The sequence below is a fragment of the Bifidobacterium sp. KRGSERBCFTRI genome (genome assembly GCF_025908335.1).
On the sequence record NZ_CP109653.1, the window covers coordinates 646057 to 703727 of the forward strand.

General features: G+C 59.6%; 45 protein-coding genes, 2 tRNA genes and 1 other RNA gene (1 of these 48 running past the window's edge). 39 read left to right on the top strand and 9 right to left on the bottom strand.

From position 1 onward, the window contains the following. From OGI63_RS02630 to OGI63_RS02665, 8 genes are all read left to right on the top strand, one after another. On the top strand, nt 1–1072 hold a 1072-nt coding region (locus tag OGI63_RS02630), incomplete at its 5' end, for a family 43 glycosylhydrolase (protein ID WP_264309055.1). Nucleotides 1073–1099: 27 nt separating this feature from the next. Continuing rightward, nucleotides 1100–2173 (top strand): LacI family DNA-binding transcriptional regulator, encoded by a 1074-nt coding sequence (locus OGI63_RS02635; protein ID WP_041777212.1) that lies wholly within the window; start codon nt 1100–1102, stop codon nt 2171–2173. A 313-nt stretch (nt 2174–2486) separates the two neighbouring features. Next, entirely contained in the window at nt 2487–3548 is a 1062-nt protein-coding gene (locus OGI63_RS02640) for a family 43 glycosylhydrolase (RefSeq protein ID WP_011742689.1), read from the top strand. A 300-nt stretch (nt 3549–3848) separates the two neighbouring features. Further along, the gene (locus OGI63_RS02645) at nt 3849–5129 is read left to right on the top strand and encodes an extracellular solute-binding protein (protein WP_011742690.1); all 1281 of its coding nucleotides are present in this window, start codon (nt 3849–3851) and stop codon (nt 5127–5129) included. Nucleotides 5130–5216: 87 nt separating this feature from the next. Next, the gene (locus OGI63_RS02650; protein WP_011742691.1) at nt 5217–6167 is read left to right on the top strand and encodes a carbohydrate ABC transporter permease; all 951 of its coding nucleotides are present in this window, start codon (nt 5217–5219) and stop codon (nt 6165–6167) included. Further along, a complete protein-coding gene (locus tag OGI63_RS02655; protein ID WP_011742692.1) occupies nt 6167–7054 on the top strand; it encodes a carbohydrate ABC transporter permease in 888 nt (295 codons plus the stop codon). The genes OGI63_RS02650 and OGI63_RS02655 overlap by 1 nt, the downstream gene beginning before the upstream one ends. Nucleotides 7055–7061: 7 nt before the next feature. Next, complete coding sequence (locus OGI63_RS02660; RefSeq protein WP_011742693.1) at nt 7062–8333, top strand: family 1 glycosylhydrolase; 1272 nt, start codon at nt 7062–7064, stop codon at nt 8331–8333. 186 nt (nt 8334–8519) lie between these two features. After that, nucleotides 8520–8696 carry a hypothetical protein gene (locus tag OGI63_RS02665; protein WP_231837099.1) on the top strand — a complete coding sequence of 59 codons (177 nt, stop codon included), beginning with the start codon at nt 8520–8522 and terminating at the stop codon, nt 8694–8696. 123 nt (nt 8697–8819) lie between these two features. Here OGI63_RS02665 and OGI63_RS02670 read toward each other — a convergent pair whose 3' ends face one another. Continuing rightward, the gene (locus tag OGI63_RS02670) at nt 8820–11126 is read right to left on the bottom strand and encodes a transglycosylase domain-containing protein (protein ID WP_041777215.1); all 2307 of its coding nucleotides are present in this window, start codon (nt 11124–11126) and stop codon (nt 8820–8822) included. Between the two features lie 220 nt (nt 11127–11346). On the opposite strand from OGI63_RS02670, the gene OGI63_RS02675 reads away from it, so the two are divergent. Continuing rightward, nucleotides 11347–12489 (top strand): inositol-3-phosphate synthase, encoded by a 1143-nt coding sequence (locus OGI63_RS02675; protein WP_011742695.1) that lies wholly within the window; start codon nt 11347–11349, stop codon nt 12487–12489. Nucleotides 12490–12715: 226 nt separating this feature from the next. Here OGI63_RS02675 and glf read toward each other — a convergent pair whose 3' ends face one another. After that, nucleotides 12716–13894 carry a UDP-galactopyranose mutase gene (gene glf / locus OGI63_RS02680; RefSeq protein ID WP_011742696.1) on the bottom strand — a complete coding sequence of 393 codons (1179 nt, stop codon included), beginning with the start codon at nt 13892–13894 and terminating at the stop codon, nt 12716–12718. Nucleotides 13895–14027: 133 nt separating this feature from the next. On the opposite strand from glf, the gene ffs reads away from it, so the two are divergent. The 5 genes from ffs (at nt 14028) to OGI63_RS02705 (ending at nt 20378) form a co-directional block, all read left to right on the top strand. Further along, nucleotides 14028–14124: signal recognition particle sRNA small type (gene ffs, locus OGI63_RS02685), an RNA gene on the top strand. Nucleotides 14125–14177: 53 nt separating this feature from the next. Beyond that, nucleotides 14178–15269: a phosphatase PAP2 family protein gene (locus tag OGI63_RS02690; protein ID WP_011742697.1), complete on the top strand. Its 1092-nt coding sequence runs from the start codon at nt 14178–14180 to the stop codon at nt 15267–15269. 111 nt (nt 15270–15380) lie between these two features. Continuing rightward, nucleotides 15381–18458 carry a type I DNA topoisomerase gene (gene topA, locus OGI63_RS02695; protein ID WP_041777216.1) on the top strand — a complete coding sequence of 1026 codons (3078 nt, stop codon included), beginning with the start codon at nt 15381–15383 and terminating at the stop codon, nt 18456–18458. 121 nt (nt 18459–18579) lie between these two features. Next, nucleotides 18580–19233: a dTMP kinase gene (gene tmk, locus OGI63_RS02700; protein ID WP_003807542.1), complete on the top strand. Its 654-nt coding sequence runs from the start codon at nt 18580–18582 to the stop codon at nt 19231–19233. After that, the gene (locus tag OGI63_RS02705) at nt 19230–20378 is read left to right on the top strand and encodes a DNA polymerase III subunit delta' (protein ID WP_085347221.1); all 1149 of its coding nucleotides are present in this window, start codon (nt 19230–19232) and stop codon (nt 20376–20378) included. Before tmk ends, OGI63_RS02705 begins: the two co-directional genes overlap by 4 nt. A 42-nt stretch (nt 20379–20420) precedes the next feature. On the opposite strand, the gene OGI63_RS02710 is transcribed toward OGI63_RS02705, so the two are convergent. After that, nucleotides 20421–21476 (bottom strand): LacI family DNA-binding transcriptional regulator, encoded by a 1056-nt coding sequence (locus tag OGI63_RS02710; RefSeq protein ID WP_011742700.1) that lies wholly within the window; start codon nt 21474–21476, stop codon nt 20421–20423. Nucleotides 21477–21703: 227 nt separating this feature from the next. Next, nucleotides 21704–21964 carry an HPr family phosphocarrier protein gene (locus OGI63_RS02715; protein ID WP_003807548.1) on the bottom strand — a complete coding sequence of 87 codons (261 nt, stop codon included), beginning with the start codon at nt 21962–21964 and terminating at the stop codon, nt 21704–21706. 342 nt (nt 21965–22306) lie between these two features. Between OGI63_RS02715 and ptsP the strand changes: the two genes are divergently transcribed. The 4 genes from ptsP (at nt 22307) to OGI63_RS02735 (ending at nt 28257) form a co-directional block, all read left to right on the top strand. Beyond that, the gene (gene ptsP / locus OGI63_RS02720) at nt 22307–23956 is read left to right on the top strand and encodes a phosphoenolpyruvate--protein phosphotransferase (protein WP_041777217.1); all 1650 of its coding nucleotides are present in this window, start codon (nt 22307–22309) and stop codon (nt 23954–23956) included. A 269-nt stretch (nt 23957–24225) separates the two neighbouring features. After that, on the top strand, nt 24226–24783 hold the full coding sequence (locus tag OGI63_RS02725) for a YbhB/YbcL family Raf kinase inhibitor-like protein (RefSeq protein WP_041777218.1): 558 nt from the start codon (nt 24226–24228) through the stop codon (nt 24781–24783). 108 nt (nt 24784–24891) lie between these two features. Next, entirely contained in the window at nt 24892–26484 is a 1593-nt protein-coding gene (locus OGI63_RS02730) for a C69 family dipeptidase (protein ID WP_011742704.1), read from the top strand. A gap of 255 nt (nt 26485–26739) precedes the next feature. Further along, nucleotides 26740–28257, top strand: coding sequence for a formate--tetrahydrofolate ligase (locus tag OGI63_RS02735; protein ID WP_041777219.1), 1518 nt, complete (start codon nt 26740–26742; stop codon nt 28255–28257). 453 nt (nt 28258–28710) lie between these two features. On the opposite strand, the gene OGI63_RS02740 is transcribed toward OGI63_RS02735, so the two are convergent. Beyond that, complete coding sequence (locus OGI63_RS02740) at nt 28711–29058, bottom strand: phenylpyruvate tautomerase MIF-related protein (RefSeq protein ID WP_011742706.1); 348 nt, start codon at nt 29056–29058, stop codon at nt 28711–28713. Nucleotides 29059–29165: 107 nt separating this feature from the next. Here OGI63_RS02740 and OGI63_RS02745 point away from each other — a divergent pair, with 107 nt between their 5' ends. Beyond that, the gene (locus OGI63_RS02745) at nt 29166–29702 is read left to right on the top strand and encodes a GtrA family protein (RefSeq protein ID WP_041777220.1); all 537 of its coding nucleotides are present in this window, start codon (nt 29166–29168) and stop codon (nt 29700–29702) included. A gap of 122 nt (nt 29703–29824) precedes the next feature. On the opposite strand, the gene OGI63_RS02750 is transcribed toward OGI63_RS02745, so the two are convergent. Further along, entirely contained in the window at nt 29825–31249 is a 1425-nt protein-coding gene (locus OGI63_RS02750; RefSeq protein WP_011742708.1) for an MFS transporter, read from the bottom strand. A gap of 378 nt (nt 31250–31627) precedes the next feature. On the opposite strand from OGI63_RS02750, the gene OGI63_RS02755 reads away from it, so the two are divergent. Beyond that, entirely contained in the window at nt 31628–32287 is a 660-nt protein-coding gene (locus OGI63_RS02755; RefSeq protein WP_003807570.1) for a histidine phosphatase family protein, read from the top strand. 83 nt (nt 32288–32370) lie between these two features. Then, nucleotides 32371–33432 (top strand): hypothetical protein, encoded by a 1062-nt coding sequence (locus OGI63_RS02760; protein WP_264309056.1) that lies wholly within the window; start codon nt 32371–32373, stop codon nt 33430–33432. Nucleotides 33433–33691: 259 nt separating this feature from the next. Here OGI63_RS02760 and OGI63_RS02765 read toward each other — a convergent pair whose 3' ends face one another. Continuing rightward, a complete protein-coding gene (locus OGI63_RS02765; RefSeq protein WP_011742710.1) occupies nt 33692–35008 on the bottom strand; it encodes a DUF805 domain-containing protein in 1317 nt (438 codons plus the stop codon). A gap of 167 nt (nt 35009–35175) precedes the next feature. Between OGI63_RS02765 and gltX the strand changes: the two genes are divergently transcribed. The 4 genes from gltX (at nt 35176) to OGI63_RS02785 (ending at nt 38711) form a co-directional block, all read left to right on the top strand. Next, the gene (gltX, locus tag OGI63_RS02770; protein ID WP_011742711.1) at nt 35176–36696 is read left to right on the top strand and encodes a glutamate--tRNA ligase; all 1521 of its coding nucleotides are present in this window, start codon (nt 35176–35178) and stop codon (nt 36694–36696) included. A gap of 198 nt (nt 36697–36894) precedes the next feature. Further along, nucleotides 36895–36967: transfer RNA gene (locus tag OGI63_RS02775), tRNA-Glu, on the top strand. A 38-nt stretch (nt 36968–37005) separates the two neighbouring features. Continuing rightward, nucleotides 37006–37080 (top strand) — tRNA-Gln (locus tag OGI63_RS02780). Nucleotides 37081–37247: 167 nt separating this feature from the next. Then, complete coding sequence (locus tag OGI63_RS02785; RefSeq protein WP_011742712.1) at nt 37248–38711, top strand: metallophosphoesterase; 1464 nt, start codon at nt 37248–37250, stop codon at nt 38709–38711. A gap of 109 nt (nt 38712–38820) precedes the next feature. On the opposite strand, the gene OGI63_RS02790 is transcribed toward OGI63_RS02785, so the two are convergent. After that, nucleotides 38821–39597: an IclR family transcriptional regulator gene (locus OGI63_RS02790; protein WP_223895346.1), complete on the bottom strand. Its 777-nt coding sequence runs from the start codon at nt 39595–39597 to the stop codon at nt 38821–38823. A 364-nt stretch (nt 39598–39961) separates the two neighbouring features. On the opposite strand from OGI63_RS02790, the gene leuC reads away from it, so the two are divergent. The 13 genes from leuC (at nt 39962) to OGI63_RS02855 (ending at nt 56264) form a co-directional block, all read left to right on the top strand. Then, nucleotides 39962–41365 carry a 3-isopropylmalate dehydratase large subunit gene (gene leuC / locus OGI63_RS02795; protein ID WP_003807585.1) on the top strand — a complete coding sequence of 468 codons (1404 nt, stop codon included), beginning with the start codon at nt 39962–39964 and terminating at the stop codon, nt 41363–41365. A gap of 89 nt (nt 41366–41454) precedes the next feature. Further along, the gene (gene leuD / locus OGI63_RS02800; RefSeq protein ID WP_011742714.1) at nt 41455–42144 is read left to right on the top strand and encodes a 3-isopropylmalate dehydratase small subunit; all 690 of its coding nucleotides are present in this window, start codon (nt 41455–41457) and stop codon (nt 42142–42144) included. Nucleotides 42145–42494: 350 nt separating this feature from the next. Then, nucleotides 42495–44159, top strand: coding sequence for an ATP-binding protein (locus tag OGI63_RS02805; RefSeq protein ID WP_003807593.1), 1665 nt, complete (start codon nt 42495–42497; stop codon nt 44157–44159). 192 nt (nt 44160–44351) lie between these two features. Continuing rightward, a complete protein-coding gene (locus OGI63_RS02810; protein WP_011742716.1) occupies nt 44352–45494 on the top strand; it encodes a diguanylate cyclase in 1143 nt (380 codons plus the stop codon). A gap of 95 nt (nt 45495–45589) precedes the next feature. Then, nucleotides 45590–46915 (top strand): UDP-N-acetylglucosamine 1-carboxyvinyltransferase, encoded by a 1326-nt coding sequence (murA, locus tag OGI63_RS02815; protein WP_011742717.1) that lies wholly within the window; start codon nt 45590–45592, stop codon nt 46913–46915. 369 nt (nt 46916–47284) lie between these two features. Further along, nucleotides 47285–48166, top strand: coding sequence for a lysophospholipid acyltransferase family protein (locus tag OGI63_RS02820; RefSeq protein ID WP_041777470.1), 882 nt, complete (start codon nt 47285–47287; stop codon nt 48164–48166). Nucleotides 48167–48337: 171 nt separating this feature from the next. Continuing rightward, nucleotides 48338–49336 (top strand): NAD(P)H-dependent glycerol-3-phosphate dehydrogenase, encoded by a 999-nt coding sequence (locus tag OGI63_RS02825; RefSeq protein ID WP_011742719.1) that lies wholly within the window; start codon nt 48338–48340, stop codon nt 49334–49336. 74 nt (nt 49337–49410) lie between these two features. Beyond that, on the top strand, nt 49411–50547 hold the full coding sequence (locus OGI63_RS02830; RefSeq protein WP_011742720.1) for a D-alanine--D-alanine ligase family protein: 1137 nt from the start codon (nt 49411–49413) through the stop codon (nt 50545–50547). Between the two features lie 231 nt (nt 50548–50778). Beyond that, complete coding sequence (locus OGI63_RS02835; RefSeq protein WP_011742721.1) at nt 50779–51945, top strand: ABC transporter substrate-binding protein; 1167 nt, start codon at nt 50779–50781, stop codon at nt 51943–51945. Nucleotide 51946: 1 nt separating this feature from the next. After that, the gene (locus OGI63_RS02840; RefSeq protein WP_003807614.1) at nt 51947–52861 is read left to right on the top strand and encodes an ABC transporter permease; all 915 of its coding nucleotides are present in this window, start codon (nt 51947–51949) and stop codon (nt 52859–52861) included. 47 nt (nt 52862–52908) lie between these two features. Next, complete coding sequence (locus OGI63_RS02845; RefSeq protein ID WP_011742722.1) at nt 52909–53766, top strand: ABC transporter permease; 858 nt, start codon at nt 52909–52911, stop codon at nt 53764–53766. Continuing rightward, complete coding sequence (locus tag OGI63_RS02850; RefSeq protein ID WP_011742723.1) at nt 53763–54950, top strand: ABC transporter ATP-binding protein; 1188 nt, start codon at nt 53763–53765, stop codon at nt 54948–54950. The genes OGI63_RS02845 and OGI63_RS02850 overlap by 4 nt, the downstream gene beginning before the upstream one ends. 195 nt (nt 54951–55145) lie before the next feature. After that, on the top strand, nt 55146–56264 hold the full coding sequence (locus tag OGI63_RS02855; protein WP_011742724.1) for a CPBP family intramembrane glutamic endopeptidase: 1119 nt from the start codon (nt 55146–55148) through the stop codon (nt 56262–56264). 108 nt (nt 56265–56372) lie between these two features. On the opposite strand, the gene OGI63_RS02860 is transcribed toward OGI63_RS02855, so the two are convergent. Next, nucleotides 56373–57158, bottom strand: a complete 786-nt coding sequence (locus OGI63_RS02860) for a mechanosensitive ion channel family protein (RefSeq protein ID WP_003807623.1) — start codon at nt 57156–57158, stop codon at nt 56373–56375. Between the two features lie 131 nt (nt 57159–57289). Between OGI63_RS02860 and OGI63_RS02865 the strand changes: the two genes are divergently transcribed. Continuing rightward, nucleotides 57290–57671, top strand: the 5' portion of a protein-coding gene (locus tag OGI63_RS02865) for a DUF2974 domain-containing protein (RefSeq protein WP_003807625.1). 824 nt of this gene lie beyond the right edge of the window; only the first 382 of its 1206 coding nucleotides appear in the window; it begins with the start codon at nt 57290–57292; the stop codon falls past the right edge of the window.

Here is a 57671-nt window from a genome sequence, read left to right on the forward strand (position 1 = left end):
GGTGTTCGCGTGGAAGTTCAACGGCAAGCCGATGTTCATGTTCATCGCCACCGATGACACCGACGGCAATTGCGTGGATCCGAACGACGGCAGGACCCATATGCCGCTGCGCATCGCCGACTCCATCGAAGCGCTTTCCGACGCCGCGGGCGGACAGGCCAAGGAGATCGATCTGCTCGCATGCGGCGATCTCAATAGCGAAGATCGTCCGATGACCGGCTGCTTCTGGGCTCCGGAACTGCATGTGATCGGCGGCAAGCTGTCGGTCCTGTTCATGCCCTGCTTCGATGGGCCGCGCGTCAATCCCGACGGCACCCCCAACGATCGTGCCGGCAAACCGGACATGTGGACCGGCAGCTGCCACATCATGCAGCTCAAGCAGCATTCCGACGGCACGGATTTTGATCCGCGCGAGCCGGAGAACTGGACGGTGCCCGAGCCTATCCTCGACCCGGATGGCGAGACGCTCAATCCAATCCAGCGCATTTCGCTTGACATGACCGTGCTGTGCGATTCGGGCCGCTGGTACTACGCATGGCAGCAGGTCGGCAGCATCTGGATCGCCAGCTTTGACCCGGCTCGTCCGGCGAGGCTCACCAGCAAGCCGAAGCAGATCGTCGTGCCGGAATTCGCATGGGACAACATGATCGCCGAAGGACCGAACGCCATCGTGCATGACGGAACGATTTTCCTGATCTACTCGGGCTCGCTGGTCGGCATCGACTACACGACCGGCCTGGTCACCGCCCCGGCCGGACAGGGAGCCGATCTGACCGACGCCAGCGTATGGACGAAGCTCGATTATCCGCTGCAGAAGTCCGGCATGTACAACGGGCGTTGGCAGCTCGGCACCGGCCACGGCATGTGGTCGCATGACGAGGACGGCAACCTCATCTACGTGTTCCACAACGCCGAATACGAGCACGGCCGCTATGGTGGCCGCGACGCCCAAGTGCGCCGCGTGCATTGGTCCAAGGAGGGCATGCCCATTCTGGATATGCAAACGGCGGAGGAGCTTGACCCCGACTATGCTGGTGTAACAATGGAGGTTGGTTTCTTCGATGCCGACTGAGTCCGCTGAATGACAAAAGGGGTATATATGCCGAAGCGAACGGGGGGAAACGGCGAGCATGTCGTGACCATGCGTGAGGTGGCCAAGGCGGCCGGAGTGTCGATCAAAACCGTCTCCAACGTGGTCAACGACTACGAATTCGTCTCGCAGGCCACGCGCGACAAGGTCAACAAAGCCATCGCGGAACTGGGATACACGGTGAACGTATCGGCGCGCAACCTGCGCCGAGGGCAGACCGGCATCATCGGCTTGGCCATTCCCGATCTGCAGATGCCGTATTTCGCGCAGCTGTCGTCGCTGGTCATCGAAGAGGCGAAGAAAGTCGGTTTGCGCGTGATTGTGGAGCCGACGCAATATTCGCGCGATGGCGAGTTGGAAGCGCTGCACGGGTCCCAGCAGATGATGATCGACGGCCTGATCTACAGCCCGTTGGAGCTTGGGCAGGATGACGTCGAGCAGCTGAAGGTCGATTATCCGCTCGTGCTGGTCGGCGAACGCATCTTCACCGATCAGGTGGACCACATCGCCACCGAGAACGTCGAAGGCGCGAAGCGTGCCACGCAGTATCTGCTGACGACCGGTTGCCGCCGCGTGGCCGTGGTCGGCGTTCATCCGGGGGAGAAAGTCGGTTCCGCCGCACTGCGCTACCAAGGGTATCTTGAGGCGCTGGAGGAGGCCGGCGTCGAATTCGACGATCGGCTGGTCGTCGAATCAGGCATGTGGCATCGTAGTGACGGCGTGAGGGCCATGAACGCGTTGTTGGATTCCGGCGTCGAAGTCGATGGCGTCGTCGCGCTGAACGACATGCTGGCTTCCGGCGTGATGCACGCGATCCAGATGCACGGCTTGCACATTCCCGACGACATCTCCGTGGTTGGTTTCGACAATTCCGACGATTCACAGTACCTGTCGCCGGCGCTGACGTCGATCGCGCCGGGACTTGAAGCGGTCGCCCGTCTGTCGGTGAAAGTGCTCAAGGAGCGCATCGACGGCCGTGACCCGAATGCCGACAGGCCGGGGGAGAAGGTCTTCCGCAAGGTCGCATCATCGCTGGTCGTGCGCCAATCCACCAAACTCCCCATCGATTCCCTCGTCCTCTGAGCTTTCGCTTGCCTTCCGGCAAGTTTCTCCCAGCGTGCGTACCCATTGAGTCGGCTCTTCCCCCAAGGTGCCGCCGCCGGGCATGGGCGCTCGGCCGTAAGCTTGGCCGAACGGCCTTGAGTGTGTCGAGCACCCATGACCGACGGCGGCACCGACATTGGCATGAATGGCGCAAACGATGGACGCCCATGCCCAGCGGCAGCACCGCATCCAAGCATCTTCCGACAATGACGCGCCCAAGTTGTTACAACGATGTAAGAATGATATATTCAACGTTGTAAATACTGGAACAACGGATTGAGAAGGACTAAACATGGTTGTTTACAACAATCCGATCGTGCTTCAGCGCGCAGACCCCTGGGTGCTCAAGGTTGACGGCGAGTATTATTTCACCGCCTCCGATCCGGAATACAACTGCATCGCCATTCGTCACGCGTCGAATATCAACGATCTGCAGAAGGCTCCCGAGACGGTGGTGTGGCGCAAGCACGAATCCGGCCCGGCGAGCATCTACATCTGGGCCCCTGAACTACATCGCATCAATGGCGCATGGTATATCTATTTCGCAGGCGCCGCAACGGATTTCGAAGCATCCGGCCTGCCGACGCACCGCATGTTCGTGCTGGAGAACACCGACGACGATCCGACTTCCGACAACTGGGTGGAGAGGGGCCAGATCATCACCCCGATCGACTCCTTCGCACTTGACGCCACCACCGAAGTGATTGATGGCGTGCAGTATTTGGTATGGGCGCAGAAGGATCCCGCCATCGAAGGCAACTCCAACCTGTATATCGCCAAGATGGCCAATCCGTGGACGCTGGGCAGTGATCCCGTCATGCTGACCAAGCCGGAATACGACTGGGAATGCATCGACTTCCTGGTCAACGAAGGACCGGCCTTCCTGTTCCATGGGAACAAGATCTACATCACGTATTCCGCCTCCGGCACCGGCGTTCCGTACGCCGTGGGACTGTTGACCGCCGAGTGCGGCAGCGATCTGCTGGACAAGGCCTCCTGGACTAAGAGCCCGGTGCCGGTGTTTAAGACCTGCGCCGAGAACGGTCAGTATGGTCCGGGCCACAATTCATTCACCAAGTCCGAGGACGGCACCGAGGACCTGATGATCTACCACTGCCGCAACTACACGGAAATTAAGGGCGATCCGCTGTTCGACCCGAATCGCCACGCGCGCGTCGGTGTGGTCAAGTGGACCGCCGACGGTCCGGATTTCGGCGTGCCGGAACCCGACAATCTGTGGACCCCTACCACCACGGACGTGCTGCCGGCCGATGGCGGTCCGCTCGCGGGAACTCCGTGTGTGTTAAGTGCCGCAAGTACAGGTTTGCATGGCTCTTCTATCGGTGTGTCATAAAGTTGTACAACGATAGAAAAAGTTGTATAATCAAAATTACAACGTTGAAAATATTGTTTAATCCAACGAGGTGATGTTGCCAACAAAGAAGTCGGTTAATTTTATTGTGGCGTTGAGGGAATCTCTGAATGCCGAAAAAGGAGGAGGGTCTATAACTACATGTTTTTGACTTGATTGAGCATTATGTACTTCCATCGTGCCGCTAATGAATGATTTTGGCGGTCGCGAAGGGGTGCGGGCTATGAAAAATAAGAAGCTGTTACAGAGGCGTAGCGGCAAATCGGATAAAGGAGAAAAAATATGAATAAGGGAATCAGGGCAGCTGCGTTAGTTGTAGCTGCTGCATCCGTGATTTCTCTTGGAGCATGTGGTGGCGGCTCAAAGGCCGCAGGCTCCAATGGCGGAGTGACAGAGCTTAGTGTATGGAGCGGTTTTACTGAGAATGATGGGAAAGTAGTTCAATCTATTGCTGACGATTTCAATAAATCGCAAAGCAATGTGAAGGTGACAATTGAACAGAATCCTTGGAATGTAATTAATGATAAACTTCTGTCTTCAATTTCTGCTGGTAATGGTCCGGATGTGGTGACTTATCAGCCAGATGGTGCAAAAGGCTTCATCAAGCAGGGGGCTATTGTCTCTACGGATGATTTCTATTCCGATTCTTCTAATGAGACAAGTCATTACCGTAAGAATGTTGTCAAAGATGGAGAAGTGGACGGTAAACATTATGGAGTGCCAATGGGCCATGCTCCATATTCCGTCTATTTCAACAAGGCTATTTTTGATGCGGCTGGAATCACGGAGGATCAATATCCTAAGACGTGGGATGATCTTGCTGCTCTTGCGTCAAAGTTGACCGTTGATAAGGATGGAGATGGTACTCCTGACCAGTATGGGATTGCTCTTGCTGATAAGGACGCTGGATATCTTCCGATATTTTTACAGGGAGCCGGAACAGATTTAGTTGTTGACGGGAAGGCTAACCTGACTTCTAAGAAATCTAAGGATACACTTACTTGGATTCGTGATAATTTCTATGCGAAGAAGTCCTCGCCGAGCAATCTTTCGCTTGTGGATGCTCAGACGTTGTTCTGCTCCGGTAAGGCGGCGATGTTCTGGATCGGGCCTTGGATTGTTAATGCTGCCAAAGAGAAAGGAATTGAAACCGGCACATTTGAAATGCCGAAGGGGCCGGAGAAGCAGGTCACAGAAGTTGCGGCTAACTATTGGTATACGACTTCACAGGTCGACGGTAATGATGCTAAGAAGAAGGCTGCTTATGCTTGGATGAAGTTCTTTAATAATAAAAAGAATCAGATTACTTGGGCGGTTAAGGCAAACTACCCACCCAATCGTACGGATGTTACTGCTGACGATATGAAGAGCAACAATTTCGTTTCTCAAATTAGCCCTTATATGGATCATTCCAGTCTGCTTCTTGGAAGTGTTCCGTCTGGGTTTGCAGATGTTCAGTCTGAACTAAATGCTCTTGGCCCAAAGATTTCTGAATCTACGGGTGACTTGACGGATATTCTACAAAAATCTAACGATAAAATTCAAGGATATATTGAGGAATGAATTAATTTAAGCTGAAGAGAGGGTGCGAGTATCAATTGATTTGCAGCTGGGGCTCGCACCCCTTTTTGAAGCTGGGAGGGAAAGTAGATGCGTGCATCATCAAGTGGATACAAGCCACCACGCTCATTGGTCACAAGTGATTCTCCTGTCCGTCGGAATGAAATGAAGCGGGCTCAGACACGAATGGGTTGGTTATTCAGTGCTGCTGCAATTGTGATTATCGGGGCATTCGTTTTTTATCCTGCTTTTTATGCGCTGTGGATGAGTTTTACCAATGCGACGGGATTTAATAAGCCTCAATTTATTGGAGTGAAAAACTATACGGATTTATTCTCCAATCAAGATGCTGTACATGCTCTTTTGAATACGCTGATATATACGGTTATTTATATGCCGCTACTAATTATCGTAGCTTTGGCTGTTGCGATGCTTCTTAACCGTGATGATTTACCTTTGAGAGGGTTTTTCCGGTCCGCCATCTTCCTCCCGTTTGTTATTTCTATGGCTGTTGCCGCAATGGCGTGGCAGTTCATTCTTGACCCAAATTTAGGCTTCCTGCCATATTGGTTATCCAAGATTGGCATTCATATGGGTGATGTACTCGGTAGCACTACATGGGCCCTTCCTACGGTTACTGTGGTTGGTGTATGGAAGAATTTTGGTTATTTTATGGTCATCTTTCTTGCAGGATTGCAAGGGGTTTCGCATGAGCTATATGAAGCGGCGGAGCTTGATGGTTGCGGTGCGTGGAGAAAGTTTACTTCTGTTACGCTTCCGGGGCTTCGTAGCACTATGACTTATGTCGTCATAATGGCTTTGATCCAGTCTTTCCAGGCGTTTGATCAGATTTATGTCATGACGTCTGGTGGTCCTGATCATATGACTGAGACGGTTGTTTATCGAATCTATACTGAAGGCTTCCGTAATTTCCATCTTGGCGCAGCTTCGGCTCTTAGCTATGTTTTGCTGGTTTTCACCTTCATTGTGGGGGTTATCCAGCTTGTCCTTAATAACCGTTATGAAAAGGAGTCCATGTGATGAAAAAAGGATCAGTGGTTTCTGCATCTCACAATTCATCGCGGTACATTACTCCACGAGTATTATTGGGCCGCGTCGGAGTATATATACTTCTAATTCTAACTTCATTAATTACTGTTTTTCCGTTCTTTGTTTGCTTGGTTACATCATTTGCGCCGAGCAAAGAAGTCAATGCCTGGCCTCCGAAGCTGATTCCGTCTTCTTTAACGCTGGATAATTATGTACAATTATTCAACCGAATTCCTGTAGGAACACAGTTCAGAAATTCTGTGATTTTTGCCGGTTTCGTTACGCTGTTTTCTGTAGCGTTTGACGCATTGGCCGCATACGCATTGTCCAGACTCGATTTCCGAGGACGGAATGTGTTGTTGTTCGTGCTAATTGCGAGCATGATGGTACCATACCAAGCGCTCCTTATTCCAACGTATAAGATGCTCTCTTCCATGGGGCTTATCGGTAATTACAACATGGTTGCCATGATTTTGCCTCGTGCCGCTGATGTTGCAGGTATTTTTCTACTCCGACAATTTTTTATTTCATTGCCTCGAGATCTTGACAATGCTGCTCGCATTGACGGGGCGAATGAGTTTCGCGTCTTTTGGTCGATTGTGTTGCCGAATGCAAAACAGGGGCTGTTTACATTAGCTTTATTCAATTTTATGAACAACTGGAATGATTTGCTTTGGCCATTAATTATGACATCTAAGTCTGATGATCGCACATTGATCGCGGGACTTTCTCTGCTTAATGGCTCCGTTGGAGGAGCGATTCCGTATGGAATCATGATGGCTGGCGCAGTTATTGCCGCTATTCCGCTGGTAATCATATTCGCCTTTGTCCAAAAGCAATTTGTCGAAGGCGTTGCCATGAGTGGTATGAAAGGATAATGAAATCATGGTTAATCAAAAAGTCTCGCCTGTAAAAAAGTGGTTTGAGAATAAAGAAAAACTCAATTTTTCATTAGGAATTGAAGATACTTTTATTCCTCAGACTCGTCCAGGTATGCGTGCCTTAGATGAATATGAGCTAACTAAGCATTATGAATGCTGGTACGACGATATTGGTCTTATATCGGAGACTGGGGCGAATCAAACAAGATGGGGCATACCTTGGTATTTGGTAAACCCTGCGCCTGGCAAATTCCGTTTTGATTGGCTTGACCGGGTTGTAGACCGTTTCGAAGAAATCGGTGTTGATGTCATAGTCGATCTTATGCATTATGGAACACCGTTATGGCTTGATAATGGTTTTTTAAATACTGATTATCCAAAGTATGTTGCCGAGTATGCGGCAACAGTGGCGCAGCGTTATCAGAACCGGCTCAATATTTGGACTCCGTTGAATGAGCCATTGTTGAATATGATGTACTGCGGCCAATATGGCTATTGGCCACCGTATCTTGTTGGTGATGATGGGTTTGTTAAGTTGTTCCGGCAGATTACTAAAGGGATGATTTTAACTCAGCAAGCGATTAGCGAGGTGTCGCCAGAATCTACATTCGTGAATGTTGAAGCATCATTCCGATTCGCTGGTGATGTGGATGCATACTCTGATGAGGTAGGTTTCCTAAAACAACGCAGGTTCCTTGTGGAAGACACAATTATGGGTCGGATGAATTCGAATCATCCTCTCTACGGTTGGTTATCCAAGCATGGTATTCAGGATGATGACTTCCAGTGGTATCTCGATAATTCAATAAAACCGGATGTAATTGGCGTTAATTACTATCCTCAGGTGTCCACAGTGAAGTATGTGGCAGGAGATCCGCATGATGGTTCGCCATATGATCCACTGCCATTCCAAAATGATGGTGTCGAGGGGCTCAAAGATGTACTGACTTTGTTCTCGGAAAGATACGAATTGCCAGTATATTTGACTGAAACGTGTTCTCCTGGTCCTGTCGAGGAAAGAATCCGTTGGTTGCATGAATCGGTAGCGGCTGTGGATGAATTGCGTGCAGAGGGTATGAATCTTATTGGCTATACTTGGTGGTCTTTGTTCGATATGATGTATTGGGTTTATCGAGATGAGGACAAACCTGCCGAACAGTATCTTGCTCAAATGGGATTGTGGGATCTACGAGCAAATGATCATCTTTCGTTTGATCGTATTCGTACTGCAGCAGTTGATGAGTACCGTCGTTTAGTGGAAGCCCATCGTAAGTGAAAAGGTTGTAATTTGCGTATGCACTTGAAGTAATATCGTGCTTAAACACGATGAAAAGATGCCGCAGGAGTTCTTCGCAGCGGCATCTTTCCATATCTAGTAATTGAGATATCAGAACTCTGTTGCAAACTGTTAATCGCCAACCACCACAACAACGGTGGCGCGGACGACGAATGGTACTTGTTCGTGGACGTGATTCCGTCGATCGGATACCGTCCGATGGTCAGCCGCGATCTCGATCAGGGCTGGGTGCCGTTGCAGGCGGACGATTACTTCCTCACCGCGCATACGAAGCACGGTGGCGTCGCCTCGCTGACGCGCGCCGAATACGACCGTCTTGCCCAGCATGTGCATGCATTCTGACAAACGACGTTGACGACCATGCGCCCGCGTGTGCACGCGGCAAAACCAAGGGGGCTTCCCGGAATAACCGGGAAGCCCCCTTGCGTATTTGCTGACCGCGACGGCAATCGCAGTCAGCGACTGCTATTGCTGCGATGTATCGCCATTGGCGCCGTTATTACCGGAATTATCGTCACTGGTTCCTCCGCCATTGCCACCGTTGGTGTCGTTACCGTCGCCGTTAGCGGGGATACCGCCGCTATTACCGCCGTCGCCACCGCCCTGACCGGTATTCTGCGTTTCCTCGGTCTGATTCGGCGTGGTCTGTTGGGTGTTCTCCTCGGTGCGCGGAGTCACGGTGGTCTGCTGCTTTCTAGTCCAGGTCTTCTGCGCGCCGGTGCCCCACGTACCGTCCGGTCCGCCGACCTTGCCGTTATCGGTGGCGTCGGGGAACGTTTCGTTCGGAGTGTCGGCAAGGGCCTGCTTCATGTATTCGGTGAACAGATGCACGGGGTAGTCGCTGCCGCCGGTCCATCGGCCGAACGAAGGGATCTGCTGCGGATTGCCGTTGGCGTCCGGATACCACATCGCCACAGAAGTCAGCATGGACGGCGTATAGCCGATGAAGCTCGCTGCGTTGGAATCGTTTGCGGTGCCTGACTTGCCGGCAATGGTGTGCCCAGTGGCACGCGCCTCGGTGGCGGTGCCTCGCTGGACCACGCCGGTAAGCGCCTTCGTCACGAGATTCGCGTTGTTCGCTTCGAACGTCTGCTCCGCCGAGGTCGGCGCGTTGTACAGGTCGGTGCCGTTCGCCGTCTGCACTTGGGCAACGATATGCAGCGTCGGCTTGTTGCCTTGGTTGGCCAGTGTGGCGTATCCCTGCGTCATGTCCTTGAGGGTCAGGCCGTTGTTGCCGAGCACGGTGAACGGGTTGGAACCATCCAAAGACGAATCGTCAACGCCGGCCTGCCGTGCGGTTTCGGCGATTTTCTGCGCGCCGAGCTTGGTTTGCAGATCCATGTACACGGTGTTCGAGGATTGTTCCGTCGCCGTGTACAGGTTCACGTATCCCAGATTCTCGCCGCCGTAGTTGCTCACCGTTTCGGTGATGCCCGGGAACGTCCGGTACGAGTTGCCGTTGAAGTACGTGTTGAGGCTGACGCCTTCGTTGACGGCGGCCAGCAATGCGAACGGCTTCATGGTGGAGCCGACTTCGTACGTTGCCTGGGTGACGTTGTTGAGCTGCTTGGTCAGGTAGTCGTCTCCTGCGTACAGCGAGATGATGGAACCGTCCTTGGGGTTCACCGACAGCGCGCCGAACTGCATGCCGTCGGGCACGATGCCTTGCATGCCGTTTTGGGAGGGACTGATGGTGGAGAACATCAGGTCCTGCTTCGATTTGTCAATGGTGGTGACGATTTTGTAGCCGCCGGTTTCCAGGTCCTGCTTGCTGAACGCCTTGGTGTTGACGAGTTCGTTCTGCACCATCGTCAGCAGGTATCCGTTCGGTCCGGACATCTGGTTGTTTTGTTGGATTTCGATGGTTTGCGGGAATTTCGCGGCTTTCTTCTCGTCCGGCGTGATGTAGCCGTCTTCGTCCATGATGTTCAGCACGCGCTTGTAACGTTTTTCAGCTTGCTTGGGATTCACGTCGGGGGTCCATACGCTCGGCGCGGGAATGATGCCGGCAAGCATGGCCGCTTCGGAGAGCGTCATATCCTTCGCGTCCTTGCCGAAGTACGCTTTGGCCGCTGCCTGGATGCCGTATGCGCCACGGCCGAGATAGATGGTGTTCATGTAGTTGCACAACACCTGGCTCTTGTCCTGTGCTTGGGCGATTTTGACCGCCAGGAACGCCTCACGCAGTTTGCCCACGTACGAGGTGGTTTCGCCCAGATAATAGCGTTCCGCATACTGCTGGGTGATGGTGGAACCGCCCTGCCTGCTACCGGTGGTCAGGTTGTTGTAGAACGCGCGTGCGATGCCGATTGGATCGATGCCCTTATTGGTATAGAAGGAGCGGTCTTCCGATGCCACGATCGCGTTGCCGACGTAGTCGGGCAGGTCTGCGCAGCTGATGATTTCGCGATTCTGCTCCGCATAGCTGCCGATCGGCGTGGTGCCGTCGTTGTAGTACACGGTCGTCTTTTCGGCCAGCGCGAACTTTTCCGGCTGTGGGATTTCCGTGGTGATGTACATGTAGGCGAACAGGCCGATACCTGCCGCGATGAGCGCCGCGAAGATGCCGAGCACCCATTTGAGCACGAGATGCTTGTGTTTTCTGGTCTTTTTGGGTGCGCGATGCGAAGTGTGCTTCGGCCCCTGGGGCGGCTTGCTCAGCACTTCTCCATGGACCCCGTAGGTGGTGCCCACCCGTGGCGTCGTGGACGTTGCGCTGCCGCTGCGGGCGCTTTTTGAGCGTGAGCTGACACTTCGTGTTCGTGAAACCATGGTTTCCACCGTAGCCGAACGACCTGAAAAACAAGGGTGTAGATAGTGCTGTCCGACTGGAAAAACATGTTTTTGCGCAGCTTTTTTACAAATCGACAATCTGTTGACGACTGCCGTAATATGGCCGTTTTTCAGTGATTTTTCAGTTTACAATGCGGTTTGTGGGTATGCTTGGGGATTGGTATACCTGCGAAACGCATAACAGAGGAGTCGTTTTCAGATGAGCATTCGAGTGGCTATCGCCGGCGTGGGCAATTGCGCCTCGTCGCTGGTGCAGGGCGTTGAGTATTACAAGGACACCAAGGACGAGGATAAGATTCCCGGCCTGATGCACAACAATTTCGGTGGCTACCGCGTGCGTGACATCGAATTCGTCACCGCGTTCGACGTCGATGCGCTGAAGGTGGGCAAGGACCTGTCCGAGGCGATTGGCGCTTCTCAGAACAACACCATCAAGTTCGCGGACGTGCCGAATCTGGGCGTGGAGGTGCTGCGTGGCCCGACTAACGACGGCTTGGGCGAATACTACCGCCAGATGATCGAAGAGTCGGACGCCGAACCGGTGGACGTGGCCCAGGTGCTGCGTGACAAGAAGGTCGACGTGCTGGTTTCCTACCTGCCGGTTGGTTCCGAGAAGGCGGACAAGGCTTACGCTCAGGCCGCTATGGACGCTGGCTGCGCGTTCGTGAACTGCCTGCCGGTGTTCATCGCCTCCGATCCGGAGTGGGCGCAGAAGTTCCGTGACGCTGGTGTGCCGATTGTCGGCGACGATATCAAGTCGCAGGTCGGCGCCACCATCACGCACCGCGTGCTGGCCCGTCTGTTCGAGGATCGCGGCGTGCGTCTGGATCGTACGTACCAGCTTAACGTCGGCGGCAACATGGACTTCATGAACATGCTGCAGCGTTCCCGCCTGGAATCCAAGAAGATCTCCAAGACCCGCGCTGTCACTTCCGTGGTGCCGCACGAGATGGATCCGCACAACGTGCATATCGGCCCGTCCGATTACGTGGCTTGGCTTGACGACCGCAAGTTCGCCTTCGTGCGTCTTGAGGGCACCACGTTCGGCGATGTGCCGCTGAACCTCGAATACAAGCTCGAGGTGTGGGATTCCCCGAATTCCGCCGGTATTGTGATCGACGCCGTGCGTGCGGCGAAGATCGCGCTCGATCGTCATCTGGCCGGTCCGGTTCTGGCTCCGAGCTCCTACTTCATGAAGTCTCCGGCCGTGCAGCACGAGGATGGCGAGGCCCGCCGCTTGGTGGAGGAATTCATCAAGGGTGAGGTCGAAGGCACCGAAGAGCAGCTTGACGCCGATGTGGCGGCCGCGAAGGCCGCCGGCAAGGATGTGTGGCGCGCATAGCGTGCGTTGCTGACGGCAGACCCGCGATGGCAATGGCAACCATCTCGTAGGTCTCGACCCACTCGCCTGATTCGTAGGCAGAATCAGCATATAATGAAAATCCCTATGGCCTGGGGTAATGCCATAGGGATTTTTGTTGTCCCGGAAACGCTGCGGCGGTGGCGGCCAATGGTCGTGCGCCGTCGCAGCGTGAACGGGAATCATATATTGCGCAATGTATATCGCGTCACTTTTTGAGGAGTGGTTCGACCTGTTCCTCGTACGCGGTCAACGCGGTGTCGATCACGTTGTGCATGTCGTAATACTTGTACGTGCCCAAACGGCCGCCGAACACGGTCCTCGGCTCGGCCTTCGCGAGCTCCTCGTACCTCGCGTACAACGCCTTGTCGGCCTCCGTGTTGATCGGATAATACGGCTCGTCCCCGCGCTCGGCGAAACGGCTGTACTCCTCCCACACCACGGTCCTGTCCGGGTTCTGCGAAGCCCTGCGCTCCGGGTTGAAGTTCTTGAACTCGATCGCGCGCGTGTACGGCACGTCCGGGTCGGAGAAGTTCATCACCGGGCATCCGAAATGGTCGCCCTCGTCGTAACGCACCTCCCTGAAGTCCACCGTACGCCACTTCAGCTCGCCCAGCGAGTAGTCGAAGTAGCGGTCCACCGGACCCGTGTACACCACCGGCACGCCCGCCGCGGCCAGCGCCTTCCTGTTGTACGGCTGGGACTCGTCGAAGAAGTCGGTCCTGAGGGTCACGTGGATGCGCGGATCGTCGATCATGCGCTCCATCCAGGCGGTGTAGCCGTCCGTGGGCAGGCCCTCCCACGTGTCCCTGAAATACCGGTTGTCGTAGTTGAAGCGCACCGGCAGGCGGTTGATGATGCCCGCGGGCAGGTCCTTCGGATCGGTCTGCCACTGCTTGCCCGTGTAGTTCTTGATGAACGCCTCGTACAGCGGGCGGCCGATCAGCGAAATGCCCTTGTCGTTGAGGTTCTTCGGGTCCGTGCCCGCCAATTCGCCGGCCTGCTCGTCGACCAGGGCCTTCGCCTCGGCCGGCGTGTAGTGCGCGTGGAAGAACTGGTTGATGGTCCCGAGGTTGATCGGCAGGGGATACACCTCGCCGTCGTGCGTGGCGTACACGCGGTGCACGTAGTCCGTGAAGCTTGTGAAACGGTTCACATAGTCCCAGACCCTCTTGTTGGACGTGTGGAACAGGTGCGCGCCGTACTTGTGGATCTCCGCGCCGGTCTCCTCGTCCATGTAGCTGTACGCGTTGCCGCCGATATGGTCGCGCACGTCGATGATCTCGACCCTCACGCCCAGGTGCTCGACGGCCTGCTGGGCCACGGTCAGGCCGAACAGGCCCGCGCCCACGACCACCAGATCGGGATACTCCACCGCATCAGTCATAACAAAACAACCTTCCAAACGTTATCGATGCTTATCGCAGCCACGCAAACGCACAGGGGCGGCGTGCGATTCCTTCTCAAGTGTACCCGTGCGTCTAGTCGGTGCGGCGAGGTCCGGGCATGGTGTAATATGGCAAGAGCCTCCGCGTGGCGGTATGTCACCCAACTCCCCCAGGGCAGGAATGCAGCAAGGGTAAGTGGCCTCTTCCGGGTGCGTGGAGGTTTTTCTATATCTTCTCCGATTCGTTCCCCACAGTAGGGGCGATGCCGTATTCTCGGTGACTATGACCAACGAATTCAAGCCACTTGTCCGAGATCCACAGCAGCCTGTGAACATGCTTCAGCAGCCCACGGCAGCAACGCCTGCGGAACCGTTGGAATCGTTGTCGTTCCCTGATATGCGCGAAGTCGAGGCGGTGCTTTCTCCGCAGGATGTCAACAAAGGCTTGGCTCAGGTGGATCCGCTGACCCGCCATCCGCGCGTGTCCAGCATCGTGCTGTGCGTGGTGTTCGGTCTGCTGATGCTTGCCGCTTCCGCCGGCGTCTGGTGGCTTGGCGTGCGTACCATGGACGGCCAAAGCTATGAGGATATCGTCTGGTCGAAATTCGATGCCGCGTTGCCGGGTTGGCTGGCGCCGGTCGTGCACGTCTTCGCCATTTCCGCAGTGGTCATCACCGTCAGCGTCATCATGGGGGCAATCGCGTTTGCCGTGCTGATCGTGCGCAAACGGTGGCTGTCGATCGCGCAGCTCGCTGTATTCGGAGGCCTGTGTTTCGCCGCGGCCGAACTGTTGAAGCCGCTGCTGCCACGCCCGTATCTTATTAATTTGGAATCGAATCCTAATAATTCCGCGTCTTCCGGGCATGTCATCCTTGCCGCTGCGGCAAGCGTGATGCTGCTGTGCGCCGTGCCGCGCGTGCTGCGTGCGCTGGTGGCGGTGATTGGTTGGGCGTATACGGTGCTGGTCGGATTGTCGGTGATCGCGGCGCAATGGCATCGTCCGACCGACGTGATTATGGCGCTGCTGATCGTCGGCGGACTGGCGTTGCTGGCGCTTGCCACCACGTTCGCCAGCGGCATGGATGAGCCGGGCACGCGCGTCTCGTCGGCAAGCGTGCAGATCGTCGGCAGTGTGATGCTGACGATTGGCGTATTGGGCATCCTGTACGGCGCGTATATCATCTGGCAGATTCAGCCGGGACTCGCCATGAGCGCCGAATGGACGAATGCCGGCGCGTACGTTTCCACGGCGCTGCTGACGGCCGCCGTTTCCGCGCTGGTGCTTGGCATAACGCTCGCCATGCGTCAGCTGACCGCCTCGCCGTTGACGAAACTGGGTTTGGTGGGAGCGCCGCCCGCACCGCCGAAGCGCTGAAAACAGCCGGTTCCGGGCATGCTGCCGTCCATACGCCACACGGGCGGTTTGCCATTTCTCCGTATTCAGTGAGTATTATTGCGTTGCAATCACTAGTAATAAGGAGTGGCTATGGCTACCGGCAGCAAGCTCGTTATTGTGGAGTCTCCTACCAAGGCGAAGAAGATTGGCGGATACTTGGGCTCCGGATACACGGTCATGGCATCGGTCGGCCATATCCGCGACCTTGCCCAGCCCAGCCAGGTGCCGGCGGCCGAGAAAGCCAAATACGGCAAGTTCGGCGTGGATATCGAAGACGGGTTCAAGCCGTATTACATCGTGGACGGCAACAAGAAGAAAACCGTTGCCGACCTGAAAAGCGCGCTGAAGAAGGCAGACACCCTCTACCTCGCCACTGATGAGGATCGCGAAGGTGAGGCGATCGCATGGCATCTTGTGCAGACGCTGAAGCCGAAGGTGCCCGTCAAGCGCATGGTGTTCCACGAGATCACGCCGGAAGCGATCAAGGCGTCGCTGAACAACACGCGTGATGTGGACGCCGCCATGGTGGACGCCCAGGAAACCCGTCGTATTCTGGACCGTCTGTACGGCTATGAGCTGTCCCCGGTGCTGTGGCGCAAGGTCGGTCCGGGCCTATCCGCGGGCCGCGTGCAGTCCGTGGCCACCCGTCTGATCGTGGAACGTGAGCGTGAGCGCATGGCGTTCGTGCGTGCCCCCTATTGGGATGTCACCGCCACGCTGGAAGCGCCCGACGCCGACGGCAACAATGTTGCGTTCGATTCTCGCATGGTGTCGCTTGGCGGCCGTCGTTTGGCCGGTTCCAAGGATTTCGGCGATGATGGCCAGCTGACCGCCGCCGGCGTCAAAGACAACGTCGTGCAGCTGGACGAAACGCACGCGAATGCGATCGCGCGATCGCTGGAATATGCGACGTTCACCGTCTCGTCGATGGAAACCAAGCCGTACCGTCGCCGTCCGGTGCCGCCGTTCACCACGTCCACGCTGCAGCAGACGGCCGGCAATCGCCTTGGCATGAGCTCGCGCCAGACCATGCGTGCCGCGCAGGGGCTGTACGAAAACGGTTTCATCACGTATATGCGTACCGATTCGGTGACGCTGTCGCAGGAGGCGATCGCGGCCGCCCGTGAAGCGGTGTCGCGGCACTTCGGCGAAAAGTACTTGTCCGATGCGCCCAAGCAGTACGCCACGAAGACGGCGGGCGCGCAGGAAGCCCATGAATGTATCCGACCGGCGGGCGCGCATTTCCGCGATCCGGCTGAAATCGCCACCAAAGTGCCGGCCGACCAGCTCAAGCTGTACACCCTGATCTGGCAGCGCACGCTGGCCTGCCAGATGGCCGATGCGACCGGTTCCACCGCCACCGTGCGTCTGTCCTCGCCGACCGAAGCCGACGGCGAGGCCATGTTCCAGGCGTCCGGCACCGTCATCGAATTCCCCGGCTTCATGAAGGCCACCGGCGAGGGCCGCCGTAGCGTTGTCGACGCGAAGAAGAGCGCCGAGGCGGCGGGCGTGAAGATTGGCGATAAGGCCGAAAAGTCTGCGAAGGCTTCGAAGAAAACCGATGACAACGTTTCCCTGCCGCCGATGCAGCCGGGCGACGAGCTTGCCGCCGTGGACGTTGCCGCGGACGGCCACGAGACCCAGCCGCCGGCGCGCTACACCGAAGCGTCGCTCGTCAAAACGTTAGAACAGAAGGAAATCGGCCGTCCGTCCACGTATGCGAGCATCATCTCCACGATCATCGACCGCGGGTACGTGTACGAGCGTGGCCGTGCGCTGATTCCGTCCTGGCTGGCGTTCTCCGTCACCAAACTGCTTGAAACGAAGTTCCCGAAGTATGTGGATTACGAGTTCACCGCCGATATGGAAACCGGCCTCGACCAGATTGCTGGTGGCCATGAGACCGGCAAGGCGTGGCTGACCCGCTTCTACTTCGGTTCCGGCGATGGTGCGGCCCAGTCCGCCGACGAGGCGCATGAGGGCCTGCAGCAGCAGGTGGCGCAGCTTGGCGAGATTGATGCGCGTGAGATCAACACCATCGATATCGGCGATGGCCTGCACGTGCGCGTCGGCCGTTATGGCCCGTATCTTGAGGACATGAAGCATCTGGATGCGGAAGGCAATCCGAAGCGCGCCTCGCTGCCGGATACGCTCGCTCCGGATGAGCTGACCGTCGAGGTCGGCCACGATCTGATTGAAAACCATTCCGGTGGGCCGCGTGAACTGGGCAAGGACCCGGTGTCCGGCGGCACCGTCGAGGTACGCAATGGCCGGTTCGGCCCGTACGTGGCGTTGGTCATGCCGAGCGCGGAAGATGCCGGCGATACCGCTGCCGAGTCCGCCGCAGGCAAGGCGGGCAAGACGAAGCGTTCCGGCGGTAAGAAGGCGGCTTCCGACCGTCCGAAGATGGCGTCGCTGTTCAAGACGATGAGTCCCGAATCGCTGACGTTGGAAGACGCGCTGAAACTGCTGAGCCTGCCGCGCGAAGTCGGCTCCTACGATGAGGCGAACGCCGAAACCGGCGAAATGCAAACGGTTACGGTCATGGCCAACAATGGCCGTTACGGCCCGTACCTGACCAAGACCGGTGCCGACGGCAAGTCCGACACGCGTTCGCTGGCTTCCGAAGACGAGATCTTCACCGTCGACTTGGAGAAGGCCAAGGAACTGTTCGCGCAGCCGAAGTACGGACGCGGTCGTGGACGTGGCGCGGCCAAGCCGCCGCTGCGCGACTTGGGCACCGATCCGGAAACCCAGAAGCACGTGACCATCAAGGACGGCTTCTACGGCGCGTACATCACCGACGGCGAGACAAACCGTACACTGCCGAAGCAGTATGCGCCCGAATCGATCGAACCGGCCGAGGCGTTCCGCCTGCTGGCGGAGAAGCGCGCGCAGGGGCCGTCGAAGCGTCGTGGCCGCAAGACGGCTGCGAAGGGAGCCAAGAAGGGCGCTGCCAAAGGAGCGAAATCCGCGAAGAAGGTGAGCGCGACCGAACAGGCGCGTGCCGACCGCCGTGCCAAGGTGCGTGAACTGGCCGACAAGGGTTGGGCGAATACGCGTATAGCGAAGGAGATCGGCTCCACCGCGTCCACCGTGAAGGCTGACGTCGACTGGCTGACCGCCAACGAAGGCTACGCGCGTCCTGAAGTCGTTCCCGCACGCTGACGTTATGCGGCGCGCGAAACGTCGCACGATCTGATGTTCCGCAAGACAATCGGCATCGTGCGACACCAAGCCGTGGGCCGAATGGCCGGGCACGGCAGGGGCGCACGGTACAGTGAAAGGCATGCAGGGCACTTTTATCTCGTTTGAAGGCGTTGACGGCGTGGGCAAGACCACGCAGGTCGAACGGTTGCGCGCATATGTTGAATCTCAGGGCCGCGAATGCGTGGTCACGCGCGAGCCGGGCGGCACCGCATTGGGCGTGGCGATTCGCAAAATGCTGTTGCACGGCGTGGATACGGGGGATGAGAACGATTGTGCCGACATCGCCCCGCGTACGGAGGCGCTGTTGTTCGCCGCCGACCGCGCGCAGCACGTCGCGGAAGTGATTCTGCCCGCTCTGCAACGCGGCGCGGTGGTCATCACCGACCGGTATCTCGATTCCTCTTTGGCGTACCAGGCGGGCGGCCGCGAGCTGACGGCCGCGGAAATCCGAAACCTGAGCATGTGGGCCACGAACGGTCTGCTGCCGGAACGCACGTATCTGCTGGATATGGATCCGGCGCAATCGCATGCGCGGCTGCAGCATGCCGAAGACCGCATGGAGGCGGCCGGCAACGACTTCCAGCGTCGCACACGCGTCGCGTTCCTCGACTTGGCTGAACGTGAGCCGGAACGGTTCCACGTCATTGACGCAAGCCAGTCCATCGAAGACGTGTGGGCGCGTATCAAAGCCGATTTCGACACCGTGAGCACCGCTGACGGGGGTATCGCATGAGCGTGTGGAACTCCATAGTAGGCCAAGCGCAGGTGGTCGAACAGCTGAAGGCCATCGCCAGCGGCGACCCGAAGGCCATCGCGCAGTCGTGGCTGATTTGCGGCCCTCCCGGATCGGGCCGTTCCAACGTTGCCCGCGCGTTCGCCGCCGCGCTCGAAAGCCCCGATCATGGCCTGAACGATGAGCCGACCAAAACCACCGAGCAGGTGCTTGCCGGCACCCACCCCGACGTGAGCGTGCTGGCCACCAACAAAGTGACCATCGGCATCGGCGAGGTGCGTGACATCATCACCACATCCGAGCAGATGCCCGGCACCGCGCCGTGGCGCATCATCATCATCGAAGACGTCGACCGCATGATGGAACGCACCACCAACGTGCTGCTGAAGGAAATCGAAGAGCCGAGCCCGCACACCATCTGGCTGCTGTGCGCGCCCAGCGCCCAAGACGTGCTGCCGACCATCCGCTCGCGCACGCGCATCGTCAACTTGGCCGTACCGTCCAACCAGGCGGTGGCGAAATTCTTGGAATCGCAAGGTTTCGAGCCGAATATCGCGGCGCGTGCGGCACGATTGTCGGAGGGGCACATCGGCATCGCGAGCCTGTATGCCAAGGACGAACGCGTCATGACGGACCGCGACGAGCTCATCGTCGGCGTGCTCGGCTTGCATCGCGCGTCGGATGCCGTGCTATTGGCCGGCAACCTCATCGACAACGCGAAGGCGCAGGCCGAAGCGGAAGTCAACGTCAAAGCGTCCGAAGCGGAAGCCGATTTCCGCCGCATCAACGGACTCGGACCCAAAGACCGCATACCCCCGAAACTGCGTGGCGCATACAATGCGATCGCCAAAAAAGACGAGCTCAAACGACGTGCCACCAGACTCACGCGTGACGTGCTCGACCGTGCGCTCAATTCGGTCGCCAGCATCTACCGTGACGTGGCGGTGCTGCAGAACAACGCCGAGGACGCGGTGGGGCTCATCAACCTCGAAAACCGTTCCGCCATCACGGAATTGTCGGTACGGCTCGACCGTGCCGGAGCCGTGCGCCGGCTGGAGAACATCGCCACCGCGCGCCGCAGGCTCAACGGCAACGGCAATCCGGTTTTGGTGTTCGAAGCGCTGTTCTGCGCGCCGATTCCGTGATTTTCGTAATTTCCAGTAATTACCGGCGATTCGATTCGCGATTCACCGGCGGAACACCGAGGAATCCCGCACAATAAGCTGCGGGGCAAGCATGACTCGGGGCGCGCGCACGCTGCCGCCTGGCGCAGCAGCCGTCTCCGCCGCGCCTCCGGCAGGACCGGAAGCCAGCAATCGTAAGCATTCCGACACAATACGCTCAAACGGCGCACGCACCGACGTCAGCCGAGGCATGGTGGTACGCGCGATGGCGGAATCATGGTAGCCGACCACCAGCACGTCCTCCGGCACGCGGATTCCCAACGCGTCGAACGCCACCATCACGCCGAACGCGATCGCATCGTCGGCGCAGACCACGGCTTCCGGCTGTACGAGCGGCCCGTTGAACAGCCGCATGGCGCAATCGAAACCGCGCTGCACGGTACGTTCGCCGAACTGGTTCCAGTTTTCGCTGGTGACAAGCCCGTAAGTGCGCATATGCGTGTGGAATGTGGCGAACAGTTCCGCCGATTCGAAAGACAGCTCGTCACCGGCCATATACGCGGCGGACGCGATGCCCTGCTCGGCCAGATGTTTGACAATCGCCTCCATCGCGGCGTTTTCGTCGATGCCTACCACGGACACGCGCGGCGCGGTCTGCCGTCCGCAGATCTGCACGATCGGCAGCGTGTTCGCGTACTGGTTCAACGTTCCGGCAAGGTCCGCGCCGGCCGCGGGCACCACGATCAGCCCGTCCACATGGCGGTTGACCAGCGATTCGATGCGTTCCGCCTGCGCTTCCTGCGTGGCTCCGATGCCCAGCAGCAGCTGTTGCGATTCGGTGTCGATGGTCGGCTCGATCTCGTCGAGCAGTTGCGCGGAGAACGGTTCCGTGGCGCTCGGAATGACCAGACCGATGGTTTTCGTTACGTCGCTGCGCAGCGCGCTCGCCGCGTAGTTGACGGAATAGCCGAGTTGTTTGGCGGCTTCGCGCACGCGGCGGGCGATATCGTCGTCCTTGCCGCGTTTGCCGGACAGCACGCGTGAGACGGTGGCGATGGACACGCCGGCCGTCGCCGCGACGTTGGTGATTGAGCTGCCGCTGTCGGTTCTGCCTGCCATGCGCTGTCCTTTCCGTCGTGTCCGGCTTGCGTTTGCCGGCTCCCTAAGTGTTTTTCAAAATGCCCTAAAGGGTGCCCTGAACCCCTGTGTGCTTCTCGGTCAAAGGTCTGGTCTGATGAACCGGTTCGAGCCGCGAAGAGCTTATTAAGAATAGAACGACCGCCCGTCGAATATGGCGGGCGGTCGAAACGTTCGTACGTCAGTGCGTCAGTGCGTTATGCGGTGCGTCACTCGGCGTTGACGAGGATGTTGGCCAGGTTGTCGGCCACGGCCTCGGCGTTGTCGCCTTCGACGTTGATGACCACGGTGTCGCCCTGCTTGATGCCCAGACCCATGATGGACAGGATGGAGCCGGCCGGAACGGCGTTGCCGCCTTCCTTGGCGATGGTCACGGTCTGGCCGGAAGCGGTGACGGCCTGTGCGAACATGGCGGCCGGACGGGCGTGAATGCCGACCGGATCGTTGATGACGAGATTGCGGGTTGCCATAATGGTCTCCTTTGTTGTGGTTGGTGGTTGGTTTGCTTACGTTGGGTTGTCTCGATATTTACACGTCGATGTATATCGATTTTTGCATATCGATTGCATTATGCGGCTTTTGCCGGCATCTGCATTTCTTGCGATTATCATAGCACAGTTTTTACGAAACACAGAAAACGTTTACCGGTTTTGTTTTGCGGGAATTTCGTGTATACTAATCGCAGGCTGAAAATGATTTACCGGCAAAGACGGTGGGGATCATTGCAGTAACTCACCTATGCAAGGCAGGCATAATCCTGCAATCGTTTGCGTATCCATATTTTTTCCAAGGAAACAGGAAAAGGAGTTCTCATGAACATTAAGGGTGTTGGTATCGGTCGTGGCGTCGCAGTCGGCCCGGTCATTCGCATGGCCGCTCCGCTGCCGGAACCGTCGGACGCTCCGCGCGCCGAAAACATCTCCGCGGAAACCGAAATCGCCCGCGTCGAAAAGTCGCTCGCCCTCGTCAACGCCGACCTGAACCGTCGCGCCGAAGAGGCCGCCAACGGCGACGAAGGCGCCAAGCAGGCCGCCCCGATCCTGCAGGCCATCGCCATGTTCGCCTCCGATCCGTCCCTTGCGCAGTCCATCAAGGACCTCATCAACCAGGGCAAGACCGCCGAGCGCGCCGTGCTGGAAGGCTTCGGCGCGGTCGAAGACATGTTCCGCGCCATCGGCGGCTACCAGGCCGAGCGTGCAGCCGACCTGCATGACGTCGGCCAGCGCGTGATCGCCGACCTCATGGGCGCTCCCGCTCCGGGACTGCCGGTCAGCGAAACCCCGTTCGTGCTCGTCGCCGAAGACCTGTCCCCGGCCGACACCGCCGCGCTCGACATGAGCAAGACCCTGGCCATCGTCACTTCCCAGGGCGGTCCGACCTCCCACACCGCCATTCTGGCGCGCGCCCGTGGCATCGTCGCGGTCGTCTCCGCCGCCGAAGCCGCCGAACTTGAGAACGGCACCAACGTCATCGTCAACGCAGCCAAGGGTGAGATCGTGGTGAACCCGAGCGAAGACGAGATTGCCGCCGCCGAAGCCGCCAAGTCCCGTGCCGCCGCAGCCAAGGAACTGCGTGGCAAGCCGGGCGCCACCAAGGACGGCCATCTGATTCCGCTGCTCGCCAACGTCGGCAAGCCGTCCGATGCCGCGAAGGCGCTGGAATACGGCGCCGAAGGCGTTGGCCTGTTCCGTACCGAATTCCTGTTCATCGGCAACTCCGAGCCGCCGAGCGTCGAAGAGCAGACCAAGGCCTACACCGAGCTGCTCAGCCAGTTCCCGGGCAAGAAGGTCGTGATCCGCATGCTCGACGCCGGCGCCGACAAGCCGCTGCCGTTCCTGACTCCGGAAGACGAGCCGAACCCGGCCCTCGGCCTGCGTGGCCTGCGTACCCTGCGCGCCCACATGGACGTGCTCGAAGGCCAGCTCAAGGCGCTCGCCGCCGCCGACGCCGCAACCGACGCGAACCTGTGGGTCATGGCCCCGATGGTCGCCGACCAGCATGAGGCCGACTACTTCGTCAAGCTCGGCAAGAGCTTCGGTCTGAAGTTCGTGGGCGCGATGGCCGAAGTGCCGTCGATCGCCCTGATGGCCGACAAGGTGGCTGACGTGGCCGACTTCGTGTCCATCGGCACTAACGACCTGACCCAGTACACCCTTGCCGCCGACCGTACCCTCGGCTCCGTGGCCAACTATCAGACCGCATGGCATCCGGCGGTGCTGCGCGCCATCAAGATGATCTGCGACGCGGGCAACGCCAAGGGCATGCCGGTGGGCGTGTGCGGCGAGGCCGCGGCCGATCCGGATCTGGCGGTCGTGCTGGCCGGTCTCGGCGTCAACTCGCTGTCCATGACCCCGGTGGCGCTGGACGATGTGCGCGCCTCCCTCGCCGAAGTCACCTTCGAAGAGGCCAAGGCCAAGGCGGCCGCAGCCCTCAATGGCGACTTCTACAAGCCGGCCGAGTGATTTCCCTTCTTTCCTTCACTCGGCTATTCCGGACTTTGCGGCTGCGTCATCGCGGCCGCAGGGTTCCGCCACTGCAAATGTGCCTATGAGAGCGATTCGGTTCTGATGGGCCCTGTTTCCCGGAATGACCCCGTTTCGTGCGATCGCCGCGCGGACGGGGTCGTTTCGGTTGCGGGTTGTGTCGATTGCTGCGATTGCGTCGATTGCGCCACCGGCGTAGACGCGTCATACGGCCGCGTCGCGTCACGCGCATGCGCGATACTGGAAGCATGAAGATTTCCGCAGATTTCACCGTCATTCCCGACGCGTTCGCCAAGGCGGCGCCGCCTGAGAACTGCATCGACGGCACTCCGATTGTTTCCTTCCCCTTCTATATCGACGAGCTCGACCCGTCCGTGCAGTTTCTGCATTGGGAATTCGTCGATCCCGATTCCATTCCGGTGTGCGGTTTCCAGTGGAACCATTGGTCGCTCGCCAATCTGCCCGTGGACGCGCTGATGTACGATTTCAACGATTCACATGCATTGGCGATTCCGGCCGATTTTTCCCGCACGGTTTCCGCGATGATTCCCGAGACGGTGCAGGGACGCACGTCCGCCGCATCGCCGTTGTTGAAAGGCCGTAGCGACGATCCCGCCGTCACCATGCGTTACAACGGTCCGTATCCGCCTGATCGGGATCACGAATACTACCTGCACGTATGGGGCACCACCGCGCCTCTCAATGGTCTCAATCAAGGCTTCTGGCTCAACGAGATGGAACGCGCGTTGCGTAATTCCGGTGCGATCGCGGACCAAGGCGCTATCTTCCTGACCGGCAAGGCGTGACCGGCGAAACCGGCGAGAACAGCCGGCAAGGCGCAAACCGCGTAATCGCAAGATAATACCAAAGAATACCGCAAACGTAAACAAAACAAACGAAAGGAACCTACATATATGGCATGCACCACGATTCTGGTCGGCAAGGACGCAAGCTATGACGGATCGACCATCATCGCCCGCAATGAGGACAGCGCGAACGGCGAATTCTGCCCGAAGCGCTTCATCGTCGTCAAGCCGGACGAGCAGCCGCGCCACTATAAGAGCGTGCTGTCCCATGTGGAAGTGGATCTGCCGGACGAGCCGTTGCAGTACACGGCCGTGCCGAACGCGGATCTGAAGGAAGGCATTTGGGGCGAAGCCGGCGTCAATGAGGCGAATGTGGCCATGAGCGCCACCGAAACCCTCACCACCAACGAGCGCGTGCTCGGCGCCGACCCGTTCGTGGAACTCACCCCAGCCAAAGGCAAGAAAGGCGAAGACGGCTACGAGCCGGAAGTGCCCGGCGGTATCGGCGAAGAGGACTTCCTTACCCTCGTGCTGCCGTATGTCAAGACCGCCCGCGAAGGTGTAACCCGTCTCGGCGCGCTGCTCGAACAGTACGGCACCTACGAGATGAACGGTGTCGCCTTCTCCGATGTGGATGAGATCTGGTGGCTTGAAACCGTCGGCGGCCACCACTGGATTGCCAAGCGCGTGCCGGACGAAGCATACGTGACCATGCCGAACCAGCTCGGCATCGACGAATTCGACCTTGACGATGCCCTCGGCGACCAGGAGGAGCATATGTGCTCCGCGGACCTCGGTGAATTCATCGAACGCAACCACCTCGACCTGGCCGTGGAGAACGTCACCCCGTTCAATCCGCGTGACGCGTTCGGCTCCCACTCTGATTCCGACCATGTTTACAACACCCCGCGCGCTTGGTACATGCAGCGCTTCCTCAACCCGTACGACGAGCAGTGGGACGGTCGGGACGCCGACCACCAGCCGACTTCGGACGACATTCCGTGGGCTCGCCAGCCCGATCGCAAGATCACCATCGAAGACGTGAAGTACGTGTTGAGCTCCCACTATCAGGGCACCCCGTACGATCCGTACGGCAAGCTCGGCGACCAGCATTCGCGCCACATGTTCCGTCCGATCGGCATCAACCGTCAGAGCCAGCTGTCCGTCATGCAGATCCGCCCGTACCGCCCGCAGGTCAACCGTGCCGTGCAGTGGATCGCCTACGGCTCCAACCCGTTTAACACGCTCGTGCCGTTCTTCCCGAACGTCGACTCCACGCCGAAGTACCTTGAGGACACCACCACGCGCGTCACCTCCGAGAACTTCTACTGGGAGAACCGCATCATCGCGGCCCTGTGCGACGCCAGCTTCGCCGACACCGCCAACGCGGTGGAACGCTACCAGGAGAAGACCGGCGGCATGGGCCACCGCATGGTAGCCGCCACCGACGGGCAGATCGACCGTCTGGTGGAAGACGTCATCGACGAATTCGACGCGGACGACGAGACTGGCGACGTGCAGCCGATGGAACCGGACGAAATCATCGAAGCCGTCCGCAACGGCGAGGCGCGCGAAGTGCTCGCCACCGCCAACGAGACCATGGCCGCGCAGCTTAAGGCGGAAACCGACAAGCTGCTCGACTCCGTGCTCTACACCACCAGCATGAATATGAAGAACGGCTTCCACATGTCCGACTTCTGATCGTTCCCTGATGGGATGGCCGGTATTTTTCCGCGATTGCATATCGTTGCATAACGCCGGAAATACCGCCAAGATCAACGGCTCCCGCACTGCGCTCGCCACCGTCCGTTCCGTATGACGGCCGGACGGCGTCCGCTGTATGGGAGCCGTTTTCTATTGCTGACGCTCGTTCACTAGAATGTTGCTTATCTGTGTTGTTCCGGCCATGTTCGGCGCTCGACGCCGCCTGGCGGAAGGCTTCAAGAAAGGACTCCAGTGACCAGCATTGAGGATTTCATCAGCCAATACGGTCTGGTGCAGAAGATTGATGCGTTCGGCTATCTCGATTATCTGAAGAGCAATCCGGATGCGCCGCGCAAGCATGGCAAGGTCGTCCTCGTCACCGCCGACACCCCGTTGAAGGCGTCCCGCGGTGAGGGCAAGACCACCACCACGATTGCGTTGATCGATGCGCTTCGTGAGCGTGGCATCGACGCGGCAGCCGTGCTGCGCCAGCCGAGCATGGGCATCACCGCAGCCGGTTCCAAGGGTGGCGCGTCGGGCGGCGGCAAGGCCTCCCTGACCCACCCGGAGCTGATCGACTGGGGTCTGTGCGGTGAAATGGGAGCCATCGAGGCCGCCCAGAACCTGTTGGTCTCCTTTGCGGAGAAGGCTGTTGACGACGGCAAGCTGGACACCATCCTCGTACCGCGCGTCTCCGAAGTGCCGTCCCGTTCCCTGCGCCAGATCGCAGTGGACCGTGGAAAGGGCGACGTGGCTGAGCGTGTGGTGCTCACCCCGACCTGCGAGCTCATGCAGATCGTTGTGCTGTCGCGTTCCATGGATGAGATCTCCGAGCGCGTTGCCAAGATGGTCGCCGGCACGAAGGATGGCAAGGCCGTGACCTTCGGCGAATTCGTTGACCTGTGGCGTATCACCGGCATCCTCGGCGACGCCGTGAAGCCAGCCAAGACGGAGACCGTGAACGGCTCTCCGGTGTACGTGCACGGCGGCCCGTTCGCCAACGTGTCCATCGGCATTCCGACGCTGGTTTCCGTGGAAATGGCGTGCGCGCTGCATGACGTGGTCATCGTCGAAGCCGGTTATGGTACCGACGCAGGCGCGCAGAAGTGGCTTGACATAGCCTGCCGCGAATACGACGCGCAGTGGCCGTCCGCAGCCATCGTCGTGACCCGCGCTTCCACGTGGCGTGACGATCCGGATCTGGCATGGCGCTACCCGTTCCACGTCCAGCGCCTCGAAGGTCTTGATATTCCTACGTTCCCGCTCATCAACCTGTGGGATGGCGAGGACGACCAGATTCCGGCGCTCAAGGCCACGGCCAAGGAGCTGGAATTCCGCGACCCGATCATCGGCAACCTGTACCGCGACGGTGGCGACGCGCTCGCCCCGCAGCTCGATGCGTTCGTCGATGCCGTGACGAACGGTTCTATGCCGGCCGAACCGCACAGCCACAAGGGCATGGCTCTGGTGGAGAACGTGCGTTGGGTCGCCGAGAACGCGTATGGCGTTCCGGCCGACCGTGTGATTCTGAAGGACGGTTTCGCCGAGTCGTTGCAGGCCGCCGAGGGTCTGTGCGCCAGCGCGGGCATCGATTTCGGCTCGCTTGCTCTGGTCGCGGTGAAGTCTCCGGCCACCATGACCGACAACGACCGCGCTCCGGAAGCCGAGCGCACCGTCACGCTGAAGAAGGTCGAAGTGCATTCCGGCGCGGGCCTGGTGCACGTGAACCTCACCACGTCGCTGACCACCCCGATGCCGAAGATCGTCTGATTTTCTTGCGATTGCGCCGCGTGGCGGTACGTCCCGTACCGTCGAGGGCGCTCGCTAATCGTTGATTCGGCGTAAATACAAAGCCGCTGGTCCCGTTCGGGCCGGCGGCTTTTTTCGTGGGTGATACCTTTACGTTGTCCGTTTGTGGGTGCGGGCGTGCTTGCATGTGCGCCCCCTTTTGCTCACGAGTTGCGGAATGGGGCGATTTTTCTCTCTTATGAGCAAAAGGGGGTATGATTACTGACGATTTTGCTGGTTTTCATACCCCTTTTCGCTCACGTCCCGTAGAAAAGGCCCGTTTCTCGCTTTTGTGAGCGGTCGGGGGTGCTGATATTGCGATTTCCCTGCCGTAGTCAGGCGAGCTTCCTAGACGTGCTTCCCGTAGGTGAGGTGAGAGGTTTGCAATATGGGCAAACCTCGAAGGAACGGTGGAACTTCGTTAAGAAGCCGAGATCAGAAGTTGCCGCCGTTCCAACCCCAGTCGGTCGTGGCGGTGTAGCGGATGTAAGTGCGGTCGGCCGGAATGCCCAGTTCCTTGCCCAGCGCGGCCATGATCTGCTCCGTCAGCTTCTCCCAGGCGGAACCCGGCACGGAACGGCCGAACACATTCACTTCCACGTATGCGGCCGGCTTGGAATCGTCACCGCCGAAATAAATCGGCATATTGTCTTCGAACGGGCACATCAGCCAGCCTTCAGACTTGCCGGGAACGGCAGAAATCGCCTTGCCGTAGGCCGTCTTCAGCGCCTCGCGCTGCCCAGGGGTGGTGGATACGGAAACGTGCGTGTGGATGACTGGCATTGCTGCTCCTTGCAATCGTTGAAATATATTGTTCTTCGTTACCCAAGTTTAGGTGGTCTGCGCGCGAGTGTTAAATATCCCGTGTGAGAAAACTGATTGAACAGCTTATGAAATTCGGCATTGTGGGTGTGATCGCCTTCATCATCGACTGGGGTATTCTAAACATTCTCGTCGGCGCCTTCCACATGCACAACGTGCTCGCCGCCACCATCTCGTTTATCATCTCGTTGATCTTCAACTATGTCGCCAGCATGAAGATGGTGTTCAAGCACCGTGAGGACATGGCTCGCTGGATGGAGATCGTCATCTTCGTGGTCGGCGCGGTGATCGGCCTGTTTATGAACGACGCCATCATCTGGATTTCCACGTACGGCATGAACCATGATGCGTATGTCTCTCAAAGCGCCGAATATCTGATCCGTACCAACGTGGGCAAGCTTATCGCCACCGCCGTGGTGATGGTGTGGAACTTCGTGACACGCAAGTGGTTGTTGGACGATACGCATACCAACGCCACGAACCGTCTGAAGAAGAAGGAAAACCGCCTGAGCCCGGAGGAGCTGGAGGCCAAGTGGGAGAACAGTTTCTCGCACAAGCTGGGCGTGTGGTCGCTGGAACATACGCCGAAGGGCTGGCCGAAGTAGCTGGCGGCGTTTCGTATACGGCATACGAAAAGGCGCGTCCGAATCGGATTTTTATTGCGATTCGGACGCGCCTTTCTGCGGTTGGCGTACGTTTCCTGGGATTGCCGGCTCGGTTATACGGTTCACGCACTCACGTTGGTAAGCGTCGGCTGTTCGGTGGATTCTTTGATCTGCTTGAATCCAAGCATGGCGATCGCCAGCGACGTCAACGCCAACGCCGTCACCACAATGAAACCGCCCCGCGAGCCCATGCGGTCGATGAACTGTCCGGCGATCGCGGAACCGACCGAACCGCCGATCGAATTCATTGCGCCCATCCAAGCCATACCCTCCGTGAAACGTGTGGGCGGAACCAGGTGCAGCATCAGCTGGTTGCCGTTCACCCACGTCGGAGCCTGGCAGACGCCGATGCACAGGTAGATGATCATGATCACCCATAAATGCTTGGCGAACATGAACGAACCGATTCCAAGATTCACCACCGCAAGACAGAAGTAGAAACGCTTCCACAGTGGAATCGTCCAATTTTTCGCACCATACACGAGCGCGCCGATCAGAGAGCTGAACGAGAAGCAGGCGAATACGAAACCGGTGAACTGCTTCATATGCGCCTCTGTGGCGAACGCGACGATCGAAATGCCTGCGGCCGACTGGAACGCGCCCAAACCGAACCACGTCACGCACACCGCAATCAGGCCCGGACCCCAAATCGATTCCTTGCTGCCTGCCGCAATATCCGTGGCGGCCTTCTGCATCGCGGCCTTCACCTCAGCGGCCGTCTTGCCTTCCGCACGAGCCTTGTCGCGCGCGTATTCTACTGCCGCTTCGGTCTGCAAAGCCTTGGAACGGGCCGTTTCGCGCTCACGGTACTCCTTACGCGTCATACCGGCCTCGCGTGCCAGCTGCGTCTGCGACTTCGGTTCGGTGGTTAGCTCCGTCAGGAACATCAACGCGCCGACCACCACGCATATGCCGGTGAATGAGAACGCCAGCAGACCTGAAATTACGGCCAAGGTGGATGCCAGCGGATTGCCGATCACCCACATGCATTCGTCGAATACGCCTGATAGGGACAGCGCGCGGTTCGTTTTTTCCGCATCCCCTTTGAGCAATGTGGTCCAACGTTGACGGCTCATCGCGCCCCACGGCGGAATCGCCGCCATGAACGGCACGATGCAGAACAGGATCCATGACGGTACGCGGGCGGTGATGCAGGATACCAGCGAAATCGCGGCGACCATCCACACGATGATTGTCGGAATCGACACCTGCCGTTGGCCGAACTTGTCTACCAGCTTGCCGAGCACCGGGCTGGTCACGGCCAGCGCGATCGCCTGCACTGCGGTCAGCGCGCCGGCAAGCGAATAATTGCCGTAGTAGTGCTGCACGGAAATCGTGATCGTCATGCCGACCATCGGGAACGGCATGCAGGCGATCACCGAGCCGACGGAGAATCGTGCGGTGTGCGGTATGCGAAGCAGCTCCGCATACCCTCCGAAAAGACGTTGGCCGATGTTTTTGACGCCGACGAGGACATTGTTGGTCATGCTTGCCGCTCCTTTCCGCTCACGGTTTCGCTCGTGACGTCCGCAGCTTTGCGTCGCGTGCGGACTGATGGTGGTGGTTCCCCTGAATTATTGGTTAACCGCTTCCGATACCAGCTCGCTGCCCCAGCCGTCCGAACACGTCAATCGATTGACATGTTTGACATGCCGCACACGGGGAGAAAGGTGGGATGGTGCGTGTTGTTTGTGTGTCTTTGTTGACCAAGGCAACTTTATGCGCAGGTACCGTCGTGACACGCGGTACATTAGGGCAGGAACCAATATTCGAATCGACGAATTTTTTCACAGGGCCGGCGACCGGCGAAACGTGCTGAGCCAGCACGTGGCCGGCAGGTCCGAAACGCAAGAAAGGCGGCCAATATGCCGGCGACAACCATCCATTTCGTGCGCCACGGCAAAGTGGAGAACCCCGGGCACCTGCTGTACGAGCGGCTGCCCGGTTTCCACCTGTCCGACGTGGGCGTGCGCATGGCGCAGGCCACCGCGCATTACATCGCGGTCAGCCCGCAGCTGAACACCGTATCCGCCGTCTACTCGTCGCCGCTGGAACGCACGCGCGAAACGGCGGGGGAGATCCTCGAATCGCTGAATTCGGTACGTGGACTGCGCGGCGAGGAACCGCTGGAGCTGCAGACGGACGAACGCCTCATCGAAGCGCGCAACGAATTTCGCGGCAAGCGTATCGGCTTCGGCGAAGGCGCGCTGTGGAAGAACGGCAACTGGAAGCTGGTACGCAACCTGTGGAAGCCGAGCTGGGGCGAAAGCTACCAGTCGATCGCGCATCGCATGCAGGACTTCGCCTTGGAGAAAGTGGCGGAATATCCCGGCAAACAGATCGTGGTGGTCAGCCACGAATCGCCGATTTGGAGCTACCGGCACATGCTGGAAACGGGGCACCCCGAACACAACATGCTGTTGCGCCACACCGCGCTCGCTTCTATCACCTCCATCACTTACGATTGCAATACCGGGAAAATAATGTCCATTACGTACGCCGATCCGGCGGCGGACGTCGAATAATGTGAACCAAAACATGCGGTGGCTCAATCGCGGTCGGGGATGACTGCGGTTCGGGCCGGCCGCACGATATACAAGGAGAAAGTATGTCTTTTGTATACGACCAGAAGGTCGTCGACTCGATGTACGGCTCGCACGTGGTCTCCATGGCAGTTGACTACGGTGTCGATCTGGTCAAGATGTGGCCGTTGCAAACGAACCAGGAACTGGAAAACGACGTCAAATATGCGGAGAACCTGCAGGTGATGTTCTCCGGCATGATGACGCAGGTGCCGCTGAAACGCTCCGAAGAAGTCGACCAGTCGGTTGCGGAAGCCGTATACGAAGGCATGGATGTGCTTCCCGGCGTCGATCCGGAAATCATCCGCACGCTGATGGACGCCAACCACGCCTATGACGTGATGGCCTCCTACCACGGGGTCGACGGCATCGAACTGTTCATGGAAACCGCCAGAATACTCGGCATCGACGTGGAGACCCGAATCGAAAAGGAAATCCAAGACCTCATGGAGAACCTCTCACGCACTATGCGCAGCGCCTCCGGATTCGAAGTCGACGATGACGTGGCGGAAAACGTCGGCATCTGCCAGTCGGCCACGGTGGACCGCAACGAATTCGCAAGACGCTACCTCGCCTCGATGACGGTTCTCGACGCGCTGATAAACCTCATGTGCTATGGCACCGACGATTCGCAGGAGCAGGCCATCCGCGTGCTGCCGGTGCTGCTGTTCGTCAACGCCATGCGCAACCAGCTGTCGATTCCGCCCACTTTCATCAACGCCGAACAGCTCATCAACCTGTTTGGTCTGCGTGACACCGCCCGCCAGTTCGGACGGCCCCAGTCGGTGTTCGACAGCTCGTTCAACCCGCTGACGTTCTCCACCACCGTCAAGTACCTCGCTTTCTTCGCGGGGCAGGAATGGCTGCGGCATATGAGGTTCCTGGAGTGGGACCCGAAGCAGGCCGAACAGGACGCCAAAGACGAGGACGAGCGCAAAAGCAGGGAAGCGCTCGCAAAGAAATACAATTTGACGAGCGATGGCGATAACGCGGCTTCCGACGCGGATTTGGATTCGTCTGCAGACTCGAATTTGTCTGAGGATTCGGACTCGTCGGAAGAGGCCGGTTCGGAGCCGACCGAGGAATAAGTGTTGCGGGCGGTCGTGTGACGTCTGACGGTGAAGGCTTTGCGTGTACTTGCGTGGCGTGCGCTTGTGCTTGCGCTCGAATTGCGCGTGGCTGTCGCCTATCCCACGCGTTACATCCGCAACGACGTCACTACCCGTAACGAATGATCTGAAACGAATAATCCCGGTATCCTGCGATTGCACAGGATACCGGGATTATTCGTTATTCGTTATGGTGTGCCACGTTTTGTGTGGCGATAAGGCGGGGATCAGAGCGAAATCAGAGCTGCTGATCGGTGCCGTTCGCCGGATCATTCGGTACTGCCGGAGCGTCCGAATCCGCCGGAGCGTCGGTATTCGGCTGCTCGTGCGGATGCTGGAACTGGGCCGGCACTTCCGGCATCGGCGGAATGGACGGTGTCGGAGGCATGGTCGGAACAGCCGGCATCGGAGGCATAGACGGTACGGACGGAGCCTCCGCCAGCGGATTCTGCTGAGGTGCGGCGTATTGCGGCGCGGCGTGCTGCTGCGCGGCGTCATACTGCGGTGCCGGAGCTGTGTACGAATCGGTCGGAGTCGCTGGTGCCGTGTACGGCGCGGCCGGTGCCGCAGCCGCCGGATTGGTCGGCAGCGGGACGTTGCCGTACGAGGTGGCCTGCGCCGCATACGGGTCTGCCGGAGCCTCGCCCGTGGCGGGAGCCCATGCGTTGGAAGCCGTAGGAGCGTCGAAACGCGCGCCTTCCGGATTGGAATCGCGGGCCATCAGCACAAAGTAGAACACACCGCTGGCAATGAAGGCCAGCACGCCGAGGATCAGCAGGACAACGCCGCCGATGCTGACGCTGTTGCCCGCCTCCAACGACCTGAACGAAAGACTGCTGCCGATGATGAGGATCAGACCGATGGCGAAGAAGATTCCGGCGGCCGCCTGTACCGCGTAGATGATGGCCAGCACGGTGCCACGCATGTTGATGTCATGCAGACGACGTACGCCAAGCGCGATGGTCGGCACAAGCACGACGAGTCCCCAAATGGAGGAGAACGAGTCTCCGACGGTGGCGATCACGCCGGAATCGGTGAGGTTCCTCAACGTGCGGAATACGAGACTCAACACGAAAGTGACGACGGTATAGGTGAGGAACCACCACCAGAACTCGCTACGCGAGGCGCGGCCCTTGAACACCGCGTACTTCTTGAAGAAACGGACGATCGCCTCGCCCAGGTTGCAGCCATATGCGGGCATGTCAAGCGGCGCGGTCAATGCGAAGAAGCTATTGCCCGACTGCGGTTGCGGTGCCGGCTGCCCGTAATTCGCGGCTGGAGCCTGGCCGTACTGAGGGGCCTGTCCATATTGAGGGGCCTGAGCGTACTGCGGAGCCTGGTTGTATTGCGGTTGCGGTGCTTGGCCGTACTGCGGAGCCTGACCATACTGAGGTGCCTGGTTGTAGTTCGGGGCGGCGTACTGGGGCGCCTGCGCCTGCCCGTAATCCGGCGTGCCGTACTGCGGTGCCGTCTGGCCGTAGTCGGGGGCAGGAGCCTGACCATACTGCGCTGCCGGCTGCGGCACCTGCGGATTGTATTGGTTGGGGTCCGTCATTAGAGTGCCCTTTCACAAAACGGTGACTAAAGAATAAAGAAAGTCGCTTCATACATTACTCCTTTGCCGATGTGAAGATAGGGAAAAATATTGCAGTATGGAACGCTGCGGAAGAAAAACGGCGATTGGGTCGTGGCACGTCCGGTTTGCGCGGCACAATGGAGCCTATGACTGAAGTTGAAAATACCAGACCGGAACTTCCTGAAAACGTTCGTGTGCGTTTCTGCCCGTCCCCGACCGGCATTCCGCACGTCGGCATGGTTCGCACCGCACTGTTCAACTGGGCTGAGGCCCGCCACACCAAGGGCACGTTCGTGTTCCGTATCGAGGATACGGACGCCCAGCGCGACTCCGAGGAAAGCTACAACCAGATCATCGAGGCCCTGAATTGGCTGGGCATCGACTGGGATGAAGGCATCAACGTGGGTGGCCCGGACGGCCCGTACCGCCAGTCCGAGCGTGGCGACATCTATAAGGACGTCGCAGCCAAGCTGCTCGAAGCCGGCTACGCCTACGAATCCTTCTCCACTCCTGAGGAGATCGAGGCCCGCAACGTGGCCGCCGGCCGTCCGAAGGCTTTCGGCTATGACGGCTACGATCGCAACCTCACCGAAGAGCAGAAGGCCGCGTTCCGCGCGGAAGGCCGCAAGCCGGCCCTGCGTATCCGCATGCCCGACGAGGACGTCGCTTTCGACGACCTTATCCGTGGTCGCATCGAATTCAAGGCCGGTTCCGTGCCGGATTACGTGATCGTGCGTCCGAACGGCGACCCGCTGTACACGCTGACCAACCCGGTCGACGACGCCATGATGCGCATCAACGTGGTGCTGCGCGGCGAGGATCTGCTGAGCTCCACCCCGCGTCAGATCGTGCTGTACCGTTACCTGATCGAGCTGGGCGTGGCCAAGGAAATGCCGCTGTTCGGCCACATGCCGTACGTCATGGGCCAGGGCAACAAGAAGCTGTCCAAGCGCGATCCGGAATCCAACCTGTTCCTGCACCGTGACAACGGCTTCATCCGTGAGGGCCTGCTGAACTACCTGGCGCTGCTGGGCTGGTCCATCGCCCCCGACCGCGACGTGTTCTCCATGGACGAGATGATCGAGAAGTTCGACGTGCGTGATGTCAAGGCCAACCCGGCCCGCTTCGACGTCGACAAGGCCATCTCCATCAACGCCGAGCACATCCGCATGCTCGAACCGCAGGACTTCCTGAACCGTTCCGTGCCTTACCTGCACCGCGACGGCGTGGTCTCCGCCGATTCCTGGGATGCGCTGACCGACCGCGAGCGTGAGGTGCTCACCGCCGCCGCTCCGCTGGTCCAGCCGCGCGTGCGCCTGCTGGGCGAAGTGGCCGGCATGGTCGGCTCCCTGCTGTCCACCGAAGGCTACATCGAGCCGGACGCCGACGCCAAGAAGCAGCTGAAGGATTCCGCTCCGGCCGTGCTCGACGCTGCGATCGCGGCGCTGGACGCCGTTGCTGAGGGTGATTGGAAGACCGACTCCCTGCACGAGACGCTGAACAAGGCGCTGGTCGAAGACGGCGGCTACAAGCCGCGTCTGGCTTTCGGCCCGGTGCGCGTGGCCATGAGCGGCCGCCGCGTGTCCCCGCCGCTGTTCGAATCCATGGAAATCGTCGGCAAGGACGTTGCCATGGCTCGACTCAAGGGCCTGCGCGAGCACCTGTGAGCCGTTGAGCTGCTGACTGTTAGCTGAATGATGGAAACCCGCCGGAGTGATTCGGCGGGTTTTCGTTTATGCGGAAGGCTGGTGCGGAATGGCGGAAAATAGCGCGACACGCCGTAAGTTGCGCGACTGTGCTGTTTCGCGTATATTTATCACTCGTTGCGGTTCACAGCCTAGTTGAGAATCACAGCGATAACTCAAGCCCCCGTCGTCTAGCGGTCTAGGACTACGCCCTCTCACGGCGCCAACACCGGTTCAAATCCGGTCGGGGGTACGACGGACAACTTTTCGAAGTTGCCACGCCTGCCAAATTGGGATGTGGTGTAATTGGCAACACAGCTGATTCTGGTTCAGCCATTCTTGGTTCGAGTCCAGGCATCCCAGCCAATGAGCCCTCGCAGATGCGAGGGTTTTTTGTTTTTCGCACCTGTCTGTTCACGCCGCTTTGGGCGGTGGGTTGATGGATTTTGCCGGATGCGATGTGGCAGCGCAATCTGCTGACGCCCTGCGTGAATCGCACATGTAATCGCCCAATGTTGCATTACCCTAGAAGTATGACCGAATTGCAGCATGCCGCCAAAGCCACGCGCCCGCGCATCCAACCAGCGGAAGAGGGGGACCGTCGACCGCTTTCCGTATCCGCACGGCTCGGCCGCCTGCAATTCCACCAGTCCGGCAAATTCCGCGTATTGCAATTCGCCGACATCCAAGACGGGCCGAAAGTCAGCAAAGACACCATCAGCCTCATCGAGGCCTCGCTTGACGCCACACGCCCCGATCTTGTTATTTTCAACGGCAATCAGATCGCCGGATATGATTCCGCATACGCGCTGACCTCCCGCAAGCGTCGCTGGGACGCGCGTCCGGCATCCGCATCGTCCGAAGCGTCCGGGGAACGCTATGCGGCCGCATTGGAACACACCCGCGAATTGGTGCGAGCCACCATCGAACAACTGGTCCACCCGCTTGCCGACCGCGGCGTGCCGTGGGCTGTGACGTTCGGCAACCATGACTTCCAGTGCGGGCTCGACAATGCCGAGATCGAAAGCATCTGCCGCGAATTCCCAGGGTGTATCAATCCGGAACGCGCTGCCGACGGCACGACGGGCATCGCCGTGAAACATGGTGTGAAACATGATGTCGGCGATATGGAACAGGACTTCGGATTGCCGGAACAGCCCGTGATCGCGTGCGCGCCCGGCACATTCGCGTTGTCGGTGACGGACGTCGATCGCACGTATGGCGTGTTGGGCTTGGTCCTGCTGGATTCGGGCGATTACGCGCGTTCCGGCGGCTACGGAAGCCCGTCGGAAGCCGCGCTGCGCTTCCTGGCGGATGCGCCGGGGCTGATGGCGGCGCAATCGCAGCAGCTGCAACAAGACCGGCAAGATGAACAGGACTCGCCGCGCGAACCGCGCAAGACGCCGTCCACGCTGCCATGCATGGTGTTCCAGCATTTCCCGATCGAACAGTATTATCGCCTGCTCAAGCCGGTCGCGGCCACCGCTGCGCGCGCGATTGAAGGATACCGCAACTTCGCGGGGCGGCATTTCGTGCTCAACGAAGACAAAACGCAGCCCGGAAGCTATCTGGGGGAGGGCGTCAGCTGCCCGGATGCCGACAGCGGCGAATTCGCAATCCTTGACAAGGCGGGATATTTTGCGATTTCCGCCGGGCACGACCACCGCAACGCCTTCGTCGGTTCCGTGCCGGTCGGAACCGACGGTGACCGGCAGATGATGATGGTCGCCTCGCCGACCAGCGGTTTTGGCTCATACGGCCCGGTGCCGGCCAAGCGTGCCGCTCGACTGTTCGAATTCGACATCCGCCACCCGTACGAGCCGCGCACGCAGCTGTTGGAATACGACGAGCTGGTGGGCAAACCCAGCGCGGGCAAGGCCTACGCCTACGGCATGACCAGCGAATCGAAGCCCGATTCGGAAGGCATGGACCTGCTCCACAGGCCGACGTGGTGGAGCAAGACGTGGAACAAGCTGGTCTCGCTGTTCCGCCGGTGACTGTTCTGGTTTCCGGCATCCAACTTTGGAATGAATACAAAAAAGCTGACGATGGGAACTTTCCATCGTCAGCTTTTTACGTTAACGTATGCGACTGGTCGCGGACCTGTCAGCGGCCGGAAGACGCCTTGATCAGCGCGTCGGTCAGATACTTGCCGGCGGCCATGACCAGCGGCGCGTAACGGCGGCCGGGGTTGGCGCCCATACGGCCATTCGGGCCGGAAATTGAAATAGCGGCGATCACCTGGCCGGACGCGTTGCGAATCGGCGCGGAAATCGAACACACGCCCTCATCGCGTTCATTGATCGACTCGGCCCAGCCGCGCTTGCGGACGGCGGTGAGCTTGGCCGCAGTGAACTTGGCGTGGCGAAGACCCTGATGCAGACGTTCGGAATCCTCCCAAGCCAGCAGAATCTGGGCTGCGGAACCGGCTTCCATGGACAGCATCGCACCAACCGGAATGGAATCTCGCAGGCCGGACGCGCGCTCCACGGCTGCGATGCAGACGCGCTGATCGCCCTGACGGCGGTAAATCTGCGCGGATTCGCCGGTGCGGTCGAGCAGGGTCTGCAGAATCGGCGCGGCGGCGGTCAACAGGCGGTCCTCGCCGGCTGCGGCCGCAAGTTCCGCGAATCGCGATCCGAGCACGAAACGACCGTGCTGGTCGCGCAAAACGAAACGGTGACGTTCCAGCGCGATCGCAAGACGATGCGCGGTCGGACGAGCCAGACCGGTCGCGGAAACCAGCTGTCCGAGTGTGGCTGGGCCGGATTCAAGAGCGTCGAGAATCTTGACTGTCTTGTCGAGCACGCCGACCCCGGAATGAATTTCGTTGCTTTGCGGGGTGGCTGCGTAATTGCCGTTTGCCTCGTTCGTGGCGTTCATGGCCTGCGTTTTGGGCATGGCGTTGCTCGTATTCGAAGAAGAAGTCATACGCTGAATTATGCCATCTCACATATTGAAATGCAAAATGTATGTGGTTCGCGACTGGGGTAAAGCAGATTATTTACCTTGCTTCCACCGGCTGGCGAAGCTGGGAAAATGCTGAAGTTTCAACGATTGCGCATATGCCGTAAGAAGACGGGAAGTAACTTTTCCGCGTTTGCCGCGCTCGTCCCTCGTTCATATCTCATATACCGGCATGAAGGACCTCGAACCCGTTTCAAGCCCATAGGCTTATAGCACGAAGAATGCGGCAAGGCAATAGCCGCGAGGAAATTAGTGAGGAAAAATCTGAGGAGGTCCCACAATGGGAACTACATTGGCCGAGAAGGTCTGGGCCGATCATTTGGTACGCAAGGGTAGCGATGGGGCTCCCGACCTGCTGTACATCGACCTGATGCTCATGCACGAAGTGACCAGCCCGCAGGCGTTCGAAGGTCTGCGTCTGGCGGGACGCAAGCCGCGTCACGTCGACCAGCTGATTGCCACGGAAGACCACAACACGCCGACCGTCGACATCGACCGTCCGAATCCGGACGAGACTTCGGCGCTGCAGCTGAGCACGCTGGAAAAGAACTGCAAGGATTTCGGCGTGCGTCTGTGCCCGCTCGGCGACGCTGACCAGGGCGTGGTCCACGCGTTCGCTCCGGTGCTGGGTCTGACCCAGCCGGGCATGACCATCGTGTGCGGCGACTCGCACACCTCCACTCACGGCGCGTTCGGTGCTATGGCCATCGGCATCGGCACCTCCGAAGTGGAGCACGTCATGGCCACGCAGACCCTGAGCCTGAAGCCGTTCAAGACCATGGCCGTGAACATCGAAGGCGACCTGCCGAAGGGCGTCACCGCCAAGGATATTATTCTGGCCATCATCGCGAAGATCGGCACCGGCGGCGGCCAGGGCCACGTTATCGAATACCGTGGCGAAGCCATCAAGAAGCTGTCGATGGACGCCCGCATGACCATCTGCAACATGTCCATCGAAGCCGGCGCTCGCGCAGGCATGATCGCCCCGGACGAGGTGACTTTCGAATACCTGAAGGGCCGTCCGCACGCGCCGGAAGGTGAGATGTGGGACAAGGCCGTCGAATATTGGAAGACGCTGAAGACCGATGACGATGCCGTGTTCGACAAGGAAGTGACCATCAACGCCGAAGACCTCGAGCCGTACGTCACGTGGGGCACCAACCCGGGCCAGGGCGTGAAGATCTCCGGCGTGGTGCCGGATCCAGCCTCCTTCAACGACGAGACTGAGCGTTCCGCCGCCGAGCGTGCCATCGCCTACATGGGACTGAAGCCGGGCATGCGCATCAAGGACATCGCCGTGGACACCGTGTTCATCGGCTCCTGCACCAACGGCCGTCTTGAGGACCTGCGCGTGGCCGCCTCCATCATGAAGGGCCACCACAAGGCCGACAACATCCACCGCGTGCTCGTGGTGCCGGCATCCTCCCGCGTGCGCCTGCAGGCGGAAAAGGAAGGCCTCGACAAGATTTTCAAGGACTTCGGCGCCGAATGGCGTAACGCCGGCTGCTCCATGTGCCTGGGCATGAACCCGGACAAGATGGTGGCCCGCGAACGTTCCATCTCCACCTCGAACCGCAACTTCGAAGGCCGTCAGGGCAAGGGTTCGCGCACGCATCTGGCGTCGCCGGCCGTTGCCGCCGCGACCGCCATCCGCGGCACCATCTGCTCGCCGGCCGACCTGTGAACCTGCTGCGAGCGGAAGCTGCGAACGCAATCGTAAGTAATCGAAATATCGAAATCGAATATCGATAGGCAATCGAAGGATTTGTTGACATGGAAAAACTGACTACCCTTACCGGCGTGGCCGTGCCGCTTCGCCGTTCCAACGTTGATACCGACCAGATCATTCCGGCCGTGTTCCTGAAGCGCGTGAAGAAAAGCGGCTTCGACGACGCCCTGTTCTACGCGTGGCGCCGCGACCCGGAATTCGTGCTGAACAAGCCGGAATACAAGCAGGGCAAGATTCTGGTGGCCGGCCCGGATTTCGGCATTGGTTCCTCCCGTGAGCACGCCGTGTGGGCGCTGCACGATTACGGTTTCCGCGTGGTGATTTCCTCCCGTTTCGCCGACATTTTCTACGGCAACACCGCCAAGAACGGCGTGCTGGCCGCAATTATGCCGCAGGAATCCATTGAGCTGCTGTGGAAGCTGCTGGACGAGGAGCCGGGCCGCGAAATGACCGTCAGCCTGGAAGACCGTACCGTCACCTGCGGCGATGTGACGTTGCCGTTCGAAGTGAACGACTACACCCGCTGGCGTCTGATGAACGGCTACGACGACATCGACCTGACGCTGCAGCACGAAGACGACATCATCGCATACGAGAAGATGCGCGCCGAAAAGTTCCCGTTCAAGCCGAAGACCCTGCCGGTCAAGCGCGAGCCGGAACAGCCGATCGAATCTGCCCGAGAGGGTGAATACCCTGATTGGCAAGGGCCGTTGGCCGATCGCGGCATCATCTGACGCGATGGCTGGTCGGCAGTGCAGTGCACTGCCGACAGGGCCTTGCCCGAGTCCGAAACGAGGGCAGCAATGAGCCTGCGCGCAGCGCAGTCCATAATTGCAGGACAGGGCCGTTGGCTGATCGCGACGGTAGCCCATTTCATCATTGGCTGACCGCAACCACATCTAACTTTTCCCAAGCCCGGCACCCAAGCCGGGCTTTTTGTTTACCTTCCATCACCTTTCCGCCAACAGCAAATTCCACAAAGCGGTGGCAAAGCGCGCGCAAAGCGGTGGTAAAATCATAATACGACGGCAAAGTGGCGGCAAAGCGAGCGTAAAACGCGTGGTAGGTAAGGCGGTGATGGCCAATGGACGGTAGCGAGCACGATGATGCCTGGTGGTCCCGGGAGGTTCCTCGGATGCGTGAAGGCAACCGTTTGGAAGCGAAACGTGCCAAGGGCGGCCTGCCCCACAGTTTATGGGAGACGTACAGCTCCTTCGCCAATACCGAAGGTGGGCTGATTCTGCTGGGCGTGTCCGAACATGAAGACCATTCTTTGTATATCACCGGAGTAGATGATGCGCGGAACATGGCGCAGGATTTTTGGAACATGGTGCATGATCCATCGAAGGTCAGTGCCGTTGTGCTGAGCGACAACGACGTGGTGATTCGCCATACCTCGCAGGGAGATGTTATTTCCATCGACATTCCTCGTGCGGCGAGGGACTGTATTCCCGTGTACGTGGGCCAGAATCCGATGACGGGCTCATACCGGCGTAATGGCGATGGCGATTATCTGTGCGATGAGGAAACGGTTCGTGCCATGCTTCGGGACAGTGACCTGCTTCCCTTGGACAGAACGATTGTTGAAGGCATGGGTGCTGACGCGCTCAACGCGGATAGCGTCGCATCATATCGTCGGCAGTTCAAGAACAGACGGCCCGGCCATCCATGGGTCGGATTGTCTGATGAGGATTTCCTGCTTCGCATCGAAGCGTTGCGGCTTGATGGTTCTCAGGTGCGTCCCACACGAGCCGGATTGCTGATGTTCGGTGAGGCGTGGCGAATCACGTCCGAATTCCCCTACTATTTCCTGGACTATCGCGAGGTCATGGACGACCAGGAGCGGTGGAATGACCGATTCACGTCGGATGATGGCACTTGGTCGGGCAACTTGTACGATTTTTGGGGCAAGGTGGTCAATCGTCTGCGGTCGGCTGTTGCCCATCCGTTCCAGCTTGATGCCGATTTGCATAGGATTGATGACAATCTGATGGATAAGGCCGTTCGTGAGGCTGTCACCAACACGCTCGTTCATGCCGATTACTTCATTCGCCGGGGCACGGTGATCATCCAGTATTACGACAGAATCGTATTGTCGAATCCCGGCAGCCTGCGTCTTTCCTCCGAAGAGGTGATGCAAGGCGGCATTTCGGATACGCGGAATCCCACGTTGATGAAAATGTTCAATCTGATTGGCATCGGAGAAAAGGCGGGCAGTGGTTTTGACGTGATGCGTGAAGGCTGCCTGTTCGCAGGAACCGCCGCGCCGGAATTGGAAGTGTTCGACGATCCGGGGCGTGTGCAGCTTACGTTGTATCCGCGCAAGATCGCCGGAGATTCCATGATCGCCGGAGCTTCTGCTGTTCCCGGAGTCTCTGCAGATGGCGGGGGCCCTGTTGGTGCGGAGTCGCCGACAATGCGGAATTCGGAGCATGGCACTGGTACGGTCCATAGGATTGGCGCTCGCGGGGCTGACCGTTTGAACGACATGGTCGGCACATTCGGCAAGAACGTGGCCCTACCTGCCGATTTCGGCAATGCGATCAGGCCGCAAAGCCAGTTGGAGAAAATCACCTATGCGTTGACGGTCGGCGGACCGCAACCCACCTCGTATCTGGCTGTGGTGCTGGGGCTTGGCCTCACCCGTACCCGGGAGATATTGGCCTCACTGGTGAAAGACGGTGTTATTGAACCAATAGGCGTCGGACGCGGACGCAAGTACCGTCTTGCCGAGCATACCGGCTCATGACGGCGTTCCGGTTCTCTGGACTTGACCTGGATCGAGAGCCCAAACTCGTCTGGGGAAGTCCTAGCCAAGGAGGTTTCCAAGGTGAGACGGGGCGTGCAGGCGGGACGTGTGTCGCGTTACAGTGGACATGACATTTCGTGTGTTCGCATCGCATATCCAAAACATGACACGAGAACAATTTCGGGGAGCAGTATGAGCCAGGGTTTCGCGCCGTTTTACGACGTCAATCGCACGTATGAAGACAACTATCTGCAGGGGCCCTTCGGTGCGTTCGCCGAAGTGATGAAGGGCGATTCCGCTGCCGGCGCCTCCGCGCAGTCTGCACAGACCACCCAGTCGCAGTCGTCCGACCAGGCCGAGGAATTCCTCGGCTTCCGCGTGAACCTGCCGTTTGGCATTCCCGCTGGTCCGCTGCTGAACGAGCGGTTCACCACCGCCGCCTTCCGCATGGGTTTCGATTTGGCGGTGTACAAGACGGTCCGCTCCCGCGCGTGGGGTTGCAACGCCTTCCCGAACGTGCTCGCCGTGCATCCGAAGAACGCAGACGGGTCTCTGGTTCCCGGCAGCGCCGAACTGGATGAAGGCGTGCTTGCCGACACCCGATATGAGCTTCCGATTTCGATCTCCAACAGTTTCGGCGTGCCGTCGCGTGACCCCGACGAATGGCAGCCGGACATGAAGAAGGCGATCGCCGCCGCCGGCGACGGGCAGCTGCTCGTGCCCAGCTTCCAAGGTTCCCGCGTGGACGGCATGGACCGCAAGGCGTACATCGCCGACCATGTCACCACCGCGCATCTGGTTACGGAAACCGGAGCCGGACTGATGGAAATGAACACCAGCTGCCCCAACGAAGGTCACAATCGCCTGCTGTGCCACGACCCGCATCTGGTGGGGGAAATCACGGAAGCCGTGAAAAACGAAATCGGCGATCGCCCGCTCATCGTGAAACTCGCCTACATTCCCAACGACACCGACCTGGAAACCATGGTCAGGGAAACCGTCGGACATGGCACCGTGCAAGGCTTCTCCACCATCAACACGATTTCCGCGCGCCTAGTGGACGCGAACGGCAACCAGGCGCTGCCGGGAGCCGGACGTGACCGTTCCGGCGTGTGCGGCAACGCCATCCGCGGCGCCGGTCTCGACATGGTCGGCAGGCTCGCCGCCATCCGTGAAAAACTCGGCTTCGACTTCGCCATCGTGGGCGTGGGCGGCGTGATCCGTCCTGACGACTACAAGGCGTACCGTGAGGCTGGCGCGAACGCCGTGATGAGCGCCACCGGAGCCATGTGGGACGCGAATCTCGCGCGCGAAATTAAGGAGACACTGCGCTGAATTCCGTTTTTCGCGAACATGCTACATGCCTTATGGCAAACTAAGCAGCAGTGTTTTTTGAGCTTGATCCAAAAGGGAATCGAAAGAGGTTGAGCGTGTCTGACAATAAGAACGACATTCTGCACGTCGAAGGCGGCAAGCCGCTGAACGGCACCATCAAGGTGCGCGGCGCGAAGAACTTCGTAAGCAAGGCCATGGTCGCCGCATTGCTGGCCCCGGGCACATCCGTGCTGAAGAACGTTCCGGAAATCCGCGACGTGCACGTGGTGTCCGACCTGCTGCGCCTGCACGGCGTGGACGTGACCGTGGACGGCGCGAACGGCGTGGTGACGATCGACGCCACCAACGTGCAACTCGCCGACGTGGCCGACGTGGACACGCTGTCCGGCTCGTCCCGCATTCCGATTCTGTTCTCCGGCCCGCTGCTGCACCGTCTGGGCGAAGCGTTCATTCCGGCGCTCGGCGGCTGCAACATCGGCGGTCGTCCGATTGACTTCCATCTGGAAACCCTGCGCAAGCTCGGCGCGAACGTCGACAAGGAACACAAGGACGGCATTCACATCACCGCTCCGAACGGTCTGCATGGCGCGAAGATCCACCTGCCGTACCCGTCCGTGGGCGCCACCGAGCAGACACTGCTCGCCGCCGTGCTCGCCGAAGGCAAGACCGAGCTTTCCGGCGCCGCCATCGAACCTGAGATCATGGATCTGGTGAGCGTGCTGCAGAAGATGGGCGCCATCATCTCCGTGGACGTGGACCGCACGTTCCGCATCGAAGGTGTCAAGGAGCTCAAGGGCTACACGCACACGTCTCTGACCGACCGCATCGAGGCCGCCTCCTGGGCGTCCGCCGCGCTCGCCACCCATGGCGACATCTTCGTCAAGGGCGCCACCCAGCCGGAAATGATGACCTTCCTGAACGTGTTCCGCAAGATCGGCGGCGAATTCGACATCACCGACAAGGGCATCCGATTCTGGCATCCGGGCGGAGATCTGAAGCCGGTGGCCATCGAAACCGACGTGCACCCGGGCTTCATGACCGACTGGCAGCAGCCGCTCGTGGTGGCGCTGACCCAGGCCAACGGCCTTTCCATCGTGCATGAGACCGTGTATGAGAACCGTTTCGGCTTCACCAAGCCGCTGGTGCAGATGGGCGCCACGATTCAGCTGTACCGCGAATGCCTCGGCTCCCTGCCGTGCCGCTTCCAACAGCGCAACTACAAGCATTCCGCGGTCATCTTCGGACCGACCCCGCTGACCGGCCGTGACATCGACGTGCCGGATCTGCGCGGCGGCTTCAGCCACCTGATCGCGGCGCTCGCCGCCAAGGGGCCGTCCAACGTGCAGGGCATCTCCCTGATTGACCGTGGCTACGCCGACTTCCGTGGCAAGTTGGAGGCTCTCGGCGCAGATTTCGACTGATTCGCTGCGATTGGTTCGATGAATCGGCTGCGGCTGATTTATTGCGATTGGCCAATCGTGATTGATGATTCGCAATTGAACAGTTGCGATTGACAGTCGCGTCGAACGCCCATGTTGCTTTCACCGGTACTCGCCTTACGCGGGTGCCGGTTTTGTTTTATCCGCGATTGCCGCTGCCGCAATCGCAAACCTGCTTTCCATACCTTCCACATCTTCCGCATATTCCTTTTACTGCCTTATCGCCCGTCTTTTCTGCATCATTTGACGGCCAAATGATGCAGAAAACGATGGCATGAGGCAGTAAAAAGCAAGATAACGCGGAAAACATCGATGACGAACGTATCGGCGGCCGGTGGCACAATGGAAGCCATGGCATCCAAAGGAAAACCGTCGCCGCGCTCCGCAGTGAAGCCGCTGAGCGACGAGCAAGTCGCAAAACTCGCGCAGAAGCATCATCTTGTAGACCCGACCCACGATTTCCCGACCGGTCCGCGCAAAGCCAACACCACGGAAATCGAAGCGCAGAACCCCAAAGCCACGCATCGCCTGCTGACCGGCTGCGACGTGGTGCTGCGCAATCACAGCAAAGTGAAGGCCTGGGGCTTGGAACACGTGCCGGAAACCGGCCCGTTCATCACCGCCGCCACGCATGTGACCATGTACGACGTGTTCGTGCCGATGGTCTCGATGTTCCATCAGGGCCGCCGCCCGCGCTACATGGCCAAGGCGGAAATGGCCAAATGGCCGCTGATCGGCAAATGGTTCCAGCTGGTCGGCATGCAGCCGGTGCAGCGCCGCGCGGGCAAGGCCAAAGCCATCGAGGAAACGTCCGTGGAAATCCTCACTTCCGGCCGCCCGCTGACCGTATGGCCGGAAGGCACCGTGACGCGCGATCCGCAGAAATGGCCGATGAGCATGAAAAACGGCGTGGGCGTGATCGCCCTCGAATCCTCACGCCGACTCGGCTACCAGGTGCCGCTGTACTGTGCCGTGACCTGGGGCGCGGCCAGCATCAACCACTGGTGGCCGTGGCCGCGCAAGAACGTGGTGATGTGCTACGACGAAGCGCTCGACTACGCGGACCTGCTTGACGGCTGCGATTCCTGGGGAGACGAAGTGCCGACGGACCGCGCCGACGAACTCACCCGACGCATCCGCGTGCGCATGACCGAAATCATGGCCGAAATCCGCGGCGAACAGGCACCTGACGGCTACTGGGACTACCGCACCATGAGTCGCGTGAAAGACTGATTTTCCCCCACACACCCGTTCCGGCGGCGAACAAAATACGCGTGCGACCGGAACACGCGGCCGGTGTGCGTAGCCGGCGGTAGCATAAGACAACGTCGATTGAAAGCGGCGGCCGATGTGGCATACGCTCGGCCGCAAAAAGCAATCCAAATAATCCAAGGAGCAAAATTCATGGCGAATGTGACGGTACTGGGCGCTGGCGCTTGGGGAACGGCCTTCGGTCAAGTGCTTGCCGACGCGGGCAACAACGTGACCATGTGGGCCATCGAACCGGAAATCGTGGAAGGTATTCGTGACCATCACCACAACGGTGTGCGCCTGCCCAGCGTGGAAACGCTGCCCAGCAACATGACCGCCACCGGAGACCGCGCCGAAGCCGTGGCCAACGCCGACATCGTCATCGTGGCCATCGCCGCGCAGTTCGCACGCGTGGCACTGACCGAATTCAAGGGACTCATCCCCGAGACCGCGCTCGTGGCCTCCCTGATGAAAGGCATCGAACGCACCACCGGCAAACGCATGGACGAAGTCGTCATGGAAACGCTCGACCTTCCGGCGGAACGCTTCGCCGCCATTTCCGGACCGAACCTGAGCAAGCAGATCGCCGACCGTGAGCCGGCCGCGACCGTGGTCGGATGCGCGAACATCGACAACGCGCGCACCATCGCCACCGCCTGCACCACCGACTACTTCCGTGCGTTCGTGACGCGCGACGTGATCGGCTTGGAAATGTGCGGATCGCTGAAGAATGTGGTGGCGCTCGCCGTGGGCATGGCCCGTGGCGCAGGCTACGGCGAGAACACCGCGGCCATGATCGAAACCCGTGGCCTTGCCGAACTGACCGCGCTGGGCGAGGCGGCCGGAGCCGATCCGAAGACCTTCGCCGGACTTGCCGGCGTGGGCGACCTCATCGCCACCTGCGGTTCCCCGCTGAGCCGCAACTACACGTTCGGTTCCAACCTCGGCAAGGGCCTGAGCGTGGAAGAGGCCACCAAGGTGAGCAACGGCGTGGCCGAAGGCGTGCCGACCACCGACGCGGTGGTGGCGTTGGGCAAGCAGTACGGTGTGCCGACCCCGCTCGCCACGGCCATGAGCCACGTGCTGGACGACGGCATCTCCTGCGCGCAGATGCTGTCCGAACTGTTCGGCGAAGGCATCACCGAGGAGTAGCAGCCGGCTTGTATGCTGGATGCTTGGCAAAAATCCTGAAAAGTCATAAAAGTTAAGGAATAAAGGCTATAGATATGGCAAAAAAGCGCATTGTGGTGATGTACGGCGGCAAGGCCGACGAGCATTCGATCTCCTGCATCTCCGCTGCGAGTGCGCTGCGCGCGCTGGACACGGACAAGTTCGAAGCCATTCCGGTGGGCATCACCAAGGACGGCAAGTGGATCGTCAACGGTGAGAATCCGCTCGGATGGAGCCTGGACGAAGGCCTGCCGACCGTGGAGAAAACCCCAGGCGCCAAGGACGTGGTGCTTGAAGTGGCTCTCGGACAGGACGGCTTCTTCGCCCGCGAGGATGACGGTACGATGACCCCGTTCGGCCATGTGGACGCGGTGTTCCCCGTGCTGCACGGGCCGTACGGCGAGGACGGTACCATCCAGGGTCTGTTCGAAATGATGGGCGTGCCGTACGTGGGGTGCGGCGTGCTCGCCTCCGCGGCCTGCATGGACAAGCATTACACGAAGGTGCTGCTCGCGGCCGCCGGCATTCCCGTCGCGCCCGGCATCACGCTCGACGCGCGTTCCTTCGACAAGGCTTCCGAATTCAAGACCGACGCCGATGCGATCATGGCGCAGGTTAGCGAAGCCGGCTTGCAGTATCCGCTGTTCGTCAAGCCGTCCCGCGCCGGTTCCAGCTTCGGCGTGACCAAGGTGGAGCATGAGGGCGATGCGGCCGAACTTGCGGCCGCCGTGTACGAGGCGTCCCGCCACGATTGGCGCATCCTCGTGGAACAGGGCATCGACGCGCGCGAAATCGAATGCGCAGTATTGTGTCCGAAGGCTGGCGAAGCGCCGCAGGCCAGCTGGCCGGGCGAAATCGTGCTCGACAAGCGCGCCGAAGGCGACGACCAGTTCTACGACTTCGACAGCAAGTACATGGACGCCGCCGCAAGCCACGTGGAAGTGCCCGCCAACCTGCCGGAAGAGACGCTGAACCTCGTGCGCGAAACCGCCAAGAAGGCGTTCGTCGCCGTGGACGGTGCCGGTCTGAGTCGCGTGGACACCTTCGTGACCAAGGACGGCAAGGTGATGGTCAACGAAATCAACACCATGCCGGGATTCACGTCCATCTCCATGTACCCCAAGGCATGGGAGGCCACCGGCGTGCGCTACACCGACCTGATCACCAAGCTGATCGAAGGCGTGCTGCGCTGAATCCTGAATCTCATCCGAGCTGAGCCGAAGCCGTGCTGCATTTCGAGCTGAAAAGCGCAAAGAAAGCAACACGAAAAAGGCCAGTTCATCGTAAGTTTGCCGAAGCGAAACGGGAATATTCCTAAAAATCGCTTCGGCTTTACTTATTCTTTGACACTGCGTTAGGTAACGCCATTACGTTTCCATGTTGTCGATTCCAAGAACAACAAAACAACAAAGGAAACGAAAACGATGAACGCTTTGCGCAAGATCGCCGTCGGCTCGCTCGCCGCCGTGCTCGCATGCTCCATGGCCGCCTGCGGATCAGGTAACGCCAATTCCACCGATAGCGCCTCCAACACCGGTAAAACCGTGAAAGTGGACGAAAAGTCCGCAAAGGCCACTTCGATCTCCGATTTCGGCGGCATGGACGGCCTCGTGGCCGCTGCCGAAAAGGAAGGCGCGCTCAACGTGATCGCGCTTCCGCACGACTGGTCCAACTACGGTGACGTGATCAGCGGCTTCAAGAAGAAGTATCCGAAGATCAAGATCAACGAGCAGAACCCGAACGCCTCCTCCAAGGAGGAAGTGGACGCCGGCAAGACCAACAAGGGCACCGACGCCGCTCCGGACGTGTACGACCTCGGCCTGGCCGTGGCCTCCACCAGCACCGACAACTTCGCCTCGTACAAGGTGCAGGCCTGGGACAAGATCCCGGATTCCGTCAAGGATAAGGACGGCAAGTACTACGCCGACTACACCGGCATCATGTCCATCGGCTGGAACGCCGACAAGTACGGCGACATCAAGTCCATCAACGACCTGACCGACCCGAAGTTCGCCGGAACCGTGGCGCTCAACGGCAAGCCGGCCGAAGCCGGCGCCGCGTTCAACGGCTACCTGATGATCAACCAGCTGGCCGGCGGCGACATCAAGAACCTGCAGCCGGGCCTCGACTTCTTCAAGAAGCTCAAGGACTGCGGCAACCTCACCACCGTCGACGTGACCGACGGCACCATCGACTCCGGCCAGACCGGCGTGGTGATGGACTGGACCTACAACCAGGCCTCCTACCAGAAGAGCCTCAAGGCCAAGGGCGTGAACTGGAAGTTCAAGACCTTCAAGAACGCCCAGGTGGTCAGCTACTACAACCAGGCCATCAACGTGGACGCCCCGCACCCGGCCGCAGCCCGCCTGTGGGAGGAATACCTGTACAGCGCCGACGCCCAGAACGACTGGTTCAAGGGCGGCGCGAACCCGGTACTGCTCGACTCCATGAAGAAGGACGGCACCGTCGACCAGACCACCCTCAAGAACGCCATCACCATCGACGGCGATCCGGTGAGCTACACCAACGAGGATTCCACCCGCATCACCACATGGCTCCAGGACAACTGGGACAAGACCATCGGCAACTGACATGACCGCAGTGCTTACCTCAGGAGCTCACGCCAAGCGCGCGGGCTCCTCCGCCATCTCGTTTGCCGCGCATAGGCGTGAACTCGGCACCATCGCCGTGTCCATCCCGTTCTTCGCCTACACCGCGTGCTTCCTGCTCGCCCCGACGGTCATCGTCATCGTGGGCGCCTTCCAATCCGCCGACGGCAGCTTCACCGTGGCGAACTTCAACAAACTTTTCGAAGCGAACACCATCGCCGCATTCGGCACATCGATACTCGTATCGGTCGCATCCGCGGTCATCGGCGCCATCGTGGGCGCGCTCGCCAGCTACGCCCTCGTCATCGGCTCCAAGCCGAACGGCCTGCTGCGCCGCATGATTTCGGCCATCTCGTCGGTACTCGCCCAATTCGGCGGCGTGATGCTGGCGTTCGCGTTCATCGCCACCATCGGCATCAACGGCGTGGGCACCATGCTCATCAAACAGCTGACCGGCTACGTGGTGAATCCGAACTGGCTCAGCTCGCTGCCGGGCCTGATCACCATCTACTGCTACTTCCAGATTCCGCTGATGATCATCATCTTCCTGCCCGCGGTCGATTCCATCCGCCCGCAGTGGCGCGAAGCCACGGAAAGCCTCGGCGGCAACACCTTCCAATACTGGACGCGCGTGGCCGGCCCGATTCTGGCGCCGCGATTCATCTCCGCGTTCCTGCTGCTGTTCGCGTCCGCGTTCTCCGCATACGCCACGGCCGCCGCGCTGTTCTCCCAGCGTTCGATCCTCGTGCCGCTGATGATCCAAGGCGCGATGCGCAACGAAATGGACCCGAACCAGCAAGGCTTCGCGCAGGTGCTCGCCTTCGCCATGATCGTCGTCGTGGCGGTGGTCATGATGATCAGCCACGCCGTGGAAAAGAGGGCCGGACGATGGCAGTGAACGCAAATACGCAAACCGTAAGCGCGCAATCGGAGGAAAAGCAGAACATGCAGGAATCGCAAACCATGCCGCCGCAGCTGCGTGCGGCCAGACTCGGCAAGCAACGCATCGTCAAAACCATCATTCTCACGGTGACGCTGCTGTTCCTGTTCGTGCCGCTGGTGTCCATGTTCCTGTTCACCATCCGACACCCGTTGTCCGGAAAATGGAGCTTCGACCCGTGGATCGCCATCTTCACCGGCGACGGCAGCGCGCTCGGCGCCGACCTGAGCACCCTGTGGAGCGGCCTCGGCGCTTCGCTCGCGCTGTGCGTGGTGACCGTGCTGATCATGCTCGTGCTGCTCGTGCCCACCATGGTGATCGTGCACATCCGCTCGCGCAGACTGGAACGCGCCATCGAATGGGTGGCCACGCTGCCGCTGACCATTCCGGCCATCGTGCTGGTGGTTGGCCTGGGACCGATCTACCGCTGGCTGTCCGCCGACGTGCTGAGCACCAACCCGATCTGGCTGTGCTTCGCCTACGTGGTGCTGGTCATGCCGTTTGCCTTCCGCGCGCTTGCGGTGGGACTCAATTCCATCGACGTGAAGACGTTATGCGAGGCCTCACGGTCCCTCGGCGCTTCATGGCCGCGCGTATTCTTCCGCGTACTCATTCCGAACCTGTGGCAGTCGATCCTGTCCGCATCGTTCATCTCCATAGCCGTGGTGCTGGGCGAATACACCGTCGCCTCACTGCTCGGCCGTATGAACCTACAGGTCGCGCTGTACCAGCTCGGCCAATCCAATTCGCAAATCTCCACCGCAATGTCGCTGCTGGCACTGCTATTCGGCGTGATTCTGCTGGTGGCTCTCGATCTGATTTCCGGCGCGATGCGTCGGAACAAGGAAGGTGACAACTCATGACTCTCGCCGAACAGAAGGCGGTGGTTGCCCATACCTCGGAAGCGTTCTCCGATACCGAACCCAACGTGGTGACCGAAGCGGCGAAGGCCGTGCTCAAGGATTCCGAAGCGCGCGGCGGCGGTGTGCAGATGCTTGGTGTAGACAAGATCTACCCCGGTTCGACCGTCAAGGCGTTGGACGATTTCAACCTGGAAATCAATCCGGGCGAAATGGTGGTGCTGCTGGGCGGCTCCGGCTGCGGCAAATCCACCGCGCTGCGCTCCCTGGCCGGGCTGGAAGACATTCAGGCCGGACGCATCCTCGTCGGCGGCCAGGACGTGACCGGCGTGCCCGTCAACAAGCGTGACATGGCCATGGTGTTCCAGGCCTACTCGCTGTTCCCGCACATGACCGCGTTGCAGAACGTGGAATTCGGCCTTGAAATCCGAGGCGTGGACCGTGCGGAACGCCGCCGCCAGGCCATGGAGAAGCTGGAACTGGTCGGACTTGCCGACCAGGCGAAAAAGTACACGCAGCAGATGTCCGGCGGCCAGCAGCAGCGCGTGGCCCTGGCCCGTGCGCTGGCCGTGAACCCGCGCGTGCTGCTGCTCGACGAGCCGCTGTCCGCATTGGACGCCAAAGTGCGCGTGCAGCTGCGCGACGAAATCCGCCGCATCCAACTCGAAGCCGGCACCACCACCGTGTTCGTGACCCACGACCAGGAAGAAGCCCTTGCCGTGGCCGACCGCATCGGCGTGATGAACCACGGCCGCATCGAGCAGATCGCCGACCCGCAGACGCTGTACCGCCGCCCCGGCACGGAATACGTGGCCACCTTCATCGGCCTGACCAACCGTCTGCCGGGAATCGCCAACGGTGAGGAGGCCGTGGTGTTCGGCCAGCGCGTCCCGCTGCTGGACGGTTCCGCCACCGACGCCTCCACGGTGCTGGTACGCCCCGAGAACATGACGATCGAACTGACCGACGATGCCGATGCCGTCCACGGAGCCGGCGAACTTGGCCGCGTGGAGATGGTGCATTTCCTCGGCGCGCTGGCCCGCGTGGACGTGCGCGTAGCCTGCGCAGGCATGGGTGGCACGATTCGCGTCACCGTGCAGCTGCCGGCCAACGAGCTGCCCGCAGGACTTGCGATCGGAGCGCAGGTCGTGGTCGCGCCTCGGCCGATTCCGGCGCTCGCCGTCTGACGATTGGTTGCTGCGCGCGATCGTTGCGTACCGTCATTGCGTGCGATCGCCGTGCGTGATTATTGCGTACGGTCGCCCATCGCGTGAGCCGAGCCATTCGCAGGGCTGAGATTCCAAGCTGATATTCAGAGAACTGGTAGTACAGTGCTGGATATCAGCTTTTTTATTTGCTTGCCGTAAGTTCGTAAGGTGACCATGACGTTTCCGCAACAACCGCAACAGCCGCAGTACCCCCAGTATCCGCAGGGACCGGCACCGCAATATCCGCAATCGCAATTCCCGCAGCAGCTCCAGCAGCCGAATCGCAATCCGTTCTTCGAATGGCTTCAGCGGGCGAAACGCGACTTTTCGCGCATCGGCGCAAGCCTGTGCCTGATGGTGATCATCTGGTACGCGGGCGTCTTCCTGCTCAAAGGCGTGGTGCGCGCGGTCGCGGGCGGTGTAGGCGCCGGCGGCGATATGCCGAATTGGATGACGTTCCTCATTTCCGACGTGCCGCTGTATCTGATCGCCATGCCGGTCGCGGTGGTGCTCATGGGCAAATCGACCGTCATCGAAACCCGCAAATTCAACATGAAACCGGGCATGTTCTTCAAGCTGCTGCTCATGTGCCTGCCGATGATGTGGGTCGGCAGCATGGTCGGCAGTATGCTGTCGCTGGCGCTTTCCGACGGTGAAGCCACGAACCGCGTAGCCGATCTTGCCATGCAGACGAACATCTGGAATGTCGTGTTCTTGGTGATTCTTGGCCCGATTTTCGAAGAATGGATGTTCCGCAAGCAGCTCATCGACCACACTCGCAAATACGGAGAGAAAACGGCGATTCTGCTGTCCGGCCTTGCGTTCGGACTGTTCCACATGAACCTGTTCCAGTTCTTCTATGCGTTCCTGCTGGGAGTCATGTTCGGCTACATCTACATGCGCACCAGCAAACTGCGCTATTCGACGGCCATGCACATGATCATCAACTTCAACGGCGGCGTGCTCGCGCCGTGGATTCTGACGCGCGTCGACCTGGACCAGCTGGACAAGGTGTCTCAGGCCGCGGAAAACGGCAATGTGGCGGCGATGGAACAGTGGGCGTCGCAGAACGCCACCGGGCTGGCGATCATGCTCGTCTATTTCCTGCTGTACGGTGCCGTGATTCTCGCCGGATTCGTGCTGCTGATCCGTAACTTCAGGAAAGCCGAATTCTACATCGCGCCGGAGGAGCTGCCGCGTGGGACCGGCGCCAGAACCGTGTACGGCAACGTCGGCATGATCACGTTCATCGTGCTCACGGTGCTGCTGACGGCGATCAGTCTGTTCCTATAGCCGCAGTCGCGCGGATTATGAAGGCCGGCCGGGGATACGTTCCCGGTCGGCCTTTCTGTTGCCTGCATAGCTTGTGTTGCGTGCGTTGCGTTGCGCACGCCGCTGCCGCTATTCGCCGCTGCCGACCGCGCGGTGCTCAAGATAATCGGCATGCGCGATCGACTGCGCCACCGCATCCGCCATCGTGGACAGCAGCAGGTCGTTTTTCGCGAACGCGTAGATCGTGCCGTCGATGCCGTACGGGGTGAAGCCGTTGAGCTTCACCACCGGCTTGTATTGCGGGTTGGCAAGCCCCACGGTCGCATGTTCCACGGTGCTGACGATGTCGGCCTTCATACGCTCCACATCCACGCCCGCCTTCGCGGTGAACGGCACCGACACCAGGCACTCGTTCGACGGGTCAAGCTTCTCCAGCGAGGCGGTGTTCAGAATGGAATTCGGAATGACCATCTCGTTGCCGTTGCGCTCGCGCACGATGGTCTGACGCCAATTGATGTCCTTGACGGTGCCGGTGATGCCGGCCACCTTGACGTAATCGCCCGGCTGGATGACGCGGCCAAGCATAAGCCCGAAGCCGCCGATCACATTGGCGATCGTATCCTTCAAACCCAGCGAAACCGCAAGACCGCCGATGCCAAGCGCCGTGAACAGGGTGGTCGGATTGATGCCGAACACCGGTTGCAGCAGCGTGCCGATGGCGAACACCCACACCACCACGCGCAGGATGTTGACGAAGATGGATGCGTTCGGCACCTGCGATTTGTCGAGCATGCGGCGCACCACCTTGGTGAGCGCCTTGTCGATAAGCGCGGCGACGATGAGCACGACGGCGAGCAGGATGAGCTTGCTGTAGTTTTTGGCAAGCCAGTGCATGAGAATTTCAACTGGATCCATGGCTGCCTAGTCTACACAGGGGACGTTGCACAACGCTTGCGATTGACTGGATGATTCCTGATCCGCCGGCTGGCCGCAGCGGAGCATAATGGATTCCGTAGGATGCGTTGGCCAGCGAAAAGGGGTGCGACATGGGCAATGTCGTGGATTATGTGCGGCGCGAGTTTCATGGATTCGCGGAGCTGCCGTTCGGCGATGTTGATTCGCTGGTGCTGGCTGAGCTCTCATATATGCGGCTTTCCGGCTTGGTTCCGGCGTTCGGCGAGGCGAGGTCGGTGGCGACGGTGCCGATTCGAGAGCTGCTGCGTGCGGAAAGCTATGACGACATGTTCGTTTCGAATTCCTCCGATATGAACGAGTATCGGCTCGCGTTGCTGCGTGCCGTCTGCGAATCGCCGCGTTTCCGCGCGTTGCGTGTCGGCGAGTACGCGGAGCGTCTGAGCGAGCGCGAACAGCAGCAGTTCGCCGCGATGACGTTCGACGTGGGTTGCGGACCCGTCGATTCGCTGTATG

Coding starts and splice junctions, on each gene's coding strand:
- OGI63_RS02635 (WP_041777212.1), top strand. CDS start 1,100: ATGCCGAAGCGAACGGGGGGAAACGGCGAGCATGTCGTGACCATGCGT.
- OGI63_RS02640 (WP_011742689.1), top strand. CDS start 2,487: ATGGTTGTTTACAACAATCCGATCGTGCTTCAGCGCGCAGACCCCTGG.
- OGI63_RS02645 (WP_011742690.1), top strand. CDS start 3,849: ATGAATAAGGGAATCAGGGCAGCTGCGTTAGTTGTAGCTGCTGCATCC.
- OGI63_RS02650 (WP_011742691.1), top strand. CDS start 5,217: ATGCGTGCATCATCAAGTGGATACAAGCCACCACGCTCATTGGTCACA.
- OGI63_RS02655 (WP_011742692.1), top strand. CDS start 6,167: ATGAAAAAAGGATCAGTGGTTTCTGCATCTCACAATTCATCGCGGTAC.
- OGI63_RS02660 (WP_011742693.1), top strand. CDS start 7,062: ATGGTTAATCAAAAAGTCTCGCCTGTAAAAAAGTGGTTTGAGAATAAA.
- OGI63_RS02670 (WP_041777215.1), bottom strand. CDS start 11,126: ATGGTTTCACGAACACGAAGTGTCAGCTCACGCTCAAAAAGCGCCCGC.
- OGI63_RS02675 (WP_011742695.1), top strand. CDS start 11,347: ATGAGCATTCGAGTGGCTATCGCCGGCGTGGGCAATTGCGCCTCGTCG.
- glf (WP_011742696.1), bottom strand. CDS start 13,894: ATGACTGATGCGGTGGAGTATCCCGATCTGGTGGTCGTGGGCGCGGGC.
- OGI63_RS02690 (WP_011742697.1), top strand. CDS start 14,178: ATGACCAACGAATTCAAGCCACTTGTCCGAGATCCACAGCAGCCTGTG.
- topA (WP_041777216.1), top strand. CDS start 15,381: ATGGCTACCGGCAGCAAGCTCGTTATTGTGGAGTCTCCTACCAAGGCG.
- tmk (WP_003807542.1), top strand. CDS start 18,580: ATGCAGGGCACTTTTATCTCGTTTGAAGGCGTTGACGGCGTGGGCAAG.
- OGI63_RS02705 (WP_085347221.1), top strand. CDS start 19,230: ATGAGCGTGTGGAACTCCATAGTAGGCCAAGCGCAGGTGGTCGAACAG.
- OGI63_RS02710 (WP_011742700.1), bottom strand. CDS start 21,476: ATGGCAGGCAGAACCGACAGCGGCAGCTCAATCACCAACGTCGCGGCG.
- OGI63_RS02715 (WP_003807548.1), bottom strand. CDS start 21,964: ATGGCAACCCGCAATCTCGTCATCAACGATCCGGTCGGCATTCACGCC.
- ptsP (WP_041777217.1), top strand. CDS start 22,307: ATGAACATTAAGGGTGTTGGTATCGGTCGTGGCGTCGCAGTCGGCCCG.
- OGI63_RS02725 (WP_041777218.1), top strand. CDS start 24,226: ATGAAGATTTCCGCAGATTTCACCGTCATTCCCGACGCGTTCGCCAAG.
- OGI63_RS02730 (WP_011742704.1), top strand. CDS start 24,892: ATGGCATGCACCACGATTCTGGTCGGCAAGGACGCAAGCTATGACGGA.
- OGI63_RS02740 (WP_011742706.1), bottom strand. CDS start 29,058: ATGCCAGTCATCCACACGCACGTTTCCGTATCCACCACCCCTGGGCAG.
- OGI63_RS02745 (WP_041777220.1), top strand. CDS start 29,166: ATGAAATTCGGCATTGTGGGTGTGATCGCCTTCATCATCGACTGGGGT.
- OGI63_RS02750 (WP_011742708.1), bottom strand. CDS start 31,249: ATGACCAACAATGTCCTCGTCGGCGTCAAAAACATCGGCCAACGTCTT.
- OGI63_RS02755 (WP_003807570.1), top strand. CDS start 31,628: ATGCCGGCGACAACCATCCATTTCGTGCGCCACGGCAAAGTGGAGAAC.
- OGI63_RS02760 (WP_264309056.1), top strand. CDS start 32,371: ATGTCTTTTGTATACGACCAGAAGGTCGTCGACTCGATGTACGGCTCG.
- OGI63_RS02765 (WP_011742710.1), bottom strand. CDS start 35,008: ATGACGGACCCCAACCAATACAATCCGCAGGTGCCGCAGCCGGCAGCG.
- gltX (WP_011742711.1), top strand. CDS start 35,176: ATGACTGAAGTTGAAAATACCAGACCGGAACTTCCTGAAAACGTTCGT.
- OGI63_RS02785 (WP_011742712.1), top strand. CDS start 37,248: ATGACCGAATTGCAGCATGCCGCCAAAGCCACGCGCCCGCGCATCCAA.
- OGI63_RS02790 (WP_223895346.1), bottom strand. CDS start 39,597: ATGAACGCCACGAACGAGGCAAACGGCAATTACGCAGCCACCCCGCAA.
- leuC (WP_003807585.1), top strand. CDS start 39,962: ATGGGAACTACATTGGCCGAGAAGGTCTGGGCCGATCATTTGGTACGC.
- leuD (WP_011742714.1), top strand. CDS start 41,455: ATGGAAAAACTGACTACCCTTACCGGCGTGGCCGTGCCGCTTCGCCGT.
- OGI63_RS02805 (WP_003807593.1), top strand. CDS start 42,495: ATGGACGGTAGCGAGCACGATGATGCCTGGTGGTCCCGGGAGGTTCCT.
- OGI63_RS02810 (WP_011742716.1), top strand. CDS start 44,352: ATGAGCCAGGGTTTCGCGCCGTTTTACGACGTCAATCGCACGTATGAA.
- OGI63_RS02820 (WP_041777470.1), top strand. CDS start 47,285: ATGGCATCCAAAGGAAAACCGTCGCCGCGCTCCGCAGTGAAGCCGCTG.
- OGI63_RS02825 (WP_011742719.1), top strand. CDS start 48,338: ATGGCGAATGTGACGGTACTGGGCGCTGGCGCTTGGGGAACGGCCTTC.
- OGI63_RS02830 (WP_011742720.1), top strand. CDS start 49,411: ATGGCAAAAAAGCGCATTGTGGTGATGTACGGCGGCAAGGCCGACGAG.
- OGI63_RS02835 (WP_011742721.1), top strand. CDS start 50,779: ATGAACGCTTTGCGCAAGATCGCCGTCGGCTCGCTCGCCGCCGTGCTC.
- OGI63_RS02840 (WP_003807614.1), top strand. CDS start 51,947: ATGACCGCAGTGCTTACCTCAGGAGCTCACGCCAAGCGCGCGGGCTCC.
- OGI63_RS02845 (WP_011742722.1), top strand. CDS start 52,909: ATGCAGGAATCGCAAACCATGCCGCCGCAGCTGCGTGCGGCCAGACTC.
- OGI63_RS02850 (WP_011742723.1), top strand. CDS start 53,763: ATGACTCTCGCCGAACAGAAGGCGGTGGTTGCCCATACCTCGGAAGCG.
- OGI63_RS02855 (WP_011742724.1), top strand. CDS start 55,146: ATGACGTTTCCGCAACAACCGCAACAGCCGCAGTACCCCCAGTATCCG.
- OGI63_RS02860 (WP_003807623.1), bottom strand. CDS start 57,158: ATGGATCCAGTTGAAATTCTCATGCACTGGCTTGCCAAAAACTACAGC.